Genomic DNA, 57671 nt, shown 5'->3' on the forward strand with positions numbered 1-57671 from the left:
TCAGGTGCTCAACAACGAATCACAACAGATTCTTCCGATTCAAGATTTCGCCTGCGGCGCGGCGTTCAAATCCGACGTCAAATGTGGGTAATTGAAAGCACGGCTAAGCGCTTACCTGTGATCGATGTTGGAGCGAGTTTGTCTTTAGAAGAAACAACAGCCCCTGATCGCATTTGCCGAACGTCATGAAGTCGGCTTTCCAATGATCCCGTCGTCCCGACCTTCGACCTCGACGAGCCGTTCGGCAATCGGCCGCTGACTTTGCTCAAAACCATGTTGGCGCAACCAGCCCGCCAGCGTGACAGAGGCGCAAGACTCCAGTTCTGGGTAATCCCAAGTTTGGTCTTCTTGCAAAACATCCCGAGACTCTAGCCGCCGCCGGATGAAAGTTCGGCGGCCGATCAGTTTAGAAGCTTGGGCTGCGCGGTGGGCAATGGCACCATCGTCGCGGCAACAAAGCGATGGAGCGCCCCATGGCGAAGCAGAACGACCTGAGCAGATGCCTTGTCAGACTTGAACAAGACGCGACAGTGATTGCCGTGATCGAGATCGGCCAGTCGAGCTGGCTGGTCGCCGGTATTGTGCCCGGCCTCGAACGCGATCCATTGAAGAAGCTCAGCCCAGATCAGGATGCGCTTCTGCCGCTTCTGCATCGTTGGCAGAAGGAACCGATGCAGGTTGGACGCACGATCAAATCAATTGTCGCCTATGAGGCCGGCGGCGACGACTTCTGGTTAGCGCGCTGGCTGCGAGGGCGAGAGATCGAGGTCGACGTGATCCACCCGTCGAGCATCCCGGTATCGCGCGAGCACCGGCGGGCGAAGACAGATCGGCTCGACACTGAGCTGGCTCAAACGCGCCTTTCTCGGTTGGCTGCCCGGCGAACCCAAGCATTGCAGCATGGCGGCGACGGCTGAAGACCGTGATGATGTCTCAAACTTCACGACTACATCCGCAAATGCTGGACGTCTCAGCAAGAACGATTCAAACTGAAACACCCATTTTCTCAAGTGCCACAAATCACACCAACGCGCCCGTCTCACTCACCCGACGAAGGTGATAGTCGGCATCCCCAAACGTGTTCTCGATCATGGTCAGCCGCTTAAAATAGTGGCCGATCTTAGCGGCCATGGTCATGCCAATTCCACCGTGAAGCTGGATCGACTGCTGGCCAATGAACTTTGCGCTCCTTCCGATCTGCACCTTAGCCGCAGCGACAGCTTTTGCACGCTCGGCAGCATTATCCCTATCCGCGGCTATGGTAGCGTACAGCGACATCGAGCGCGCCTGTTCGAGCGCCACAAACATGTCGGCGGCGCGGTGCTGCAGACTCTGAAACGAGGAGATTGGCACCCCGAACTGCTTCCGCGTCTTCATATACTCGACTGTGGTCCTCAGCGATTCGTCCATCAGGCCCACGGCTTCGGCGCAAAGCGCGGTGCGGGCATCGTCTACCACCCGCTCGATCAGCGGCAATGCGTTCTCGGGATCGCCGATCGCAGCTGCGCTGCCCACCTCGACCCTCGCGAAGCTGATGTCGGCGGCACGCAGCCCATCTTGGGTCGGGTAGCTCTTCTTGGCGATCCCTATCGCGTCGCCAGGCACCAGAAGCACCGCGATGCCATCTCGATCGCGTTGAGCGCCTTTGGTGCGGACGGTGACGATCAAGGTGTCGGCGTTCTCGCCGTTGAGCACGACAAATTTTTCGCCGTCAATGACCCACCCATCGCCGGTCTTCCTTGCGGAGGTCATCACATCGTTCAGATCATAGCGAGAGTTCCTTTCGAGCTGCGCGAAGCCGAAGGTTCTGCTCCCGTCGATGATCCCTGGCAGATGAGCTGTCTTCTGCGCATCCGAACCGCCACGGCGCAGGAAGCCGCCGCCGATCACAACGGTGGTGAGATAAGGCTCGACCACCAGCGCTCGGCCGAACGCTTCCATCACGATCATGGTCTCCACGCCGCCGCCACCAAACCCGCCATCGGCTTCGACGAAGGGAAGCCCGAGCAGGCCCTGCTCCGCAAGGCGGCTCCAGATTAGTCTGCTCCAGCCGCCCTTCTCCCTCAAATATGCCTTGCGCTGCTCGAAATCGTAGATATCGGTCAAGAGTCCATCAACGCTTTCCTTGAGGAGCCGTTGCTCCTCGGACAAATTGAAGTCCATATCTCAGCTTCTCCTGGCGATGGATCTGGACCTCCTGCCGTTTCCCCATTTGCAGGGTGGAAGAAGGGTTAGAGCCCCAGCACCGCCTTGGCGATGATGTTGCGCTGGATTTCGTCAGAGCCGCCGTAGATCGACACCTTGCGGTTGTTGAAGTAGCTCGGCGCGATCTGCGCGGTCCAGCCCATCGCTTTGTGCGAATGTTCGTCATAGGGCGCAGCGAATGGCCCGATCATCTCCATCAAGAGCTCAGTCGCGGCCTGCTGGCTTTGTGCGCCCTTTATCTTAAGCATGGAAGACGCGGGATTTGGCTTGCCGTGCTTTCCTTCGGCGGTGACAATGCGCAGTTGCGTAAGCTCCAGTGCCTTCAGCTCGATCTCGGAGATGGCGAGCTTCTCCCGGAAGGCGCGATCCTCGATCAAAGGACGGCCATCACTTTCGAAGCTGGAGGCCAACTCCTTGATGTGCCGGATGCGCTCCTTGGAGACGCCGACCCTTGCAATACCAGTGCGCTCGTTGCCGAGCAGGAACTTTGCGTAGTCCCAGCCCTCGTTTTCCTCGCCGATCAGGTTTTCGCAGGGCACCTTGACGTCGTCGAAGAAAACCTCGTTGATCTCATAGCCACCGTCGATGGTCTGAATCGGGCGCACCGTCACGCCCTTCGAATCCAAGGGGAAGACGATGAAGGAAATGCCCATCTGCTTCTTGGCGCTGGGATCGGTGCGGCAGAGGCAGAAGATCATGTTGGCGTGCTGCGCGTATGTGGTCCAAGTCTTCTGTCCATTGATGATCCACTTGCCGCCCCTACGTTGGGCCTTGGTCGTGAGCGAAGCAAGATCCGAGCCGGCGCCGGGTTCCGAAAAGCCCTGGCACCACCAATCGTCTACGTTTGCGATGCGCGGTAGATAATACTTTTTCTGCGCCTCGTTGCCGAAGGTGTATATGACCGGACCAACCATGCCGACGCCAAAGGCGAGCGGCGTCGGCGCCGGATACATCTGCAGTTCCTCCCTAAAGATGTAGTGCTGGACCGAGCTCCAGCCTGTGCCACCATATTCCTTCGGCCAGGAGCTGACGTTCCACCCCTTCTTGTTGAGGATACGCCACCAAGTGACCATTTCTTCCTTCGACACATGGCGGCCTTCGACCATCTTGTGCCGCATTTGGGGAGATACATTATCGCGCAGAAACTGGCGCACTTCCTCTCGGAACGCTTGTTCTTCCTCGGTGAATACAAGATCCATCGGATTCTCCTGCAACCGGATCAAGGCGGGGTGGGCTGCGAAAGCCTGTCCATGCATGCCAATCGGGCGAGGCCTCGACGTTAGGTGAACTGAACGCGAAGCGTATTCTTGCGTCACGAGAGCATCTCCTTTTAGTGGCTCCTGCGAAGCCGTAGGATGATGGGCCCATGTCCAGCTCAACTTCTCGTTAGCTTTTTGACCCAAAAGTTTGATTTGCCCCTAAGGAGCTTTTTCCCTCTCAATCGACGTCAACGATTGTGCTGCTATTCCCGCCTCTCTCTCCGTCAGAAACGAGCACCCCGGTTTGCGAGAGCGAGCGCAGCATCCATCCTGCCTTCCAAAATGCATTCAGCCCGCCTCTTTGACAGTGTTGTAGCCTCTCTGTAGCAACGGCCGTGCCAACAACGCTCGAACGCTTTGACTTTCTAATTCGATACGAAAACGAGTCGTTCGTAGATTACCTGGGCTTTGACGGAACAGACATCCCCGTTCTCAGGACTACCGGGCTCGAGCGAACGCTAGCTCCAGATCTGCACGGATGCAGATGCTTCAGTTGTCTCAATTCGCACGACAATTGAAGGGCGACATCTGCTCGACCGTCGCGCGGGTGGCCGATTGATTTGCTCGCGTTCCTAATCTCCAGCTAGGTTTGCGACAATGCTGCCAAACGTAAGATTGAGGTGCTCTCCGCACGATAGCTCCCCGGCGACAAGGGTCCAGAACGGCTGACGCCCCGCGCAGGACTTCATGCTGCCCTCGTCGATCTGCCAGCTCGTTCGACGAGACCCCTTCCGCAACAGCCGGTCCTAAGCAGACCACCGACATTATTATTCAGCCCAACGGTTCTTCGAACTTGCGCTAGACGAATGCTGATCGAAGACCAGGCATGACTATGAACGCGAGCGAGGGACAGGAGCATCGCTCGCTGTCTGTCCGGATCACCAGACGTGTGGCTGGGGCTCGCGAGGCTTGAGCGACCTAGCGTAAGCGCCTGCCATTCAGCAATGTTGCGGTCGCGCACGGCAGCTGATGCATTACTGCCTAGCAAATCGGACTAGCGCCTTGCGATCGATCTCGATCCCCAACCCCGGCGCGTTAGGTACGGGGACAATGCCGCGAGTGTGCTCGATGGGCTCGGTGACAATCGCCTGCCGGAGTGGGTTTTCGGTTCGGTCGAACTCCAGCAGCGGCGCTAGGGGTATGGGCGAGGACCGTGTGTGCGGCGGGAGAACGGCAAGTAAATGTAGCGATGCCGCAATTGCGATGGCGGTGCCCCAAACATGCGGATTATAACGGACGCCGAATGCCTCTGCCATGTCAGCGATCTTCTTGCATTCGGAGAGCCCACCTGCCGCGCAAATGTCGGGCTGGGCGATATCTAGCGCCTGCGAGACGAAGAGGTTGCGGAACCCGAACCGAGTGAACTCACATTCTCCGCCTGCGATCGGGATCGAAAGTGCGGCCTTTACCGCTCGATAGCCGGCAAGATCCTCTGGCGGTACCGGCTCCTCAAACCACCCGATATCGTGTTTTTCTATCATACGGCCCAGACGGATCGCTGCGACGCTGTCAAAGGCGTGGTTCGCGTCCACCATCAGCGACACAGTCGGCCCGATCGCCTCTCTCACGACGCGCGTCGCGAGCGCATCCTCCTCCACACCGAAGCCGACCTTGAGCTTCACCGCCGAGAAACCCTCATCGACGTAGCGCGCTGCCTCCTCGGCTAAATCCCGGGTCGGGTCTTCAACCTTGCGTCTATGGAGGCCAGTTGCGTAGGCGACGATGTGAGTCCGCTGCGCACCGCCGAGCAGCTGATGCACGGGAACGCCGAAATGCTTGCCCTTGATGTCCCAGAGCGCGATATCAATACCGCTCAAGCCTTCTATCACGACCCCCTTCTGGCCATGATCGCGCAGGCGCGCATAGATCATTTGCCAGAGATACTCGGTGCGCAGCGGATCCTCCCCGATCAGCCATGGCGCGACGCTCTCGATCACGGCAGCCGTCATCCCTGCCGGCCCGTAGCATTCGCCCCAGCCGATAATATCCTGGTCGGTCTCGATTTCGACCAGCATCGCTGTGCGCGTATCATACCAGCCACGGGCGGAGGCAAGAGCCTCCGACAGCGCGGCTTGAAGGATATGGGTGCGAGCGCCCGTGATCTTCATCAGCTTTCGCCTTTCCAGTCCTGCTGCGTCCCGTTATTCAGTCTAGCCGCTTCTAAATCGGTAACGCCCGTGCTGCGACGTTCGAACACATTAGGCTTTTACTTTGAGAATGTTCGCACATAGGAAACGACGCTCAGTGTTAAAGCGAGATCTTTCCAGGTCTGTCAGAAACGGAACAAGATATCCTGGCGTTCGTACACGAAGATCGCCGGTATTTACCATTGTCATCGGCCAGGCACGGCATGGGAGCAGCGAATCACTGCCTCTCGCTCTGCACCGCCGGACAGCAGCAAGCCCCGGCCGCCCGACTCGGTATGCGCCGCCGCGCGGCCCTCTAGGGGAGTGAGGCGGCTCGGAGAAACCGGTGCCGCGGACCGGTGATCGCCTCTATGAACTTGAGGCCGAGAACTGCTCACTGAGAACTCTCCTGACATCGGCTCGTTTCAATAATTTGCGTTACCTCGCGCCCGCCTCCTGCGCATACTTCCATGATGCTTTCGCGAGCGGCACGGTGCGCTTGGCAGCTTCGATCGCCTTGGTGTTGGCGGCGGTGCCATCTCGGATGCGGGCTGCAATGCCTTGAGTCATGCCAACCAACCGAAAGAGATTAAACGCAAAATACCAGTTCAAGTCCGGCAGCTCGCTGCCCGTGCAGTCGCAATAGATTTGCGCGGCCTTGTCCATGCTCGGGATATTGAGCGTCTTCAGGTCGGCGTCCGCAAGGCCCGGCCTGATCCATTGCATCAACAGATAGGTAAAATCGGACATGGGATCGCCGAGCGTCGACAATTCCCAGTCGAGTACCGCGATCACGCGCGGCTGCTTTGCATCGAAGATAATGTTGTCGAGTCGATAGTCGCCATGCACGATGGAGACACGTTTCTGCTCGGGAATCGTGTTCGGCAGCCATTCGATCAGCTTTTCAACCTCCGGGATATATTGCGTCTCCGAGGCGCGATACTGCTTGCTCCAGCGATCGATTTGGCGCGCGAAATAACTGCCAGGCCTTCCGAAGTCCGCAAGGCCGATGCTATCGGGATCAAACATGTGCAGCTTCGCGAGAGTCTCGATCTTGCTGCAGAAAATCTTTGCCCGCATTTCGGCAGGCTGGCTCGGCAAAGTCGGATCCCAATAGACGTGTCCTTCCTCCATCGACATGATGTAGAATGCCGCACCAATGACGGCATCGTCAGTACAGAGCGCAAACGCGTGCGCGACCGGGAAGCCCTGCTGGCCGAGCGCCGAGATGACGCGGTACTCGCGGTCGACCGCATGCGCCGACGGCAGCAACTTGCCGAACGGCTTTCTGCGCAACACGTAGGAACGGCCGCGGCTGTCGAGTTTGTATGTCGGATTGGATTGGCCTCCCTTAAACTGTAAGACGGTCAAGGGACCGGTATAGCCTTCGACATGCTTGCGCATCCAACGGTCGAGACGGCTCTCGTCGATGCGATGTCGCTCTTCGACGGGTCTCGTGCCCGAAAACTCCTCGTCCTTCCTGAAGCCCTCGGCCAAGGTGACGCTCCTCGAAATTGTTGAAGCGTTCCGCTTCATTTAGCACCCGAGCAGCTGGATGCTTCCGAAATTCAATTCTGACAATTGTGCGGCAGTGCACTTCATCGGGGCCCTCCGTGAGACGCATCGCGCGTGTCGAGCTTGGCCGCACGGATTCCGCATCGTCGGTTGGGCCCGCCCGAGGTCCGAATCGCCTGCTCGATTATTCGCAAGCCGCTTCGGCCAAATACCAATACAGCACAATTCTCATTCATCGAAGTTTCTGTGCGAATCTCCGGCCGGTTAGCTCGCCCAAGAGTGGCTTCTTTTGGCGATGCGAACGGGCGCATCTGAAGCCCACGTGGGTCAGATCTCATTTCTCACTGCGCCGACAATAGGCTTTTGACTCGCCTGGGTAAGGGCTGCGAATGCTGCCGCAAGGCGCTATTTGCGTGAGAGACGAACACGGTAGGATCGCAGCGTGCCTCACTCGACGAATGTTCGTGAATTCGCCTGCAGATGATCGCGCGTCATTAGTGGCATCGTTCATTCGTTTACAATGCCCCAGGCCAGTGCGATTGCCCACCCAAATTGGTTCTCCGAGTAAATTCTACGATCGTTTGTGCGGTTGGCTCACGTGGGGTCTGGAAACATCAGATTCTGGAGCCGGCCTCGCGCACGCTAAGAAGACGCAAATGATGACTCCGTTTAGTCAAAGCGTATCGCTTCTCGAGAGCTGGCGGAAACAATGAGAGCATAAGACGGTCATTGCCTTTCGCGCAGATGGCGCAACTTCGACGCTCCCGCAGATGCAAAGGGGTCTGATCGCAAGCTGCTGACGGGGGTGAGGCGCACGACTGCCGGTCTCAGGATGTTTCTGCTCAGTCGGAGACCGAACGCCGTTCGCGCACCGAGCCCTCCTGAGAGACGGACGCTACCAGCGTGCCGTCACGCTTGAAGATCAAGCCGCGCGCGAGGCCGCGTCCGCCTTGCGCGCTCGGCGACTCTTTGGCGTAAAGTAGCCACTCGTCTGCGCGAAAGGGTCGGTGGAACCAAATTGCGTGGTCGAGGCTCGCCGAAATCATGCGGCCGTCGAACAGAGTCCGGCCATAGCGGACCATGACCGCATCGAGTAGCGCCAAATCTGAGGCGTAGGCCAGCGCGCACATGTGAAGCGTCGGGTCATCGGGCAGCTTTGCTGCGGCCTTCATCCACATATGAAAGCGGCCGTCATCGATCTTCTGACCGACATAACGGCTAATCTCGACCGGACGCAATTCAATCGGACGGTCGCGGTCATAATAGCGGCGGATGAATTCCGGTATGTCGGTGAACTTCGACTGCTTGGCTAGTTCTTCTGCGGCGAGCATTTCCGGCGGCGGAACAGCGGGCATTTTGTTTTGGTGATCGAAAGCGCTCTGTTCGCCTGCGTGAAATGACACCACGATGGTAGAGATTGCCTTAGCTTGCTGAATTGCTGTGACGCTCCGTGTCGAATAGCTTTTGCCATCACGCAGCCGTCGGACTTCGTAGACGATCGGAACCTGCGGGTCACCGGTCTGAATGAAATAGCCATGCAGCGAATGCGGCAGCCTGTCTTTCACCGTGCGACATGCCGCGACCATCGCTTGCCCTATCACCTGGCCACCGAACACCCGTTGAGGGCGAGGATTTGGATTGTTGCCGCGAAACAGATTCACCTCGATTGGCTCAAGGTCGAAGATGGCGGGCAGGTCGATCGAGGTTTTAGACATTGACGCGCCTTTGCTTTTCTTCATCATTCCCCGGAATGGCAGCCCTGCGAAGAAGCCGAAGTCCGAAATCCAGCATTCTTTCGGGCCACAAGGGAATTCTTGGGCCCATGTGGTTTGCAGCTGAGGTGGCTCAACTGCAACTGTACTGGTGCATTGACATCGATTTGTAAGAAACGAGACGCCTTCCTTTGAACTCCTGGGCCCGGACGACCCCATCCACTCTTTCCAACGATCCTTCACTTGCCCAGCAATCACCGTGCCACAAGACCGTCTAGAGATGCGAAATCGGTGTCCTCATCCAGCGCCGGCAACGATACTTGCGGCTACTGTCGGGTTGGCAACATCGACTCAACCGAACAAGGGTCCGAGCACGACAACGCACATTGACGAGGGATGGACGCTTCTCGGGCTGAGAACCGGCGGCTGTTGGATCCTGGAAATGATCATCACGTTTGTACGCACATGACAGCTCAGCGACGCTCGCGCACCGAACCTTCCTGGGTAACAGATGCGACCAATGTGCCGTTAGGCTCGAAGATCAAGCCGCGCACGAGACCGCGTCCGCCTTGCGCGCTCGGCGACTCCTTGGCGTAAAGCAGCCAGTCGTCTGCTCGAAACGGGCGGTGAAACCACATTGCGTGATCGAGGATTGCAATTCTCATATGCTGATCGAACAATGGGCGCTCATAGCGCGCCGTCACCGCAACGAGCAGTGGGTAATCGGAGGCATAGGCCAACGCGCACATATGCTGCACTGGATCATCGCGCAGCCTCGTCGCCGCCTTGATCCAGACATGAACGCGCCCGTCGTCAATTTTTTGACCGACATAACGGCCGAGCTCGGCCGGACACAACTCTATCGCGTAATTACGGCGGATAAATTCCGTCGTTTCACAATACATTGGCTGCTTAGGACTTCCTCTGCCATCAGGGCGTTTCCGGCAGCGGCACGCAAGGCATCTTGTCCTGATGGTCAAAGGCGCCCTCCTCCCGGGCATGGAACGAGACCACGATGAAGAAGATTGCGGTGCCATGCTGGATTGCGCTGACGCGGCGCGTCGAATAGCTCTTGCCCTCCCGCAGCCGTTCGACGTGGTAAATAATGGGCGCCTGCGGGTCGCCGGGCCGGATGAAGCAGCTGTGCAGCGAATTCGGCAGCCGACCCTCCACTGTGCGGCATGCCGCGGCCATCGCCTGCCCGATCACTTGGCCTCCAAACACCCGTTGCGCGTTGATGTTCGGACTAGTGCCACGAAATACGTTCGTTTCGATCGGTTCCACGTCCAAAATAGCGGGCAGGTTGATCAGGCTTTGGGACATTGATGCGCTTTCGGTTTCTTACGGCGTCATCTCCGGCCATGGCACGCAGCCATAAACAGGACGTTTCGAGATTTCGGCGCGTTCTTTGGAAGGGCATGATGCCAGCGCAAAGTAGCGGAACTGCACGCGACAGTGCTGGTGTATCGATTTGGCTAGATCGAGACCATCTCATTGCAGCCCCAGAGCTGCCAACATTTCTCAACGATCCAACGCCGGCGCAGCAATCGGCATGCCAGAACACTGTGCATAGAGCAGACGCAGGTCCATTCACTTCGAGCCGCGCCAACGAAATACTTTGCCCTTAGCGTCGCCCTCCGAACAATACAGATCGTAAACCTGACAGCTGAGCAGACAACGATCGCGCGAAGGACAAGCGTCGCCTCTCGTGCCGAACGCTTTGGATGGAGGTCGTTCAAAATTGTCGCACAGGTGATGCTCCGTACCAGGCGGTTCGCTGGATTCTCGCAATTCTTTGATAAACCCACAGCGGCTTCTGATCTCAAGCGTGACTTCTGGCCCTGCGTCTTCTTAGAGTTCGATCGTTGCAGCGAATCGCCTCTCTGCTCTTCGGCTAGGTGAGCTACTGCCCATCGGCGGCTATGACGAGCAGTATGGTCTGCTCATCCTCAGCGCCAAGGGTGCGCGCCAGTGCTGGTGCTAGCCGCCGGGGTTCCCATTTCGCAACGGCTACGCAGCGCAGTCAGCGACGACAAAGTTGCAGCTACTCGCTAGGTGCACGCTTCATACTCAACGCCGGTACGGCTCTTCTCTTGGCGGCGCTCACTCCGTTAGCCCTGCTCTCAAGCAGGACATTAACAGCGCGCCTTATAAGATATGGCTAGTAGATAGGCGTTCACATCTCAGTTTCCGCGGCCTAGCGGGACCTCCCAAGCGCGGCCGGACTCGTTCAGGCAGACCATGGATTTTACGCTTTCGGCACCTTTGGGGATCGTTTATTGGCGCGAAGCAACGGCTGGCTACACTAAGCACCGCCTTGCCCTTGCGGCGAAAATCGCGTCGCACTGGTCTCTAAAACCCGCACGGGTGCCGCGCCAATTCGGTTGTATCTTCAACTAGACCAGGTCAGCCCAGCAATGTCTGCCCGTTTTTGGCGACGGTAACTTGGCGCTCACGAACATGAGCTTCGAACGAGATCGAATTGCCGTCCTGCCACAGACTGACACTAATGATCTCACCCGGAAACACCGGGGCAGAAAAGCGGACGCGATGACGATGGAAGGCAGAGGGATCGTAGTCGGCATAGGTCTGCAACACGGCTCTGCAGGTCAGTCCATAGGTGCACATGCCGTGGAGAACGGGCTTGGGAAAACCAGCTCGGCGCGCAAATTCGGGATCGCTGTGTAACGGATTTCGATCACCTGACAAGCGGTAGATCAGCGCTTGGTCAGGCTGGGTTGGGATATCGATTGATCGGTCCGGCGCTCTACGGGGTATTTGATGCGGCTCAGGCATTCCCTCCGATGGTCCGCCAAAGCCGCCGTCGCCCCTCGCAAACGTCGAAGAAACGATCGTGACCATCTTGTCGCACGCGCTGTCTCTAACAACGACTTCGTTCTGAATGATCGCGCCTTTCTCCCTTCCCTTGTCGTACACGCCGCGTACGCGCGCATCCGCAGTAACGTTGGCTGCGGCGGGAATCGGTTTGTGAAACGTGATGTCGCGTTCGCCGTCAAGGACCATGACGCGGTTGAGGTCGATGAACCCGGGTCGGGCCCCCCAGACGCAGACCGAAGCAAAAGTCGGAATAACCTTTAGCGGTTTGGGAGTTGCAAATGCCTCGTTGACGAACTGCAGCTCCTTTTCGTTCAGAGGATCGGAGCCCATGCCAATCCCAAGCGCGTAAAGCATCACCTCCCGATCGCTCCACGAATAGGGGGCGGGTTCGGTCTTGAGGTCGAGTATGGCGGGATAGTCGATCGGCATCGAGCAGCTCCTCGTTCTCGTTACCTTAGCGGCAGGCCCGCTTATAAGCGGCAGTGGAGGTCCACGCTCCGTCAAATTCGGTGCTCGTCAAGCGCGACTCCTAGCCAACTCTCGTATTGATGGAGGCAACCAGCGCTTCCATGCGCGGCACCATGCTGGTTTCCGAAGCTATTGCCAAAGCTGCGCGCTTTATGTCTGCGTTTTGTTCAGGACCGGCAACACACATGTCAGAGAGTAAGATCATCGCTCATCTTCGCCTGCGAGACTTAGCGTTCCATTCAGTGTGGCTGAACCTCACTAGCAACGGCCATGCCAGAACCGTGAACGCGTCAAGCGTCTGATCACGCTGCCCCCCCCGGACACCCCCCGTTCTAAACCTGACAGGGGCTTGTACCTGTCAGAAATTGGACATCGCTTGGCGCCGCCGGGGCACAGCTTAAAGGCTCAGCGAAACCTTTACACACTCCATACCTTGTCGCTCCCTCGGCGCATTTTTCCAATTCCATGAACCAGATAGCTCAGCTGCCGACGTCCAAAGCTTGCAGATGTGGCCTAGTACAAACGTTATATAACTGCCATTTCCTCCTTGGCGGCACCAAGTCGGCGACCGATCGAATTGCACTATCCTTCGATAGCACCATGATCCATGAACGCTGTAAAAGGCATTCTTCCTATTTGTTGTTTGGGATTAGCATGGGCATGCGGCTGGATTTTGGAGGTCATAATCGGACAACTTGATCGCCGCCAGGATTCCATCATCCAGATTGAGGCAAACCGCACTTACCTTAGACGCGGCAAGCGCCCACGAATGACGAGCGCGGAAACTCGCAGACACGGGAAGTTGCGCCCACTCTACGCAAATCAGCTGAGCCGACAAACATATCTTCCAGCCAATCAAGGCACATGGACCAGACGGGGTACGGAAGGCGGATGATGCTCACAAATGCTATCGACAAAGTCCCCTTCGCTCCCGGACGTCCTCATGATGTCGAGCCGGATCAGGTCGAACCACTCCATTAGCGAACTTGTTGAACGGGCTCGCCGAGCCCATCGTCCGTGGCCTGCCGTTCGAATAGCCATCGATAGATACCGCCCTCCCGAGTCAGCGAGCCGTGGTTGCCCTGCTCCACGAGCTCACCGCGATCGAACACCAGAATGCGCTCGAACTTGCGTACCGTCGATAGCCTGTGCGCAATCACGATCGAAGTGCGTCCCTTCATCAACCGCTCCATCGCCTGCTGGATCAGCCCCTCCGATTCCGAATCGAGGCTCGAGGTGGCCTCGTCCAGAATCAACACCGGCGCGTCCGCTAGGAACGCCCGCGCGAGCGCGACCCGCTGCCGCTCACCGCCCGACAGCTTTACACCGCGCTCTCCGACCAGCGTGCCATACCCTTTCGGCAGCCGCAGGATGAAGTCATGCGCATTGGCGAGCCGCGCCGCCTGCTCGATCGCCGCCATGTCGGCCTCGGGCCGGCCGTAGGCGATGTTCTCAGTCAGCGTGCGGTGAAACAGGATCGGCTCCTGCTGCACAAGCGCGATCTGGCTGCGCAGCGATTGCTGTGTCGCTTTGGCAATATCTTGGCCGTCGATCAGGATCCTGCCGCCGGAGAGGTCATAGAGCCGCTGCACCAACTTGATAAACGTAGTCTTGCCCGAACCGGAACGGCCGACAAGTCCAACGCGTTCGCCGGCGCGGATGTCGATCGACAGGCCATCGTACAATGGCGCGCGGTGACCCCCATAGTGAAAAGTCACGTCCTCGAATGTAATCCTTCCGCCTCGGATAACGATCGGTTTAGCACCGGCTACATCGATGATGCCCATCGGCTCTCGACTAATAGTAACAAGTTCCATCATGTCGTTCACAGAACGCTGCAGATTGTTGATGTGCATGCCGACGTCACGCAGATATGCGTGGATGACGTAATAGATCGTCAGCATAAAGGTGGCGTCGCCCGCCGAGGCCCGCCCCGCTATCCACAGCAGAATGGCGCCGCCGATTACCAAACAGCGGAAGCACAAGAGCATCACGTGCTGCACCATATAGCTGGCGTTGCCCCGCTGCCACGTGCGTGACACCCGTTCCTGCCATTGGTTGATGACACCATTGAAACGCGCATCCTCGCGCGTCTCTGCGCCGAATGATTTCACCACGGCGTTGCAGGTGAGCGCGTCCGCCAGTGTGCCGCCGACCTTGGTATCCCAGGCATTGGATATTCGTGCCGTTGGCGCAATATAGCCGATCGTCATCGCAATAGTGATCGCGACATAAATAACCGCGCCGACCGCGATCACGCCGCCGAGCCCGGGCCAGTGCAGGATTAGCAGGATCATCGAGCCTACGAGCACGGCGAGCGACGGACATAATGCCATCAGAACGGTGGCATTGAGCAGGTCGAGCGCAGACATGCCACGCGTGATCTGGCGAACGGTTGAGCCGGCAAAGGAATTGGTGTGCCAATCGGTCGAGAAGCGCTGCACCCGCATGAAGGCTTCGCATGTTGCATCGGCGATCGTCTTCAGCGTGAGTGGCACACTCGCCTTCAGACCTACAACCCGTAGGATGAGCGAGATGAGACCAAGGGCGATGATGCCGCCGAATGCAACCAGCGCCGCATGCCGTGCGGCCATATCGTGCGGACCCGACGTTAATGCGTCAACGAGGTGGCCCGAGTAAACCGGCATCAGTAGGTCTGCGATCGGCGCACCTAAGAAGCCGACGAGAACGATCGTGAGGCGGACAGGCTGCTTCAGCCAGTGCTGAAACACGAACGGTATGACCTCGCGGATTGCGGAGGGTAGCTTGTCAACGTGAACATTCATGGCGCGATCCGGCCGCACTGACAGCGCGAGCCGACTCCATCTGAATTGGCGCAGCATGGCGCAAGACACGACAGGGAGGTCATTGAAAACAACCGGTTGTTGGATGCTTTGGAAGAGCTGGACGACAGCCTCTATGAACGCCGGCGGTCAACGGCACTGCCGAAACTCCTGCGAGAACAGCGGGCGTCGGCGCACGATCGTCGAATAAGACATGATCATGTAGACCCTCGCCCATTTGAGGAACGAGGCGCTGCTTACACATCGATCCCGCGCAACCTTCAAGACGGTAAGCGCGTGAGCGCGCCCACCTCGATGCTCGTCGGTAGGTGATGTCGCCGCCACAGCAGCTTCGTTTGTCGCAGATGTTGCTATCTTGCAAAAGCCCAGACGTATCGCTGACGTCGCGATCGATTGACGGACCGTAGTCGCTGAAGGACTTACCGCCGTACCGGCCGCCGACGAGCACGCAATCTAATCCTTCGGTCCAGCTCCACAGTCCCCGCGGCATGTTCACTGCAGGCTCGAGATCCGCTGGATTGGCGACACCACTTGCAACGAGCGCAATCGTTGTGGCACGCCATAAACGAACTTCAGATCGCATCCTAACCTTCACTAGGTGAACATTACCGGCTTGCACACACGTCCATCAATGAAACAGGTGCGACATTGCTGCTTTAGGTTTATGCCGTCGAGCCACGCGCACCCGCCGCTAAATGGTCTGATCCTGTTAGGCCGTTTCCGACGCCCTTTCTGGCGAACGCTCGATTTGAGGTCGCGCAAGAGATTTGTCTTGCCTTTGTTCTTGCGCACACAATGTCGCGCACGCAAACAGTTTGTGTCACGTCGGGATAGCCGCGCGTTCCTTTCAGATAGGACGCGCTGCGCAAGCGCCCGATAATTCCAGCGGCAACAGATCTGCTCGGTCTGGCCATTGCCTCGTTCTTGCTCCAGCACTATGCAACGAGGTGCAGCCGAACTGCATTTTTTGGCAGTCGGCTGCAGCACATGACAATGCAATTGACAGTTCGAATGTCTTCGCGACTCGAACAACTGCAACAGAGCATCAGTCGTCTTACGCCGCCATCGCTGTCTTTAATAGCAACAGCCGTGCCAGCATCATGCAAACGTATTAAGCTGTTGTTTGTGACGGGAAACCCGGACGCCGCCCGGGTGACCGCTAGTGTTTAGAACGCGACAGTCGTCATACTTGCCGGAAACCAAACAGGATCTGCGGTCATCTGGGCCCGAAAGAATACACACGGCTGAGCTAATCCCAACACCAGACGCAACCAGCGCCAGAATTTCGTTCTGACCCAATGCAAGGCGCCGCTTCGCGTTTGGGAGGTACAAGTTCTTTCTTCTGGCTAGCAGAGCTGCGCATCAGATTCATCGAGTGGCACATCGATTGCTACTGCGAAAACACAACGCAGCTTCGAGAGCAGTGGGGTTCGGTCGGAAGTTACCGGTAAATATTGCTAGATCAGTACAATGATGCGCGGACGCGACTTGTGGCTCTCAATGAACTCGAGAAGGTTGCCGAGAACTCCCCTGCACGTCAACAAGAGCGCTGTAGCGTTCTAATCGGGACATGCCATGACTTTTAACTCGAGTGAGGGACATGACCGACAGTTTCATCGACCAACTGTGCAAGGCGCTCCGCAAAAGTTCGGTGCTAACTGGCACGGACATCGACTCCCGCTATTACCACCATTTGGCTGGTAAACCGGTCGCGAAGCCGCGAGCGGTCGTCCGACCAAGGACGACGGAAGATGTCTCCGCCTTGCTCCGGCTCTGTCACAGTGAAAAAGTGCCTCTAACGACGCAGGGCGGCATGACCGGATTGGTACGCGGCGCTCTGCCGAATCCGAATGAGATCGTGCTGTCAATGGAACTTATGAATGCGATCCAGGAGGTGGACACCTCCTCGGGCGCAGCATTGGTGCAGGCCGGCGCGCCCCTGCAGAAAGTGCAGGAACAGGTCGGGCAGGGAGGCTACATGTTTCCATTCGATCTCGGCGCGCGCGGTAGCTGCACGATCGGCGGCAACATCTCAATCAATGCCGGCGGCAATCGCGTGATCCGGTACGGCATGATGCGCGACCTGATCCTCGGCCTCGAAGTCGTTACCGCTGATGGCACGGTGCTACAGGGCTTGCACAAATACATCAAGAACAATACTGGCATCGACCTCAAACAGCTTTTCATCGGCAGCGAAGGGATTCTCGGCGTGGTGACGCGGGCCGCTTTGCGCATCTTCCCCGCCCCTATAGAGAGGCAAGTGGCGCTTTGCGGCCTGCCCTCCTTTGAACGAGTCATCTCGATCTTTGGGATGGCGCGAAAACATCTGGGCGGAGAACTGACGGCATTCGAGGTGATGTGGAACGAGTACTACCGCCTCGCGCTCGAGTGCGTGAGCGGCGTGACCCGGCCGCTGTCGATCAATCATCCGTTCTATGTCTTGATCGAGGCCTCCGGTGACGATGCCCATCGTGTCCATGCCGATCTCGAAAAGCTGCTCGATACGGCAATGCGCGCGAACATGAGCCTTGACGCGACGCTCTCGATGTCGAATGCATCTGCAGCAGCGATATGGCGTATCCGAGATTGCAGCTTGGAACTTGCCCGGACGTTTCCTTATGCCGCACGTATTGCCCTCGACGTCAGCATCGCCATCAATCAGATGGACCAGTATGTCAAGACAGTTGTTGGGCGTATTAAAGACATCGACCCCAGAGCGTTCGCGATTGTGTTCGGTCACGTCGGCGATGGTAATCTGCATATCGAGCTACATCACGAGCACACGCCTGACAGACGGGAGGAACTAGAGAGGCTTGCTTATGAGATCACCGGTGAATTCGGTGGATCAATCTCAGCGGAACATGGCATCGGCATAGTTAAGCGGCCGTATCTGAATATGAGTAGGACATCGGAAGAAATCGAAACAATGCGTACGCTCAAGCGAGCGCTCGATCCTAGCAATATCCTGAACCCCGGACGAATTTTCACGCGCGATGCCGTCCAGCGGGCACGGTCGATCATGATCATCGCCTCAGCCGCCGAAGGCGGTGGCGGAACGCGACTGCCCGCAGGCTGGCGCACGGAAATAAGGCGCCCGAAACGGGGGCCGATAGATTCCGCCCGGGCCGCTTAGCCAGGGCAGCATGGGAGCCCTGCTTGCTGATGATGTCGTAATCAAGCACCAGAATGCGGTCGAGACGCGCACCGTCAACAGCGATCGGGATCGAGGTGCGGCCCTTCATCAGCCGCTCCATCGCTCTTCTTGGATGAGAGCTTCTGATTCCGAGTTGAGGCTTGAGGTCGCCTCGTCCAGGACCAACACCGGCGCACCTTGCTAGAGAGGCGCGCGTAAGCGCAATGCGCTGCCGCTCACCGCCTGATAGCTTGACGCCGCGCTCACCGGCGGCCGGGCCCTAGCCCCCGCGCAGGCGCAGGCGCAGGATGAACTTGTACGCATTAGCAAGCCCCGCCACCCGGTCGATCGCGCGCGCTTTTATGAGGAGCGCTCAGGTGGGCCGAGAACAATCCGCTATGAAGAACGCCCGGCGCACGATGGACCACTGCCCGTAGGCTATTTGCGCCCGGTGACGCCGTCAAAGAAAGCGGCCGGCCCTCGAGCAAGATCGATCGCGGCCGGACATCTCCAAAAACATTCGCAAGCTGGCGCCAGGATTTCAGTTCTGGTCTCGTGCTAAGAAAACGCTGGCATACTACGCGCGGAGCGCCGCCTGCTTGTGACTCAATTCGCCCGCGGCTTCATCATCGCTTCGACCTCGGCGCGAAAGGCTTGGCGAATGCATCACGCGAGTAGAACATGTGGCCGCCCGGATAGACCGCGAGCTTGACGCGCGGCGCCGCGGCGAACGAGGGCAACTGATCAAGCACGATTTGCGAGCCGAAATAGGGCGTTGCGAGATCGAACAGGCCGTGCCCGACCAGCATGGTCATCTTCGCGTCTGTTGCGAGGATCTCGCGCAGCTCCGACACCGACTGCGCGGGACCGCGGCCGAAATCCCAGGCTTGCCCGACCGCACCGTTGATTAGCTCATAGGAGCCGTCCGGCCGCCAGTTCAGCTTGCACGTGAGGAGATCGACGGCGGTACTGGTCAATGGCGCCAGAAGCGCCTCCCCTGAGGGATCGCCGAAGCGAGAGCTGTTGGAATCCGGATAGGGATCAAGGCCGCGCACGGAAGCATCGAAGCGCCCGGTCACCTTGCCGTTTTTCCGGTCGAGCTCGCGGCGGAAATCGGCGACATCGAAGCGGCCCGCGAGCCGGCGGCTCACCGCCTGGTCTATTCCCGTTAGCGTGGCGACCTTGTCGGCCAGCCGCGTGGCCGCCTCCTTCCGCGGTGCCCTTGACCAGGTCGGTCAAGAACTCGCCGTGCACGTAAGCTTCGACCTCGACGAGATCGGCCCGCTTCACCGGCCCCTTGGCTTCGCGTGCGGTTGCGACATAGCTCGGCAGCTTTGCGACGTATTGAAGAGACTCGTGCCGCCGGAGTCGCGGAAGTCGAACACCGGTGAGATCATGATCAGGCCCTTCACGCCGACACCTTGCTGCTTCTGCACCTGGCGCACCAACTTTGGCCCGCGAATACCACCGTAGCTTTCGCCCGCGACATATTTTGGCGACAACAGGCGATCGTGCTTTTCGAGCCAACGGGGATCACGACGGCGACCGCGTTGACATCGCCGTCCACGGAAAAGAACCGCTTGCGGACATCCTCGCCGGTCGCCACGAAGCGGCTATAGCCGTACCGGATCGATAAAGACGAGATCGGTGAAATCGAGCCAGGTTTCGGCATTGGGCTTCACCTCCGCAGAGGTCGATGGTGTGACCTCGTCGGCATTGATCGGCAGCCGCCAAGGACCGGCACTGCCGAGCTGTAGCCAGGCCGACGATGCACCAGGCCCGCCGTTGAAGAAGAACGTGACGGGGCGCGTGGCGCGGTCGCCACCATCGAGCTGATAGGAGGTGTATGCGATGTCGGCCCGCGGCTCGCCCTTGTCGTCGAACAGGCGGATGGAACCTGCGGTCGCCGTGAATGCGAGCGTCCGCCCGGGCAGCTCGAGCGTTTGCCTGGTGGTGGAGTCCGGCGGAAGGCGATGCTGCTCGGCCGCTGACGGCGTGCTAGGTGTTTGGCCGCCGCGCGCTGGGACTGCCCTTCTGGTCGGCCAGCGTTGTCGCCTCGGGGCGCGACGGCGGATTGTCGGCCCAAGCGCTCCCCATCACGCCACCGGCAAACAGAGCCAGCGCAAGAGAGGCGCGGCGCAGCGCCGTCCAATCAAATTGCATTGAGTCTCCTCTCGTCCCGGCCGCACTTCCGTCCCGGCTACACTTGGCACGCACGAGGCGTGTCTCCCAAGGGGCCCAACGACCTACCTGACAATCGAGGACCACCAAACCTACCAAGTCCGGTAGTATTCATCCCATGGCGACGCAGCAGCGCCAGTGAGGAGGCGGTCCTTGAAAAAGCCAATCATTTTTCGACGAGCAAACGGGTGCCTGAAGAGCGTCTGACGCGCGCTGCATCGGAACAACTGAATCTCGCCGCATAGATGCGGTTCGTGCACTCGGCTATAGCCGCTTGGGCGGTGGCTTCTGGGACAAATCTGGAGCGATGTAGCACGGCAAGCGGGAAGGCAAACAAACTCAACAAGCTACGTTGCTCACGACCGAGATGTATGTTGACCTATCCGCTGCATACGAGGGCGCCATTGCGCGATCCAACGCGACACCACTCGTGAGCACGCATTGTGTTGCCCCAGCTTGATGCACGCTCAGGAAGCAGATTTGGAAACCTGCCTTGATCGCTCCTGCCGGATGATCTTCGACGTGAGTTGCGCGCGGAGTTCCGTCGCGCTTTAGTACCGCTGACGGCACGAATTCCTGATCTCCCAGAGGATTGGCGTTTCAATCCGCAACTGGAACGAAACGGGCTAGGGGATCAAAAAAGCTCCGCGCCACCATAATTTGCGCTCAGCATAGGTAAGGAGGCGCTCGCAAAAAATGGTGGTTGAGACAATTCGGTTTAAGACCTTGTCAGGTTTATGTCGCAAATGCGAAGGCCGATCGACAGACCAGCTAAATGCTGGGATTGATTGGCAAGAAAAAAGGCCGCTTGAATGACAAGCGGCCCAAGTCTAGGGAGGAAACGCCCAAGGAGGACGGCGGTCGCGCGAGGTGCTACCGCACTGCAACAATACACGACCGCACTGCACACGCAAGGGACTTTTTCGCGGGCGTTCGCGTTGTTTTGCGGCGGGTGGGTTGATCGCGGCGAAATCAGGTTGCGAGGTCAGGCCGATTTTGCCAGGGGCTCGGCTATGCTCTGTCGGCCTTGCTTGCTGCGCATTGCTCCGCCGAACTGGCACCACAGCGACCGGACTGATGCTCAGTGGAAGCTTCCCAGAAAACGTTTGGGATACCAAACTAGGGCCAGTTCTGATCCAAGCTTTCTGCCGGCAAAAGAAACCGGAAGGCATAGCTCTCATCACTTTCGATCCAGGCGGGTGGTCGCCTCGTCGAGGGCGGCATGTCGCGACACGAACTCCGGTGCACTTTCGAGTGAGCCGGGCGAGCACGTCCGTTGTGGGGCGAAGTGCCGCAATCACTTCGCTCCACGCTAGTGGGCGGACTGAAGATCAGATCGCATGCATCAAGCTCGTCGAAGGTCAGACGTACCCGCAAGACAATCGGAGCTGCACGCATCGTTGTCTCAGAGGCAGTATTGCCGTTGCAAATAACGCCGACTAAGCCTTTCTGGACAAAGAAACCCTCACTGCAGCGTTTCTGTTCTAGGAACGGAACGGGGTGCCATGGGGCGGCCACTCTAGCGGTCTTCCGGCCGGGGACCGTCAAGCCACTACTTCCCGTAGTTGAACAGTGTGGCAACATCATCTTGAACTCCTCTAGAACATGGAATTCGAGTCTGTCGAGTGATAAGGGTTTCTGGTCAAGATCATTTCGCCACACTCCGGCCCGCTCAGCTAGTCACTGTCCATGGTCGATCGTTCGAATGGCTGGACATTCGCACCGACACAGTCGCCCAGTTGCGCGATCCGGTGACGCTCGAACGAGCGTGGGTGCCACTGGCCACGATCACCGTTCCGGTGCGGCCAGAATGGGCGCGGACGCATCCCGCAGTCAGTGAGGCCAATCGCCCACTTTCTATTTTTTTCCATCGCTTCCGTCGTCGGAAGCAACCAGCTGATACGATCGCGCTCCAGGATCGTGGGTGACATGGCTGGTACATCCAGACCCGGTTCGAGAACGGCGCGACGAGCTCGTCCGCCCGCTGTATAGGAGCTCTGCGGACCATTAAGCAGAGGCCACGCTTTCCATGGCGTGAGATGTCCCTCGATCACCTGCAGGATGGCACTAAACGTAAGCTCGGCGACTGTAATCGCGAGGGTACATCTGCGGGATCAAAAACTGTGCTGGCTGTTGATGATGAAATAGCCCTTTGGCACCGACCATCTCGGATGCCGAGCACGAGCATGACCGAGGCGCTCGCGAGGCGAATGCCGACGACGATCGTCGGAAGCGCCGCCGGAAGGATCACAGTTGCTGCGGTGGCGCGCGCATCGTCCGCGCCGACGTGATCCGGAGCGGCTCGACCTGCTTCACCGCCGCGATCGTGTTGAGCAGCAGCGACCAGGCGCAGCTATATATATATATATATATATCACATCGTGATCTTGAGAGCTCGCGAATGTCCAGAAACAGGATGAAGATCAGGCAGTACCGCGAGCGATGCGGTGTTCTGGCACATCTCGGTGAACTGCTTCAGGAGATTTCGGAGCTGGGCGCACCATCCGACGCCGAGGCCAAGCGGGACGATCAAGGCGACCGACATCAGAAATCCGCTCAAGGCACGCAGCACGCTCGCCGAGACGTCGTCGTACAATTCTTCTGTTTGCGGACCTGCCATCCGCCCGCCGGTCACCTACGAGAACGGCGGCAGGAACACCGGATCGGTCAAGCCGAAGTTCGGAGCCGCCTCCCTCACCGACAATGGCACGAGGAACAGGATGGAGGGATGCCCGAATACGGTGAGCCCGCGTATGACCGAACCGACCCTGTGCAAACGTGGCTCGTTCCGTCAGGACTACGCGGGTAGCACTCTTCGTGATCACTCCCCCGTGAACGTATTCTCGCGCTCCCTTCAAGCGATCGCGTCATCCATTGAAGACCGGTCACGTCGCGCGCGGCGCGCCGTGCTTTGCTCCGCGAGCGAGCAGTTTGTGCGCTCGCCTACTCACAGCGGCTTCGCAGCCATTGAGTCGGACCAATTCGCATCGCTGAAATGCCAACCCTGTTTTCGAGAGCAACAAGAGAGTGCCGCGATTGAGCACATCTGGCGATCCCTCGATCAGCAGCCGCGCACCCGTTCGGACGCCTCGATGAGCACGCAACTGCGCCACCGCATTCTCCGGCATACTGGCTGCGATGTGCCGGAAAGTAGCCCGCCTGAATCCAACTCGCCAATTATGGATCAACCGCAGTCGCCTACAGCTAACAGGGTCTCAGTAATCTGACCGCGAAGTAGCTGCGCGCGCTGATAGAAACGCCATGCCCCGAGGTGCCACGGCTTTTCCTCGCAGAGGAAGGATGCAGCTTTTCGTTGCCACCGCCGTGGTTTGTGCAGATTTTCCCCGCGGCTCTGCACATCTGCGGAAACGGAAAAGGCTTGGCGCTCGGCACAGGACCGAGAAGTGTGAGCAACCAGTCGAGTGCATTGCAAAATCGTCTGCGCACGCCTATCGATGGAAAATATTGCTGGTCTGATTTGGACGAAAACTTTGCCTGGGCCCGTGGATAGCCAAGCCGAAACGTCAGCCTTTGACGCCTGGAAGAATGGAGCGCGAGAGCTTGCCGAGCGGCAAGAGCTGATCACGAATGCCAGTCGGGATGAGCTCAGGAAAGCGCTGATCGAGCTCGACATGTTGTTTAGGAATGCTCCGGGAAGCGTGCACAAGGCCTATCGGAATCTCACGGAAAAGCGAATCGAGGAGGCACGAGAGAGCTTCGCCTCCTCAATAGGAGACGGCCATCTCTCGTGGTCGTTGTCCCATGAGACGCCTGACCTGGCGGCGTCAAGGATGGGCGGCCTCATACGGGAAATCGACAGGGTGCTTGCTGAGCGGCGTTCGCAGTGGCCGATTGCGCCGAGTGAGTGGCACCTCGAGCAGCTTGGATGCTGGTTCATTCCGCGGCAAGGCGTGAGCGCACTGCGCCCAGCTCGAAGGCTTCAGGCCTACTCGAAGCGGGGTCTACTCTTCCATCGAATATTGCCTGCTGTGATACAGGGCTACCCTGTCCAGGTGGTGGATACTCGCACGTTGCATACGACGGCTTCGGACGCGCGCAAATGGAAGATGGGTGCTTGCCTGTTCAAGGCCCTAGAGCTCAAGCCAGAGTTTTGCTCCATAGCAGGCGATAAGCGTTTCAGGGTCGCCAGCGTTGAAGCGCCGTCAGCAGACGGCGCAATTTCTGAGCAGATTGCTCAGGCCCTGAAGGAGAACTGCATCGCAGTTGTGTGGCCCGAGCTAACTGTCTCGCCGGAACTGCGTGCGAAGATCGTCGAGCTCATTCGAGACCGGGATGTTACGGACGAGCTCGAAGCGCCCGAAATTCTGATCCCAGGGACTTGGCATGAGAAAACCGACCACGGGATTGTCAACCGGGCCCGGATCTACGACGGCTACGGAGAGGAGCGCTTGAGCTACGACAAGATCGCGCCTTACGCCGACGATGGTTGGGGCATGGAAAATATCACGGCTGGCGACCGGGTATGTGTCCTTGCTACAGAAGGCGCATTGATCGGCGTCGCCATTTGCCTGGATTTTTGTGACGTGTGCCAGACGCCTTTTAGTGAACTCGACGTCGACGTCATGCTCGTCCCGTCAATGGGTAACGACCGCACAATGCAGGGCCACCAGACCACCGCGGCGCAAGTTGAGGTGAGGTTCGGTACCCGCAGCTTCGTGGTGCAGCATCCGACCCAGACGACGTTCATAGATCATCGAATAGGTACCATATTACCTCTGCTCAAAGAGCCCGCCGCGGTTTCGTCCAAGGAACTCGGCCAGAACACCGTTTGGGCCGCCTACAAATGGGGCTCTTGACAACTAGATTCGGGGACTAAAATCAGAGTAATAGCGTTGTAAAGCGATATTAACCGTTGTGATGTAGGGCTAGCCCATGTCGGATCTGGCATTGGAAAAGGTAGAGGCGGGCGAAGCGACGGCGAGCGAAGCCAGGCACGTCATTTCCAAGCTCCTCAAAGAGGGATCTGAAAAAAGCCTGGAGCGCCTCTACGCCACTCTGGGAGCGTGGGTTTGGAACACCCTGGAGAGCCGGCGGCGTGACCAAGAGCTACGAGAATGGTTCGATATTCTGCGACGGATAAGCGCAACGCTTGGCGCGCGGAATACTGCCTATGCGGAGCGCTTCAGAGCATTCTACGACCTTCTACATATGTCGATAAACACGTCCAAGCTCGCACGTCCAAGCAAGGTCCTGCATCGTCAGCACGTAGTGCCAATACTTCGATTGCTCCGCGACACGCCGTCCCGACAGATGGAGAAGGCGGCGATCGCCAAGAGACTACATCTGCGAGATGCCAATCTCAGCAGGATTCTTCGTTTGATGACTAATGCGCGGCTCGTCGAACGAACAACCCAAGGCAAATTTGCCCTTTTCGCCCTGACCCGTGGCGGCCTGCTCGAGCTGGACAGGCGCGAAAAGCGCGAAACGAAGAACCGCGACCGGTTACCCGCGCAGGTGAGAGAGACGTTCGCGCGAGTCGGAGCCGCTCATTCTCAGCACGTTGTAGCAGACGCGGATGTTCTTCGGGATTTCTTCAATTTGACGATACACGGCTCGGTGCACACTCATGATTCCGCGGGGCTACGGAACGCGAGTGCTGTAGGCATTCGTCGCGCGATTGAAGATTATTTGCTCCATCTTCACGGACCAACACCTTCAGCTCCCGGATATTTGAAGGCTCCAACAAAAAATTCATATCGAGGGTTTTCAGTCAGGGTTGTGCAGGCAAAAAAAGCCGAGGCTCATGGCTTCTACACGATAGAGGCGGTGAGCAATCCGAAACCTGCCTCATTCCCCGTGGGGATACTGCATCCATACGTCGAGGAGAGCGAACATGTCGACTGAAGATGATCTTGGTGCTTTGAGCCCAGATGAGCCGCAAAGCGACCCCGATGCCGTCATGCTATACGGAAGCGCCCTCGTCGACCGGCTCACCTACATATCATCAACGTTCAGTTCGCTGGTCATGAGTGTAGGCAGAGCTGCGCGTGATAATCGCCATGTCCTCGTTCCATTCGTCGAGGTGAAGTTCGAGGGCCCCACCGGCCAGGACGACCCTGTTTCGAACAGCTTCTTCTCGGAGCTCGTGCCCCTCGAAAATATAGCGTTCGTTCTCGAGGACATATCGAACGATCTCACGACTGTTTGCCAACACTTCAGCGCCGTGGCTGCCGGCCCAGTGAAACCTGACTTCAAGCGACTTGGTGAAACGCAAAGGCTCTTGAACGAAGCCAAGGGCAACCTGGAAAAGTGCCTGGCCGATTTGGAAAAAATCGGCTGAGAGCCCTTTGAGTCTTAAAGTACCGATCAGATCGAAGGCTACCGCCAGCGAGGAGATTTACCGCACAGTTGATCCGGTGGCATTGCTGGCACAGATGGGGGACGCTCAAAATGAGCTGGGCAAGCGCGTTGATCAGCGGGCTCGAAAGCCAGCGATGACTATCGCGCCGGTGCGCAAAGCGTCGTGGCGCCCTTGCCCGAGAGCTCGGCGATGGTTGGAAAGTGGGTGAGCAGCGGGGCGTTCATCGGGCAGCTATGTGCCATCGATGCTCGACCCCTACAACCCATCATCGAGGAATGGCTCGCCGCGGCTCCGCACTTGTCCGCGGTCGGGCCCGACTTTGAGATTTGCGATAAATACAATGCGGGTACGAGCGGTGTGACAAGGCATCAGCGCACTGCTCGTGAACGGCTAGACCGCAGCACGCGCAGCGGAGATCACATGATTTGTAGATGGAGCCTGCTCGGCAAGACCAGATGTGCGAACCTGCGCCGTCAATCTTGAGCAGTGACGCGTATGAACTTTTCATAGCATCTTCGCCTGGCTGAGGTTTTTTGGATGCGTCGCCTTGACCGCAGCATAGCGGCCACCAATCATTCGCCGAGGCTGAAATTAGCTTCTTAACGAAGAGGTTCAATTCAGCACCTGATGCGGCGGCCCCTACTGCCTTGCAGGTAGCCAATTGCCTGACCTCAAGCCAATCGTCGCTGCGGATCAGTCGCGCGGTGGCTCGCCTTTTCGCGCACATATCGTCGATCCATGTTGGTTTCCTGTGAGCTCGCCACCCCGCCACGGCTGCCGGATTAACACAGTGGGAGCCCTTCCGAGGCCACATCGTCGGAGAGCTGGTCAACGCCGTCTGGCCGATTTGCTTGACGACCTCAATGGACGTCTCTCCTCGTGACGCAGCTTCAAGGATTCTCGAAGCTACGTGCGTTCGGGTGCCAGTCTCATCAGCCGGGAGTTCTCTGCAAACTTCATTCAGAACTGCACGCAAGAGAGCGGCTCGTTTCGGAGGCGAACATGAGGAGTACCAACAATTTGGATGCGTGTGCCTTATGCGAATCCATCCGAGCTTCAGTGGGGCATCGTCGTGAACGTCGGAAACAACAGACCAAGGCGTACGCATCAGCTACTCAGCCTCATTGCGCGCAGGAGAGCCTTGGTGACGCTCAATTCAGATCACTTCCTTCTTTGACGATAGACCAGATCAGTGGCTACACTAGGCAGCCTTGGCCGTCTGCAGCTTTGGCTTGGAGCGCGCCACGCTGCGAGGACCAGCGATACTGAGGTGTACATCGCCATCGATAGAACGCCTCTCGACTCCATCTCGGTCACTGGATTTTCCGATGGCGCAGCGCTGGGTCGCGCGGTTATCCCAGATTACAACGTCGCCTGGTTTCCAGCTCCATCTTACGCTATTCTCGGGCGAGGCGAGGTAAGATTGAAGGCGGTCAAACAGCTTCTGGCTCGCATATCTTTCCAGGCCGACGAAGTTCCTCACGGACTCTCCGAGCACGAGCAAGCGCTCGCCCGTCTCGGGATGGACGCGAACAACCGGACGCGCGTCCTCGCAGATGGTTCCGGTGAAGACATCACCAAATTGCTTTGCATCCATCTGGGCGGAGTGCCTGGTCAAGGTGCAATCATAGGTGCTGCAGTGCACTGCCCAGAGATTGTCGGCCAGCATCCGCAGCGGCTCCGGAAGATCAAGATACGCGGCCGCAGTGCTTGACCAAACTGTGTCACGGTCATCAGGCGGGATCACGACGCCGCGCAGCACCGAGATCTTCGGACATTCGTCACCGAAACTGACGTTCGTGTGCATCTGGCCCGCATGAGCGCTGCGATGATCCGGCTTCATATCTATAGGCGTTACCAGCGAACCAAGCCTGAGGGCAAAGCGATGCTGTTCGAAATCATCGAGATGTCCCTGATCACGGAAGAAGATGACCTTGTGCTCAAAGAGTAACTGGCTAATAGCCCGGACCATCTCGTCTGATAATTCATCTGATAGTCTGACGTTCTTGATCTCGGCACCGAGCCGGGCCATGGATTTGACGATATCCGCTGGCGGGATAATGTTATCTGTCATGTTGCTCATGCTCATTCTCTTGCTATCGTGATGCGCGAACAAAGCTGCGTGACGACTCGGTCGAGGGACCGACAACAGAAGCCAACCAAGTCGGCCTGGTGATGCACCCTACTCGGTCGCAATGTGTTGCAGCACTCGCCACAAAAGGCTGCAATGCATCTTGGGCTACAGACCACGACCATCGTGTGACCCGCTCCGTCGCGCACAGTTCCGGCTCTTGCATCGGCTCTGACCAGAGGACGAGTCGACGGGCAGCGGTGCCGGGATCGACGTGCAACATGATCGATTACCTCGCTCTTACATCGCAATCATACGGTCAACAGATGTCCAGTCCATGAAACGAAACCAGCATTCTTTTCGCCGATGAGAAATGTTCGCTCTGTCCGGGAGCTAAGCTTAAAGATATTTTTGGGAAGGCAACTCTTCACACGTCCGCAACAGGTACATTCGAGCTTATGAGGACGAAGCGGATAACTCGCGGTCTCATCAATCAGCGCGACTACGCTGCACTATTCTACCACAAGTTAATCATATTTCCATATGCAATTTGCAAGATAGAAATACATTTGTTTCGTCATATCGAATTTAGTAAATTTGCGCGACGGTTTCATCCGCCTGTCACATACGGAGCAGGCGCGCAGTCCCGAAGCGAGAGATCAATCTTATCTGCGATATCAATTCCCGCTGCGGTTTAACAACGGGCTATATCACTCCTTTTGCGGGATTCCGTTTCAGGAGGATGCTTCAACGTGAACTGGGACTTGTGTCAATAGCTTGGATATCAACATCGCTGCCAATCTAGAGGATTGAATTAAGTCGCGACTTGACGTGCATCGCTCGCACAAATGTCCGATACGTTGAGCGCCGTGACAAGCCTCTTCTCGGAAAAGCCGATGCGGCCCGCACCGCCAGCCGCGGACGACCTCGGCGGAGTGACCCGTGCACGCAACGCACACCAAGGCGTGTGCTAATTCGTCTCGGCTTCCATTGACGTTCTATTTCGGAATTGATTGTATCTCACAAAATGCTTTTTACGTTCGCCAATGCGCGCCACAACGTGCCAGCTCCACTTCACCACCTTATTTGGTCGCGGAGCCAGGAATGGAAACATCGCGACTTCACAGCTCGACTCGACCTTTAGAAACGAGATGACCGTTATCGCGACGCGAGTCATTTCGGGTGAGCGGCTTCAGGCCAATCTGTGAATTCCATCTAGAATTGACGAGAACTGACGGGTTTGGTCGTGAATTTTACGGTTCTTCCTGAGAGAGCCGCCAACGATCCGGATGCGAACTTAAACACCATCTTGCCGGAAGCTGCGATGCCAACAGCCCTGTTGTCCTCCGTGACAGAGGAACCGGTCCCCTCCAACACCTGACCAACCGCAATTCCGTGGAGCGCACGGTAAATGTCGATAGAAGCCAAGTACCTTCCTTTCTCACTGTCCCACTGGCTGACCGACAGCCCCGTAATTCCCGCGTCCTTCAACAGACCATCGGCTACGCGGCAGGCGTATTGAAGGCTGACAATGGTGCGCCCATTCCGATCGCCTGTCGGCTCTCGATCGGTGCCGTCTATGATGCAACCGTAGCGCCGCGTTGAGTCCGCGAGCGCAATCTCATTCAACCCAAGCAGTCCGCAAACAACATAAAGTATCATACAGAGAGAGAGAGAGAGAGAGAGAGAGAGAGAGAGAGAGAGAGAGAGAGAGAGCTGTTTCATTGCCTATGCTCCGCGGATATCCCGCCGTCGTGTTGTACAACCCGACTCTACTTCCGATTCAAGCTCCTCGATTGTTGTTCGGATGGGTGCGCCTCACAGTGACATCGGCATGTCTCCGATCCGAGGCGACCCGATAGGAAAGCGACTACTCGGTGGAATGAGGCTCAATGCTGCTGGAGAGTACCTCGATCAACTCAACCATAGGGATCAACGACGGCTCAGAGAGCAAGATCGGCCGCCAGCATGTGAAGACGGCGATGCGGCGGATTGGGATAGACGCTCTATCGCCATCCGCGCGCCACCAGACCCGAGCCCGGCCACAAGATCCATCCATATCTGCTGCGCGTCATGGAGATTACGCGACCGAACCAAGTCTGGCGATGGAAATCACCTACATTCTGACGGCGATTGGCTTCGCCGATCTCGCTGTGGTGTTGGACTGCGCAGCACGTCGCGGTCTGTCGTGGCGACTGTCGATTACCATGAACTTCTGCGTCGAACGCTGGCGTATTCCTTGGCTCGTCCTGGCAAGCCGCACATCTTCAACACGGCTCAGGCTCTCAGTTCACTGGACAGGCTTTTACCGGCTTGCTCGCCGACGACGGTATTGCGATCAGCATGGACGGAACGCGCATGGCGAGACAACGTGTTTGTCGATCGGCTCTGGAGCAACGTCAAACACGAGGAGATGTGCCCGCTATGACAGCGTCAGCCGCGCGCGCAGCCCGATCGGCCTATATCTCAACTTCCATAACAGTAGGCGTCCCCATTCCAGGTCATGGCGGCAGCACGCCGGATTAAGCCTACTTTACCCGCTGCCATTCCGTATGGCAGCCTAACGCCCGGCAGCGGTCCCATCTATCGACGCGGAAACAACCGGCACCAGCTCTATTTCACTGGACATTCCAACGGGGACACTCTGCCCATGCTGCAATTCCCCGATCTGTATAGGTCAGCAACCTGCTCGGTCATGAAAGTCGCCGCGAAAGAGGAAGTGCGCGAACAGCACGATCAACGTCACGTGATCCGCCGACCAGGCCTGCGGTCAACGGAATCAATGCACGGCAGGACCATCGTTCGCCTTACAGAGTCCCTTGCGGTTCTCTCCTCCCGGAGACGTCAGCCTTTCGAGGAGCAATTGGCAATTAAGGACTTCCAGGTGTCGCGCAAAGCCGAAGAGCTTCGGCTGGAGCGAGGGCAACTCGCCAGAGACAGGCAGCAGATTGGAATGACATTTCGAAGCCGCCTAGCCGATTGGGCGACCAATGCGCGAACCGCCGCTAATCTCTTCAAGCCCGCGCCGGTGCATGATGGCCAGAGTCCCACCTTTCGGGCAAGTCGATCCATATATCAGCAGGACCATGCAAAAGTGACTCTTGATCCGGTACAAAGATATTGTCAGGCACTCTGAGGCCGCGACCAAGGGCGACTCCACTGATTATGAAGGGAAGCTCGATCTGCTTCTGATCTTCAAAGCTGTCCGCGCCAACAATGCGAAGAGATTCCAATTCAAACCGTCGGAATGTGATCAGCGGTCTTGCCGAATCTATCAGGTCTTGGGCGCAAGATACTCCCCGCGCGGCCTCTTTTCTCAAGTGGTCCAGCGCCAGGAAAAGGGACGAAAGCTCGTCCAGCTCGGAACGATTGAAGTGTCGCAAACGTGACGAAATAGGCACTCCATTCTTGTATCGTACTGTCGGCACAAATCGTATCTCGCAATCAAGAAGCAGATCTGCCACCGCTCGCTTTACGAGAAGAGCCTGTCCAATATCCTTCAAGCCGAAATAACTGCGAGATGGTCGAGCGAAACAGATCCATCGGATGCATCCGGTGATACCTTCCATGAGGAGCCCATGAGGCCCGTTCGCACGCAGCGGGTAATCCCCTTGAGACACAAACGTTCGATATCCTGGCGGGAACATCTCCGCGTCCGTCGTCGAAATCACAGCAGAAGCGCCCGCTCCTAGCGCAAGCGCAATGTCATCATCCAAATTGAACTCGTATTCAGGACCCGGGCTGAGCTGGATCTTGTTCGGATAGACCGTGACAATGGCGACATCGTTCTCGACTGCGGCCCTTCTGATCAATTCCGCGTGCCCCTGATGCAATGCACCCAGAGTGTGTACTGTGCCGATCGTTCGACCTCGCCTTGCCATGTCCGCAATGAAGGCCTTTCCAGATGAAAGAGACGCTAGATGCATTTCCTGCTCCGCTCTTGTTGATTACACAGCAGCTGGGCTCCTCGATCAGACAGGAAGCGTGGTGAGAGCGACCCTCATACTGGCCGCGCAAGAGCGCCTGGGAGCGCCGCCACAGCGGGGCGCATCGTGCTCTTCCATTTTCCTTCTGGGATGACAGCTGGTCTAGATCGCCATGCGCATTTCGGCTAAAATCAGCTCGATCCCTCTCGACCGCGTCTCATTAGCGATGAGAAGTCAGCCAGATACTCTGAAGGTTTGTATTTCTGATCTTCCACCCCCTCCAGAGCGGCCTGGAGCCCAGGACACCTGTCGGCAAAGAACGGCGGTTCAAAAGTCGTTATCTCTGCATCCGAAAAATCAGTCTTTACAAAGCTTGCTTGGAACGGCGTAACTCCACTCAAGTTGGCCTTGCGGAGGGACGATTGATTCATTCGAACATATGCGGTACGGGCGGCCTCCAGGTTGCTGCCGGTCATTCCTGCTGCAATATATGACTGAACAAGGTTTGCTCCTTCGAAATTGGCGCGATTCAAGGCCATAGATTGCGGAGGATCACCTGTAATCATTGATCGATAGAGATACGCCTGTGAAAAATCTGCATCATCGAGATCGCAGTCGCGTATAAACGCACAGCGCGCACGAAAGCCGCCCAATCGGGCGTAGCGCATCGTGCTCTCGGTGATCGAAATGGTTTCTCCTGATGCGCGAGATAGATCAGCCCCATCGAGCTGGCAAGAGCGTACAGATACTCCGTTAAGCACCGCGCCGACGAGGTTGGCGCTGGCTAGATTCACAGACAGAAGTCGCGCCTCAGATAGGTCTGCCTCCTCAAGCTCTGCCTTTGCAAGATTTGAGAGGCTGAAATCCGAAAAGGGGGCGGCCAGCGCTTTGGCCAGGATGCGACCGCTCGCCTTTGAAAGCCTGAAATAGGGAAGATGAGCGTTCTCTAGAACAAGACCATCGACCGAAGTGGGGCGCAGGATCGATAGACACTCTCCCCTTGACTGCAGAAGGGAGCTGCCGGTGAGATGCGCCTTGGTCATTGTAACCTGGCTCAAATTGGCAAAATGGAAGGACGAGCGAGGCAGGTAGCATTCATTGATGGTCGATCCTTGCAGTTCGGCGCCATCAAAGACAGCCTGGCTTGCGTCACACTGATAAAAGAGGACGCCACTTAGGACTGCATTGTCGAAACGCGTTCTCCTCATGCTGCATCCGTGGAACAGGCTACCTGTTGCATCGATGAGATTGCGCAAACTTGCATCGTCGAAACTGCAGACCTGAGCGGCAATTGCATGCATATACGCAAAATCGAGCTTGGCTCCGCGGAAACTTGCTCGCTCTAATCCTGGGCAGATAAGGTTGGCCTCGGACAGATCGGCTCCATCCAGCTTCGCTCCGTGAAGTTGCGCACGATTGAGAATGCATCGCCGCAATGGAAATCCGGATAGATCGTGACCGTTAAAGTTCTCGCAGGATAGCTGCAGGCCGATGCCGGTCTTCTTGATAGCTTCCTCGGTTCGCTTTCCCACCGCGGCCAACGCGGACGCGCGATCACTGTTTCGGCTCCAGTAGCGGACAAAGTCACCATCTGCCGAGGATTGGTTTATCGTCGTTGGGCGGATTCCCAGCTCCTCGTGCACGCTGAACTGGCTATTGGTATCGGTGGCTTGCGTCACTGTCGACATCTTCCATTCTCGATGACGAGCGCACTTTCTCAGCCTCCTGTGCGGGCGTTATTTTGCTTCGCCTGCGTGTTTCAGGTAGACTCGATATGCGCCCCATAGCGCTCGTTGGATTTCTTTCTGCGACACAGGCATCATCACTCATCAGGGTGTAAATTTCCTGGCCGGCTCTTTGGAATTGTGCCATCACGAGCCGACACGCACATGAGCCTAAGCAAGCTGTGGCAGACGGAGTTGATCTCCCCACGACTTTCCCATTCGGATACTCATCAGTGTGTCGACAGCAAAGACCGAAGAAGCCGCAACTTGGGGTACCTCCACAATTTCATGCAGTCGTTATTCTAGCAGTCGGCCTTTACGACGCACTTCAATAGCAATGTCTGTGCCAGCCCTAACCTATCCTGAATTGACGTTGAATGCGTGTCCAGAAACGGCGCGGCGGACGCCGCTAGAATTTCGTAACTGACAGCACTCGCGTCTCTGTCACAAACCGGACAATGGTTCGCAACGCTCGAGACGGCAAGTCCCGCTTGTTCTCTATGCCTTCGACCGCAAAGCCAATGTCGCTCTCTATGACGATCGAGTAATAGTTGCCTTCGATGCACGTACGCGCATTCTCCAGATGTCGGACCATTGAGCCACAAATCGCCGGCCGCCTTCCGTTCCTCAGTTTTCATCCCGGCGACGCAGTTCCGTCCCGGAAGTTCGCCGACAAAGTCGCGCGAGGTACTGGAGGGTGGAGTTGGGACTAGCGGTCCACATGAAGGGGCGTGAAATCGCAAGCGCGGAGAAAGATGCCGCTTTTTTTACGACGTCGGCCGTGCCGGATGGGCGCGTTAGTTGATGAGCGTGAAGAAGCGTTCGACCTGATCGAGGCAGGAGGCGTGGGTGGTGTGAAGTGAACGTGCCAGCGCGGACATCGGGCGAGCCAGGTCCTGACCTTGGATGCTTCATTGGAGTGCTGCCCAGATGGGGGCCAAGTTGGCCGGCACATTCGTTTCGATGTGCCTTAGAAAGGCCCGCAGCTCCTGGTGACTACGCGGTTCAGCATCTTCTTCCGAACCAAACGGCTTGCCTCGGTATGAAGGCGGAGCGCACACTAAGTAAGTAGCCTCGCATTCCTAAGATTATTACGCCAATAACCGTGATTCCCGCCATCAAGTGACGGCTCTGAGAGCACGCCTGCTCGCCAGCAGATGGAACCGCAGGACGAGGAGCCCCGCGTAGATGGTTGTCCCGATTGACAAGCCAATCCAGATACCGATTGCACCAAGCCCGATCTTCAAACCAAGCACGTAGCCAAGTGAGAAGCCGATCAGCCAATACGCAATGCCGACGAACAGAAGCGGCACCCGGGTGTCCTTCAGTCCGCGCAGACCGCCCGCCGCAATGCTCTGCGCTGCATCAGTGACAAAAAGGCTCGCTGCGACGATAAGGAGCTCTGCAGTCAGTCCGATCGTTGCGTAGGCATCTCCGGCCGATTTGTCCAGAAACAGCTCGGCGATCTCAAAACGCGCGACGATCACCGCAACCGTCAGCAGGGCAGCGATGAGGGTACCGAGCAGTATCGCGGCCAGGCCTGCCCGCTGGATGCCGGAACCGTCGCTGCGGCCGACCGCATGGCCAACGCGCACGGCCACCGCCATGCTGATGCCGAAAGCGATCATGGATGTAATCACGGTGATCTGAAGCGCGATCTGATGAGCAGCGAGTGCACTGGTGCTGATTAGGCCGGCCAGGAGCGCGGCAGCCGACAAAACTCCGTACTGCATCAGGGAGGCGATTGAAATCGGAGTTCCGATCACGATCAGCTGCCGCAAGAAGGGCCAATCGAGTTGCCAGAGATCTGCAAGCACGTGGTAGTCACGGAAAGGACGACGCATTGTGGCAAACCAGAAACCGGCCAGGAACATCGCACAGTTCACCAACGTGCTCGCAAGCGCGGCCCCGAACAGCTCAAGCCGCGGCAGCCCGAGCTTCCCATAGACCAGCAGATACACGAGCAGGGCGTTGAGGGGGATAGCCGCCAGTGTGATCCACAAGATCGGCTCCGGCCGATCGACCGCACTCATGAAATTACGGATGACCTGAAGCCATAGCGCCGGCACCACGCCCAAGGCCAGTCCGAACAGATATTGCTGGGCGAGCCGCGCCGCGTCTGGCGCCTGACCGAAAGCGAGCAATATTCGCTCTCCGCCAAACGCAAACGCGATGATCGGAAACGATAGCATCAGCGCCGCCCACAGCCCCGTGCGCAGTGCGCGCTGTACCATAGCAGGATTCCCGGCGCCATAGGCCTGCGCCGCCAGAGGTGCGATCGGCGCGAGCAGGCCCGCGCCAAAGGTGAAGCTGACGAGATAGAGCGTGACGGCCAGGGCGGCCGCGGCGAGTGCCTCAGGCCCGATGTGCCCGATAAAGGCAAGATCTGTCGTCATCATCGCGACCTGCGCAAGCTGGGTCAACACCATCGGCCACGCGAGCTTCACAATTTCGCTGAGCTCGACAGTGAGGTGTTGGCCAGCCGCTCGTCTCGACATTGCGTATCGCAAAGCTGATCCTGGTTTTCTTTCGACTATTTTGTTCATGGATTGCTGCTCGATCTGCCTCGTCCGCAAACGAGTTGTTCCGCCGAGAGGGATCTTTCCCGCCCTGAATTCGTGATGGCCTACCGATGCGGAAACAGGCGGCCCGCCTGGGCAGCTGCGCCTCACAGAGGAGGCGCGCGTCGGCTTAGACCTGCCGTTGGGCTTAGGGTCTGACGGCTGCTCGCCCGCTGATGAGCAACTTGATCAGTGCCTCCGCCATCGCATCGACTTTTTGGCGCGTGTTAAGCACAAAGAAGACGCAGCAGGTGGCTGGCACGCCGAACGGTCGGTCATCGGCATCGGGCGATCGGTGCCGGCGCGGACCGCGATATTGGTTTGGTCGATCACGGTGACGGAACCGTGCGCGAGCGCGCATCCGGACGGACATGGCGTTCTGGGAGTCGAAATCGGGCGCGAGGCATAGGTAAACTGAGAGGCCTTCATCTTGTGAGCCATCACTGCAATTCCTCGAGCTGCGATGCTGAATGACAGCTCCTTTTCAAGGCTCGTGCCAACTGCGAGAGCTTGACTTATAAAGGCTATTTGCTCAAGCGCACGTGTCCTGGGCCTAACAGCATAGTCGCAAATCCCACAGTCGCATCATGGACGAGCCCAAAGCGCTTAGATGCTCGGCAACTTGCACCGCAGGAATCCCAACAGGCGGATGCGGATGTGACAACCTCCCGCTCACCCGGCGACGCCGCCGCCGCCGAGGCCGCCGCCATCCACAATGCCGCCTTGATAGGAAAAGCCGTCGCGGCAGCCATTCGCAAAGGAGGACCATAAATGGCAGAGGGTGTGAGGATTCCGCGGACGGTCGAGGAAGCCCATCAGCAGGGCTACACCACCGAACGGAAGACGCTTGAAGAGGCGCAGGCAATCATGAGGGCGGGAGCCACTGCTGGTATTTTGCGCGATGGCCCGCACCGCGATTGCAGCACTCTTCGAACCATAAGTGCTGGGATGGAGACTGTGACCCCTCCGGGTGGAAAGAGGTCCTATATTGCGATGGGACCCAAAGTTGCACGATCTACGCGAAGGTAAGATGTCGTTAGCGGAACGCCCCGTGGGAGCGTCAAGAATGGTTTCTATTGCAGGACCTTTCCTATGCCCGTGTCCTATCTGTTCTCGCTGCGCAACAAGAGCAACTATAAACCGTTGTACGTCGCGTCACCCATAGGCAGGACTTCCGCAGGGAGGTGTTCAACAAGAACAACCTCCTCGAGATCTCGCACCACTGGCGTGCCACAAGGGGCACAATTTGTCTCCACCTGGCGAAGCCGAAAGCATCCCACAGTGGCTTCTCGACGCGGATAACCGCTGATGAATTGCGTTGGCTGGACGTAATGCCGATATTTTCCGGTGAAAGAAGAACCCGGACCTCTTGAATAAGAAGCAATGAGGTTTCTTGATTCTGTTCAGATCCAGGATGTGACGAGCAGTGAAAGGCCGCGAAGAAAGCGGCCCGAGCGCGTAAGTAGCTTCCTGAATGCCCTGGACGGTGAGTAGTGCCTGACTGGGCAACTATTGACCCCTATTTCGGTAATCAATCAAGCCTCCAGAGCTGGGCAATAGCACCAAGGATCTCCGCTTGGCGCCGCTTCAGTGTCGCGACTGTCCACTCCTTTTCTTTCAGGACGTTGCTGGTGATCGCGAAATTTGCGACGCCAGCTTTCATCGCGAAATACTTTTCCTTCTTCTCGACGAAGTCGAAGTTGCTTGCCTGAGAATTCTTGCGGCGGGTGAGAAGGACCAGGTTGGCGAGCTTATGAACCCACCGGTCACGTTCAGAGGCCTCCGGAAAATCCGTCAGCCATTTGCTTCCCTGGGAGGGGTTCTGAGGCAGCACGTGTTCGACTGTGACAATCGGCTGATTGTAGATGGCGCTGCCGCCGGACAGCAGCTCGTCGACCCGGAGAAGAAGCGGCAAGCGGATACGAGTGACCCTGTAGATGTCCCCCTGCAGGGCTTCCCGAACGAAGCTCTTCTCACCATCGCTCAACTGGAGAGGCGATTCGGCCGCGAACAGGTCATCACCGGCTTGAATTGAACCGAGGAGCTTCCCGTAGCGCCGTATGCGCTCAGAAGGATCGCTCCTCATGAGGAAGAGCCCGTAGGCGAGTCTCTCCAGGTCCGACAGGAAGCGTAGAATGAATTCGGGACTTTCCCTCCTTCGCGCAATGACTTCGATAGCCGGGGGCTGCCAGTCGAAGTTATCCAGGCGTGAGAGGTGGGTTAACTCTCGATTGATTTCGTCGGCGTGCTTAAAACTAACAAAGCTCTTATCAGTGATCTGTTCATATGCCTCGGCGTAGGGCGACAACTCCTTGTTTATGAAGCTTGCAGGGTCCTTTCGGGTCGAAACAAATTCTCGGAACTCCGCAATCAGCGTGCCTTGCATCTTCTGCTTCCGGTGGATCATCCGGATGTGACCAAAAAGATCGGCAAAGCGCGACCTTCCTAGCTCGTCCTCAATATCTTCCCATATGCTGTTGTAGTCATCTTGCTTGCCGCCCGGCAGAGCGCCGATGATTTCTGCCTTGAGAATGTCAGCGGGCGACAAGTCCAGCCCGCGAGAATTCAGGACCGAAAAAATCCGGAAGGCTGATTCCTGATCTGATGCCGCCACTATGACCAAATAGCACCGCTGCGCGATGTACATGGTCAGCCGTCGCCGCTGCTCGTCAGGTATGTCCTTCAGTTTCTCACGGAAGAACGCCGCGTTCTCAATCATGCGAGCCCGGGAGTCAGCATACTGCCGCGCGTCGGGCAGACTCGCCGTCTGTGACATCTCCTGGATCATCGAACGGAAGAACTCGGCATCACGCTCCCTGGGTGTTAGCCGGAAGACGTCGGCAGTGTCCTTGATGGGGTCACCCGTTTGGCAAATGTAGTTATGGATTGCGTGGCCGATTTTTGTGTCCGCCAAGTCCCGGAGGACACAAAGGAGAATGGTTATGGTTGTTAGGCGCTGCTGGCCGTCGACGACGTCGGCTTCCGGCGTCTGAGGGTTCTTGATTAGGACAATGCTGCCAAGAAAGTACGGGCTCGCGTTAGCGACATCTGTCGTTTCGCCGCAGGCGGTTGTTATGTCATCAAGGAGCTCGCTCGCCTGCTCGGTAGTCCAGGCATATGGGCGCTGGTAGGAGGGGATGCTGAAAAGATACTTGTCGCAAAAGATATCAAGTATCGGCTTCTCGTTGGCTTCGATCGTATGTCGGGTCATCTTCCTAAAATTCCTTGGTCGGTTACGGCCTCTCTATACCGCCGCACCAGCAAGGATACTATTTTCGGTTGTGAACGGAATCGCAACGTCTTTTTTCAGCTGCGATACATTTGATCGGTCCAATCGCCGGGGCTGGTTGATGTCTTCGCTGGGGTCATGGTCCTTTCCGAGGTCGCGAGCGCCTCATGATGATGTCCTGGGCGGGGTGCCTCAACGTTTGCAACGGAGTGCGGACGAGCCGCCACCAGCCGATTGACCGAGGTCGCCACAACACCGCCCCAGCGGGACATCGCCAATCTGTCAGACCGGACCAGGAACTTTACAAGATCAGATCAGGCTTCCTTCGCCTGGCCGCAGTCGAACGATGTGCCGTCGGCCCAGATACAGTGAAGAACGATGGCGATTTTGCGCGCGATGGCGACCTTTGCCTTTCGCATGCCAATCCGCTTGGCGAGCTTCATGCCCCAAGGCTTGAGAGGGACCATTTCTTCGTTCGATGAAGCAGGACGGTCGCCGCCGCCGGAGGCCGATATGGAAAGTGCGGATACCGCGGAGCCAATCTAAGCCGTGGCGGGGTAGTCCTGCCGGTGGACAGGTCAGGAATTGCTAATTGCTCATCCTTTCTTACCGGCTTTTTGCCTCAGGGCGCGCGCCTGATCCTGCTTTTCAAGTATGTCCAGACACCCCGCCCAATCGTCATACAGCTTCGTCAGTGCATGCGACTTCTCTGCCTGTGTCAGTTGCTCGTCCGCCTTGGCACAGTTCTGCTTTGCTTCTGCAGAGGCGCCGGGTATCCTCGTATTCATGCCGAGCTTTGCCAGTGACAAATAGAGATTTCCTAAGTTCGCTCGCGCGGGCCAGTTTGAAGGATCTATCCCGATTGCCTTCTCGCACTCCTTCTGCGCGTCTCCGGTTTTATTAAGACGGATGTAGGCGGCGCACTTGAGGTTGTGCGCGTAATATGGGTCTTTCCCATTCTTGATCATGTAGTCCAGGACAGCCATCGTCCGGTCAAACGTCTTGGACTGCTCATCGTTATACAGGCTCGCAGCGAGTACGTATGGATGGATCAATTGCATTGCGAGCTCTGAGCTTGTCGTGACAATTGCGTCCGCGTCAGCGGTATCGCCGGTTGATTTGACTTTCGAGTCTACGTGCTCGCCGCCAATGACCCTGAAGGAAAGGTCGAACTGTTGGTCAGTTTTAATCACGCTTCCGGTAACTTGTTTGCTGGGCAGAGCAAAAACATCCGAAACGAATTGAGCCGCTGACCTGGTTGTGAAGTCAGAGCCCGGTATCTTGGCTTCAATAGGTTGAATGCCAATCCACTCGCGTGGGTAAGCCTCGTCGAAATCGCGCTTCGCTTTCTCGGCGATGACTTGGGTCCTGTCCGATATCTTTTGGGCGAAGGTCTCGGGTGTATAGCCCCACTGCTGGACCGAGCTTGGTATGGAAACGGTCTCGATGCTGGGCGTGGGCCATATTACCTGCTTCGCCACAACCAAGATGAGCGCCAAGACGAGCAGAAACGAAGCTATGGCAGCAATGTTCTTTATCGCACCGACAATTCGCTTCACCATAAGAGCCTCTCTAGGTGCAACTCAAGATAATAATCTAACATTTTACACGTGAAAGGAGAGCCGAGAGTCTGGCGTGAGCTGGCGTGGAGTAGCTTCGGTCCCGTTTGGATGTCCGTTAATGCCGAAGGAAGGCCAGGTCCGGTGCCCGCATGCCGAACAGTTTGGAATCGCGACGGTTCTTCCAGCGATTGATCCGGTCTGTGAGACCACTCTCGAAGGTGGGTGCAAATCTCTCCAAAAGGGAGTTGGGAGCTTCGGTTGCCAGATCGGACGGCTTAAACCGGCCATCCACGACCTTGCAAAGAAGAATGCTATAGCGCCAAAGATCCTCCACGTTTGTCGCTGTCGCTATAAGATGCGACCAGTGCTTTGACCATCTGTGGCGATCCATTGCGTAGGTGGCGGCTTTGTACGCTCCCTGTAGGAATCCTTTACTGTCCTTGAGCATCTCTATTGTTTCAAGCGCCCACGGTTCGGCGGGTGACAGCCCGGCCAGCATTGCGGCGCGTGCCCGATGGGCAGGTTCGACCCGGTTGCGGCGGTCGAGAACGTAGTCTCGAAGGTCAACTTCGCGGTTTGCGCGAATGGCGGCAAGCACTTCATTCGCTAAATCATAATCGTTCCCGATGCGATCAAGCCTTGCAAACCGGAGTGCAATGGTTTCAGCGTTGGTCGCGGCAGCCCAAATCGTCACCGCGTCGATAGTGAGATGACCTCTGCCGAAGGTGGCGCGGACGGGAGGCGATCCCCGCGAAAGGCGTCCCATTAAAGAGAGTGCGCCCACAGAATTTCGATACGAAATCGCTTCGGCCACGGCTAACGCCGTATTGTGCAAATTGTTTAAGGCTTCTTTGTCGATTGTCAGAAACAGGTTAAGCCATTTGTCTGTCGTCTGCGGGCTCGTCTTGTCAATTTCGCGGATAAGATCGGCCGTAACGGATCGGATGATGAGTTGCGCTCCAGCTTCTGAAAGTTCGCGCTCGAACTGTTCTGCTGCATCGTGGTTGCGCTTTTGCCTCTCGTACCAGGCGTCGCCCGCCTCGGATAGCTCTCTGAGCTGCTCAGGCGAGAAGGTTTTATTGGAAGCGGGCCGGTCTGAAACGCTGAGAAGCGAGGGCCAGTATCGATCTTCAACTCGTTGCTCAATGTTCGGAAGGTTGCGTCGGATCTTGAAGATTGCAGCTTTATCGATGGCGATGTCTAGCCGACCTGCAATCGCTAATGCGGCCGGCGAACCGAGAAGCTCCACCAAATTTCGATAAGACGAGAAGTCAATGCGTTCCAGGCAGGACTCGATTGAGATGAGTCCCATTTTCGATGCTATGACCAGCGCCTCAGATCCATGCGATATCTCCGCCCTGTTGGTAGCGCTGTCGAGTTCTGTGGCGGTCCAGCCGCTAGCGACCAGAGCGGCTAGGAGATTGGAATCCTGAGAGGTCCGAATGAGTCCCAAACAGGACAATCGGACGTGCTTATGAGCTGACGTCAGCAGGCTGCCGGCCAGTTCCTTAGTGCGCGGGGTTAGAGGCGTTCTGGAATGTTCGGCAAAAGCGAGGGCGCGAAATTGCGCAACCACGTCGCCATCCGCAATCGCCTTTGCTAAGCCGGCTTCTAGTCTCAAAGGATCGCATGGCTGAAACAGGTCAGCCAATGATCGGAGAAAGGTCTTGTCTTTCGGATGAGCAAGAAGAGCATCAAGCTGCTCATCACCACTCATGTGCGGAAATGCAATAAGTAGCGCGTATTGCGCCGCAATGTGCTTCTCCTCGTTCTTATCGCCTTGCTCCAACGCTTCGGTCGCAAGTTCCGCGGCCTTCGTGACAAACCGCCGTGCGATGGCAGAGTCTAGAGCGGCGGTGTGCTTCTCCAGCAAGAACGCCGCGATGCGAAAATCGTCCGATGGCCTGGATAGCGCTTGGTCCGCGAAGCGGCGCATCACCTCGATGGCGGCATGTGGTTTGAAGCGTGCCAAACCAGCGCGTGCCATTTCAAAGAAATGATCTTCTTGTCCATTACCCATGTGTAAGCGAAGCTTGGAGACATCGATGGTCGCGTATTTTTGAGCGGTTTTGTCTACATTGGGCGGGCATGAGGATGAGGGATCGCATGGGTCAGTGGCGCAGTAATCCTCGACGAGACGCCATCCGCCGAAGCGCTCTCTGTCCTTCGTTAGCTCTTGAACGATCTCATTCGCCGCTGCCGCATCGTCGCTGTCCGCGGTTGCGAAGAGCAAATACGCAAGGGCCCACTGGCCGATGCTAGATGTGTTTGGATTCTGCAAGATTTTGGCGGACTCAAGAATCGCTGTTCGGGTCTCACTCCAATCTGCAACGTTCAACTGAATCAGATCGTTAAAGTCCTGATGGTGATCGTGGTACCCGCCGTTGAGGGCCGCCGCGAAGGCCCAGTTGCGCAAACTGTCTGCATATTGGGCCAGCGGATGGCCGGCCAAGAACTGAAAGGCGAGAGCACTAAGTCGGCTATAGTCGCCGCGCTTCTGGAGAACGAGACCGTCCAGAAGCGCTCGTTCGTCATCGCAGAGATTCTGTAGCTTGTTGGCGATCTCGGCTTCGCTTTTTGCACGCTCCTCCTTCCGCTTTTCGTCCGGTGCCCCGTGATACGTTGGCATCATCATGCGCTCTGGCTGATCAGAGTACATGCTAAGCCAACGGCGGATCGCATCCTTCAGCGCAACAGAACACGCTGGTGTCGTCCGTCCGGCGTGCACTGCTTGAATGAGCCAGGACTGGTTAGCCGTGACGCCTTCCATAAGCGCCGAGTTTTCAAGCGCAGCAAGGAAAGATGCAGGATCTTGCCGCAACAAGGCTTGAAATTCGGAATAAAGCGTTTGATCAAGATTCTGTAGGGCGATGAAGGACTGTACCAGAGCTGCAGTGACTTCCTTCGGAGCTTCGTCCAGGACGGAAGCCACGATGGCTGCGATAAGAACGTCGCTTGTTCTATCCAGCGCGGCTATAGGATCGAGAACGTTCCCGAGGGCCTCAAGCACGTTTTTTCCCTGTCGCAACGCGGTTCGCGCAGATCCAACAAGCGACAGCCCGAGGGCGAGCGAAAGTCCGTCCTCTTTCAAAATGTATTTGCTAGGATCGTCCTCAAGGATTTCAAAGAAACGGCCGGCTGAGATGAGCCCAAATTGCTCGGCCACCGTTTGAGGAGAGTGACCGGTAAGCGGGCTAGGACGGTCAAAGACGGTCAGGTCGGCCTCTTGATGGTCTGAAAGCCTTTTGATGATCTGATCGGCATGCAAGCGAATATCTTGAACAAACTGCCGCGGCACGATCGAGTTGTTGTCCGAAACCGCACCGAGCCGAATGTGCTCGAACAGGAGACGGTTGACGCTGAGTTCGCCAAATTCATCGATCTTCCGGTCTTTAAGGAGTGCAGCTGCAATCCCAAACAGCCGAGGATTACGCAGGCTGCGTACAACATCGACGTTGAGCAGCGAAATTGAAGTACCAAGCGGCGCCAGCAGCGATTCCAGCTCGGAGTCGCTCCATTCCGGTACGCCATACTTTTTGACGTTGCTGACAAGGCGACCTTCCAAGTTATCCCTGTAAAAGAGCGTTCTGCAGCTGATAACAAGTTTGCCGCCAATTTCCGCGACAAGTTCACTCAGAATGTCTATGAGGTGAGGCCAGTTGCCGATTTCCCGTTGGTTCAGACCGTCAATGAAGACAACGAGCCGGGGCTTCTCGGTATTTTTGTGCCGCTGCCATCTTTTCAAATGATCGCGCCAACGGTTTTCCGCGATTGCAGTAAGGCTATCGCCGCTCTGTTCAATCAGCTTCGTAATGAGAAGATCACGCATCGATTCAAGCGAAGATGGTATCTTGAAATCGTCGGGCAGCAGGATGATGGTCAATGGCTTGACCTGTTGATGTATCCACGCTTGCGCGAAAATCCAGGACTTGCCGTTACCGTCTGCCCCCAGTATTGCGGCCACAGAGCCGTCCGGTTTGGCGAAGATGGCATCGGCAAGCTTCGCCCGAAGGACACGACGGTCTAGAACCCCCGCGATCGATGCATCATCCGGGGATAATGGCTGCCCGAACACCACGCGAGCCCGTTTCTTGCTCGCGAATGCTCCTGATAGCCAAGCAATGTTATCTTGGAGCGCGTATGCAGGGGCTAAGCTCGGCTGCTGGAGGTCAGCATTAAGTTCAGCCGATCGTATGGAAAACTGAGGATGGAGAGCCACCGCCTGCAGCTGAGCGAGGACATTGACGTGCGGAGTTGGCGTGTGGCTTGCCAGAAAACTGGCCGATGCCGTGGGTGCCATAGTTAGCAGTGTGGCTAATTCGGACAAGCCGGTTGCTGGCCAAGCAAGTACCTTGACGGCGATACCTAGCTTTCTGCCTGCTTTTTGCGCCGTATTAATGTGCTGTACTGAGATCTGGCCTGTCGATGCCAATATCCAAAGTTCGGTTTGCCCTTCTTCATCGACTGCTATTTCTGCGATTTTTGAGAGGATTTGGTCTTTCGCCACCGCATCCTCGTAGAGCTTACCCTCAAAAGATATTGCGCCATCGTCGAGAATTGACTGACCATCCTTGCCGCGTTGGGAGCCGGAGCTGGCAAGTGCGAAGGTGCGACCGGTTAGTTCCGTCAGGACGGCAGCCATCAAGCCCTCGAATCCATTGGGTCCGGTCGCGTCGAGCTTGCGTACGGTTTCACGGAGGTTTTCGATGGTCTGCATGGGAGCTCTTCTGGTCTGAGGACCGAACTAATTTATTTCAAGAACAACCGCACACCCCACCACAGGGGTGGAGAGGCAAGGATCAAAATGGCTGCGAACACGCCACCGGCTGCGATGTTAAACATCATAAATTTGCGCGTGGCGACGCGGGCATTGACCGATATCTGAACGCACAGGTCATCGAGATAGCGCTCGGTGACGCTGTGGTTCTCGCCAGGCTTATACGTGACTCGCTCGTGATATCGGCGCACGGGGATGTCAGCGATGTGCTCCCAGTAAAGAAGGCTCTTTGCGTCATCCTCCGGCTGATGGAAGCGCGCGAAAACTTGCGGAACGAATGAAAGAATGCAGATAAGTCCGGCAAACGCAAAAAGCGGAAGGGCTACACAAAAGGCGACGTTATAGCCGAGTGGAAGGGTGCTTTGGCCCGTCAGTAGGTTTATGGAACCGATGATCCAAGCCGACGAAAACGTGAGCAACGCGGCATTTTTCGTCTCCGCAAACTTAACGAAGTCGATATTGCGACCGAGGTGCGTTGAGAGAATCTTCTCAAATGCCTCTTCTTGATCGTCTTTCATGGTCAATTATCAGGCTTTCAAGTCTTCAAGCGAGTAGCTCGTGCTCCTGCCCCCGGCAGGGTCCTTCTTGAGGATGCCGTAGCCGATGAGTTCGTCGATGTCCCTCGCGGCGGTAGCTTGGGAGACTTTCGTGAGTTTCGCCCATTTCGACGACGTGAGTTTTCCGTCGAAACCGTCGAACAGGCGATTGAGAACAAGCCGTTGACGTTCGTTGAACTGGCGAGCTGAATGACTATTCCAAAAATCCGCCTTGCGAAGGATTCCGCCAAGAATGGCATCTGCACCATCAAAAGCGCGATCCAGACAATCGAGGAACCATGACAACCAGTCGGTGATGTCCAGGCCGCCCTTCTGGGTTCGCTCAAGAATGGCGTAGTAGTCGTTCCATTCGCGACGGATCTGCGCGGACATGCTGTAGAATCTTTGCGCGCTCTGTTCCGACCGCGCGAGCGCAAGATCCGCGATGGCACGCGCGATGCGACCGTTGCCATCCTCAAAGGGATGGATAGTAATAAACCAGAGGTGCGCAAGCGCAGCTTTCAAGACGGGATCAGTGCCGCCGGCATCGCCATTGAACCAATCAAGGAATGTCTGCATTTCCTTTTCGAGACGGTCGGCGGGCGGTGCTTCGTAGTGGACACGCTCGTGCCCGATGGGGCCCGAGACGACTTGCATCGGACCCGTTTCAGCAGAACGCCAAGCGCCGACTACGATTTTCGTCATTCCGCTTCGCCCGGTGGGAAAGAGCGCTGCGTGCCAGCCAAAGAGGCGTTCAGCTGTGAGTTCGCTGGCGTAATGTTCAGTAGCATCGAGGACCATTTCCACCACGACTTCAACGTGGCGGTCGGCCGGTGTAAGAGCGCCAATGTCGATACCAAGGCCGCTGGCGATTGATGACTGAACCTGGTCACGATTGAGAATCTCGCCCTCGATCTCGCTCGACTTCACCACCTCTTCGGTGAGCGTTTGGAGGGCCGCTTCGGCTTTGAGGTGGAATCCCAAGCGCTCCATGCGTCCGAGCAGTCGCCCTTGTTTATGGCGAACGGCAGCCAAGCGATCGGCAATTAACTGGCGGTTCCAACGGAAGGTCGGCCAGCCCCCTAACTCATAAATATAGACCATAATCTCAGCATCCTTTGCAGAGATTATGGAGCTTAATCTCAGCATGGACAAGCCTATTCTCCTCAATATTTGCAGAGAATTGGGCCGCATAATCTCTGCAACCGGAAATTCGGGGATAACTGTCTATATTTCTTCCATCCGCAGTTTCAGAAGTTCCTCCTATGTTCTAAATATACTCGCTACGCGCGCAAGGGCAATGAAATACCTTCGCGTTGTGGAACATCAAATAGCGCTGCTACTGTCGGTTGTGCCTCCTTTCAAGGTCCCGCGTGTGCCGCGCAACAACGGAGCACAGCATGACCGGCCGGAATTGGAATAAGGAGCGTGCCACAAAGCGGATCGATGCCAAGATCGACGGGCTTCCGCTCAAGGCAATCGAGATCAAGGAGTACGTCCGAGACACGGATCTCTCCAATTTGGCAAACACTGTGGCTTATCGCGTAGACGGAGTGCACCTCTACGCCGATATTCTTAATGTCAGGGATATGCTGGCGGTTACCGATATCGAGGGTGAGACCTGCCACAAGCGCACGCTCCGCTTCTTGAATTTGCACTACCGGGCGGTGAGCCGGGTGATCGCGCGAGTGGACGCTATGCTGGTCGACTTCCACAACCAGCGCCTTCACTCTGTGATCGCGAAGCCTTACGACAATGAAGCCAAGCGCGTGCATCGGGCCGTGGCGACAGCGCAACTGGTCATCGATGTCTTAGCGCAAACAGGTGAAGACGCCGATCATCCGGCTGCCAAGGTGCGGGTCGGTATTGATACAGGCAAAGCCTTGGCAGTGAACAATGGGCGCCGCGATCACCGCGAGCCCCTATTCTTGGGTGAGCCAGCAAATTACGCGGCAAAGCGCGCTGGTGGCGGCACAGCGACGGGTATCTATCTGACCAATAAAACGCGGAAAGCCATTGGGCTTTCAGAGGTCACCTCTGTCGACACCACGCCTCTTACGGCTGATGAGATTGCGACCAGTCAGAAGGAGGCCAAGCTCGACGTCACTGCCGCCCAGATTGTGAAGGAGTGGCAGGAAGACCTCAAGAATAACCCCATCGGGGCGTTCGAATTTTCCGGACACACGCCGCCTTATTCGACTCTCGATATCGAAACGCTTTCCGCCAAGAACTCGCGCCGCCAGGAGGCGTGCACGGTGTACGGAGATCTGGACGGCTTCACAAACTACGTCGGTAACAACATCGCCACGGATGCTGGCGCGAAACACGTTGTCCGTGCACTTCATGTCTTGAGGGCCGAGCTTGACGCGGCGCTTCATGAGGATTTCAAGGGCGTGAAGGTCCGCTTTATCGGTGATTGCGTCCATGGTCTTCTGGTGGAGGGCACCGCGCAAACCACCGATGTGGAAGAGACCATTAGCAATATGACGCTCTGCGCCGCCGGAATGCGCAGCAGCTTCAACCTGGCTCTTGCCCGCCTGAAGGCTAACGGTACCGATGCGTCTAGCCTGGGCTTGGCAATTGGGTTTGATTTCGGGCCGATGAACGTAACGCGCCTGGGTATGAAGGGCGAACTCATCCGCTGCTCAGTGAGCCGAGGTGTGTTGGCGGCAGAGAAGGAGCAGTCCCGCTGCGCCGGGACCGAAACTGCGATCGGGCCCGACGCATACGCCAAAGCCTCGGAGCCGGTGCGTACCATCTTTGGTTCAGGCCGCAAACGCGCCGGCTTGGATTACGACACTGCCGTCAACGAGATGTCGGCCAAGGGCGACAAGGCCGCAAAGGCCGCCAAAGCATTGTCGACCGGATCTCTCTTGCAGCCCGCCGCCGCGGCGGCCCAGCCGTTCAGCTTTCCCAACCGGGCGACCGGACCGTCGACGCCGGGCGGTTTTGCTTGATGTGGTGGTATCTTTCCGATCTTGCCCGCTTCAAGAGCGAACGGCTAGGGCTTGAGGCGCTAGCTGCGAGTGCGGATTGGCTGTCACCACTAGGATGGCGGACAGACGAAGCCAAACGGTTGATCTTTGATGCCGACATCACGGTCGGAACGCGCACCTATCCGGTATTCCTCTGCTATCCTGTACATTTCCCGCACACACCGCCTTCGGTCTATCCGCGTGGCGAGCAAACCACTTTGTGGTCAAACCACCAGTTCGGTCCTGGTGGTGAGCTTTGCCTGGAATACCGTCCCGATAACTGGACCAGCGATGTTACCGGCGCGATGCTGCTGGAAAGCTCGCATCGCTTGCTGTTCGCGGAAAATCCTCCCGAAGGCAAAGCGGAGAGGGTACCTTCGGCGCATGAAGTATCGCTAGGTCAAACGCTACGAACGCGTACCCTCCGACTGCTGATGACCCGCAAGTTGGCAGGTTTCTTCGCGGAGATGCAGGTCGGCGAGATGCTCAAAGGCAACATGCTGGTGCATTATCGGCCCGAGAGCAATGTCTACATCATCGACAAAGTCACCAAGAGCGACGGCGAGATCTGGCTTAATCCCGACGTCCCGCCGACGCTGAGCGGCGAAACGTACGAGCGCACGGTGCCCATTCTTAGGATCGCGAAGGAACAATCGTTGCCACCCACATCAAGGTTGGCCGATTTCAAGATGGCCGCCACCGCATTGGGATTCGAAGAGAATACGCCAACCATTGTGATCTTAAAGGGCGATAAAGCTCATTGTTATTGGGCGTCGGCAGAGTACGCCTTTCAGTTAGCGACGATTCCTCCGGAGCGGGAGGTCCGGCGGCTGGACGACAGGCATGAACGACTGCGCGGCATGAGCGTCGCGGTGATCGGTTGCGGATCGTTGGGAAGCAAGGTCGCGGCGATGCTCGCGCGGTCTGGGGTAGAAAGTTTTTACCTCGTCGACGACGACTTACTGCTGCCTGATAACCTGGTCAGGCACGACCTCGATTGGCGCGACGTCGGTACACACAAGGTGGATGCCGTGACCCAGCGGATTAAAAATGTGAATCCGGACGCCAAAGTGTACGTCCGCAGGATCCGCATGGCTGGCCAGGAAGCGAGCGGAAGTGCCGAGACTGCCATCACCTCGTTGCTCGCACGAGACCTCATCATCAATACCACCGCAAATTCCAATGTCCACAACTTGGTTTCTGCCGTCGCGGAGTCCTCTGAAAAACCCGTCGTCTGGGCAGAGGTGTACGGCGGAGGATTTGGTGGTCTGATTGCCCGCCATCGACCGGGCATAGAGCCATCACCGCAGCTGATGCGACGCGCTATCGAGAACTGGTTCGCCGAGCGAAATTATCAGCGCAAGACGGTGACGAGAGACTACGCCACCGGCGGCGATGGCCCGCCTATGATCGCGGATGACGCCGATGTCACCAGCATCGCGGCCGCGACCGCGCGATTGGCCATCGATACGCTCCTCGCCCGCGATCCTTCCTACTTTGCTGTGCCGGTCTACGTGTTAGGCCTCGCTCCGGAAGAGGGACTATTCACGCAAGCCTTCGAAACCTATCCTATTCCGATGCCCGAAGCGCCACCACAAGAGACGCCGTTCACTCTCTCTGCCGAAGAGGTGACTGCCGAAATCGTGGAAATTGCCAAGATCTTCGACAAAAAATGAAAGTGATCCTTCCGCATGAGGTGGTGAAAAGGCTTACTGCTGAGCTTAAGCGTGCAGGTGTTCGCGAGATTGGAGGCGTTCTCGTCGGTGAGCACGTCGGCGACGAGACGTTCCGGATCGCCGACTTGTCGGTCCAACGCAGTGGCGGCTCGGCGACCCACTTTGTGCGAGACGTGGACCACAGTAGCATCTTCCTGAAGGAGTTCTTCGCGCGCACAGGTCATGAATATGGGCGTTTCAACTATTTAGGCGAGTGGCACTCGCACCCGTCGTTTGAGCCGCTCCCGAGTGCAAAAGACCTGACGGCGATGCGGGATATCGTGGAAGATCCGAACGTCGGCACTAACTTTGCGGTGCTTTTGATAGTTACGCTTGCGAAGCGCTCCGCGATTCACCTGTCCGCAACCGCGTTTCGCGCGCACGCGTTACCCCTGAGTGTTGAGGTAGAAGCCGAGAACGAACCTAGCCTCAAGCGAAGCTGGTTTGTCCGGTTTATCGGTCTTTTTCGATAGCAAAGGTACGCACGCCCAGCCGCTTCACGAGTTCGCGGATAGCGTCGCACACCGGCTCAATTCGAGTTGTGATCGTCGTATCGTCGCCGGATTGGTAGGGGACAAGAGTCAGGCCTTGCAGATCCGAGGGAAGTTTGAGGTCCTTCACCTTTGGATGGACGAGGATGGTGCGGTACCGGCTTAGCTTTCCCATGAACAGGCCGAGTTCGAAGAGGACGTTATCGCGGACAGTGGGTGCGCGTTTCCCGCGTGATTCCGAAATGTCGTCTGGCTCCGCGATCGCCACTGCGAAATCAGCTTCGCTCACCTGCTTTTCCAAGGCTTCGAGGGGATAGCCGCCGGCAAAAAAAACACCATCATCCCAAACTGTGCTGAATACCTCTTTCTCCAAGCCCGAGCGCAGCGCGTGCGCGACCTTGAGCGCCTCGGATGAGGACATGACGAAAAGCTTCGGGGCTTGGTTCGGAAGATAAATTGTCTTGTTGCGCTGATATAGCCGCTTCGACAGTTCTTGCGCGATCGGCAGCCACACTTCCGGAAACTTCTCGCCCACCGCCGTAAATGCAGCACTGGTGAGCTTGAGTGTAACCGCCTGCTCAAGAACGGTCACGGTTGCAGCACGCGGCAAAGATGCCTCGATCGCTGCCATTTCGCCCACGTGTTGTCCGGCCGATCGCGTCGCGACCTGCGCTCCATTCACGACGACAGCAACCGTTCCAGTCACAAGCAGATAGATGTCATTATCGACGGCGTGCTGGACGATGATGTTTTCGCCGGGTTTGAACTCGACGAGTTCTCCCGCATCGGCCAGAGCTTTGGCGATCTCAAGCTGACCGCCTGCGAAATCCTGACGGCGGAGCGACGCAACGAGCTGAGGGCGGTTCTGCTCTCCTTCAAATCGCTCTTTCATCTGCATCCCAATATTTTCATCTGATTCAGTTGGTGCGGGCGGCCGGACTCGAACTGGCACAGGCCTTGCGGCCCACGGATTTTCTTACCACTTCGGCTTTCGCCGCCGCCCAGCCGGCGTTCGTGGTCTGGACTATCCCTTCATCTCTGGCGATGTCCGCTGCTGCCCGTCTAGTCTCTACACCTCCCCCTGGCGGGGGCTTGGCTCGGGATTGCCGGTGAAGGTTTCCCCGACTTTGAGCAGTTCTGCTTCTGGGGTTTCCCCCAGGGCACTCAATGGTTTAAGTCCGATGCTTCTACCAGTTCCGCCATGCCCGCATCGGTCTATCTATACGGCGCAATTGACTTAAGGCCAAGAGAATCCAACAGTTTTCGCACATCTCTTGGGCAGCTAGCGGAGCGTTTCCAGCTCGCCTCGGCGGATTTCCGCCACTTCCTTCTTCGGCGGCTTCTTCTTCGGAACGTTGATGGCGCTCGCGTCCTAGCGCGTCCTTGTTGGGTGCCTTCATCGAGGCCACGGTCACGCCGCGGTATTCAAGGCGCAACGCCTCGTCCGGGCGCAGGCCTGTGTTGCTCATGAATAGGATGAGGTCATGCAACTGCTCGCCCCATTACTTTTATTTGTTGTTCTTGGGTTTCCGGGCCCTCCGCCCGGTCGCCTGGTAGAGCTGGCGGTACTCCTCGCGTGAGAACCAGGCGCGATGGGAGATCTTCCCGTTCTTCCGATAAGGCTCTGAAAGATCAGGAGTGCCTTGAGCCATTGCTGACGGAGAGCCGTTTTCAGGATCTGCTGCAGGCAGACGATCTCTTGGTGCGTGGTCGTGCGGGCAGGCGGCTTTCCCCAGCTCTCTTTGGCATCTGCAATCCGATGCATGCGGTACTCGTTCACGAGACCGCCATTAATTCTGAGAGGCCTTCTTGCCGAAGAAGGGGACTCGCCAAAGGTCTTGGTCCGATCCTCGAAACGACATTCATCACAGCGCATTGAAACGCTCCCATCTATGCCGGCGTCTTCTTAGACGCGGCTGAATGAACGATTGGCCACCCCGCCGCGCGCAAGGCTTGGGACTGCTGCGAGCAAGCGTTGCGTATAGTCGGTGCGCGGATTGAGGAATATCTCGTCCCTGGTGCCGGTCTCGACGACGCGCCCTTGGCGCATGACCATGACGCGGTCGCTGAGCTGGCGGATTACACCGAGATCATGCGAAATGAAGATGTAGCTCATGTTGAGATGCGCCTTGAGATCGGTCAGCAGGTCCAGCACTTGCGCCTGAATCAAGACATCGAGAGCCGAGAGCGGTTCATCACAGACGATCACAGCGGGCCTTGGAGCGATCGCACGGGCGATCGCAACGCGCTGGCGCTGACCGCCCGAGAGTTCGAGCGGCCGGCGATCCAGCAGGGCTGGGGATAGTCCGACCAGATCAAGAAGCTCGACAACGCGCTCATAGCGCTCGTCTCTGCTCTCCACGTCACTTGCGAGGCTATCGGAAATGATGTGTCCCACAGACCAGCGCGGATCAAAGGAGCTGAGAGGATCCTGGTAAATGACCGAGATGGCCCGGCGCCGCGCCCTGCGGTCGCGTTCGGTGAGCGTGGTCCAGGCCCGACCTTGAAACAGAACGGCGCCTTCATCGGGCGGGTCAAGCGCCAGCGCCAATCGTGCCATCGTTGACTTGCCAGATCCGGACTCCCCGACGACGCCCAGAGTCTCGCCGGATCGCAGCTCAAAGGAGATACCATCGACGGCCGTGCGCAGCACGCCATCTGGTCCTTTGAATCGCTTCACAAGATTTGCCGCGCTGAGCACGACCGAAGGGAATGTCGATGGTGATTGCTCCTGAGACCGTAACGGCGGCTTCCACGCCCGAGCAGCGGGCAATCGCGAGGGGCGAGAGCCGCGCAGGCGCGCAGAGGGCACCGCATCCAAAAGCTGGCGGGTATAGGTGTGCTGAGGGTCTTGGAAGACCTGGTCTGCCGATCCGCGCTCGACCACCTTGCCTTCATGCATGACCAAGACCTCGTCAGCTATCCGGGAGACAACCGCCAGATCATGGCTGATCAGGAGAAGCGCCTTGCCCCGCAACTTGGTCTCTTCCAGCAATCCCAGCACCTGCGCCTGCACGGTGACGTCGAGAGCCGTGGTCGGCTCGTCGGCGATCAGGATGCGTGGATCGAGGGCCAGAGCGGCAGCGATGAGCGCGCGTTGGCGCTGGCCACCGGATAGTTGATGCGGCAGCTGCCGGGCTTTGACCGCTGCTTCAGGCACCCGGACGAGCTCAAGGAGTGCGACGACGCGCCGTTCGAGCTCCTCGCTTGATGCAACCGCACGGTGGAGACGCAGTGCTTCGCCAATCTCCTTGCCCACCGGACGTAGCGGGTCGAGCGCGACGAGTGCATCCTGCAGAACGAAGCCGATCTCCTTGCCGCGGACGCGCCGCCAGCTGCGATCATCGAGAGCTGTGAGATCGGTGCCGGCGAAGGTCAGTTGACGCGCATGGACATGAGCCCGGCGGCCGGCAAGACCGACAATGGCGCGCGAAGTCACACTCTTGCCGGAGCCGGACCCTCCGACAATGGCCAGGCAGCGCCCAGCCTGGAGAGAGAATGAGACGCCGCGCACGGCTGTTCCCTCAGGAAGATCCCGCCCGAATGAGACACAGAGTGAATCGACTGTCAGAAGGTTCGCCTGCGGGGGCACTTGTCGATTAGGAACGTGGAGCATTACTTAGATCTTTCCTTCCAGGAGATCCTGCAAATAGCGTCCGACGACAGTCAGGCCGAGAGCAAACGACACCACGGCAATGCCCGGCATGATCTCAAGCCACCATGCGAAGATCACATAGTTTCGCCCAGCATTTAGCAGCGCGCCCCATTCAGGCGCCGGGGGAGCGACGCCGAGACCGAGAAACGCAACACCCGCCGCCCAGACGATCGCTTGCCCAACGCCAAGCGTCATCATCGCCGTGAGCGGGCTCATCGCGTTCGGAATGATATGCCGCCATAGGATACGTTGATAAGGATGGCCGAGGGCCTTGGCAGCCTCCACATAAGGCGCCCCTTTTACAGACAGAACCTGCCCTCTGATCATCCGAGCATAGCCCGGAGCTGTGCCAACTCCGACCGCTATAACGAGGGTCAGCACCGATGGACCGAACAAGCTCACGAACAGAAGCGCGAGGAACAGCGTGGGAAGTGCGAACAGCACGTCCAAAAGCCGGCTGAGAACATTGTCGAGCGCGCCACCCACAAGGCCGGCAATGATGCCAAAAACCAGCCCAATGCCGATGCTCAGCGCAGTTGCGCCAAGCCCGATGGTGAGTGACTGGCCTGCTCCTTCGACAATTCGGGAGTAAATATCCCGGCCTGATTGGTCCGTTCCGAACCAGTGCGCGAATGAGGGAGCTTGCAATGGTGCCGTCAAATCGATCGCGAGCGGATCGTGCGTCTGCAGCAGACTCGGCGCGATTGCCGCGACAATAAAGAAACCAATGACGATCAGAGCTACGTGAACCCGAAGAGGAATACGACGGAGGATCGCCGACGCCTCTATCAGCTGCGAACACGCGCTCCAGTCACCTACCCTGCTCATGTCATCTTGATCCTGGGATCGACGATTCGGTAGGTGAGATCGACGAGCATATTGGTGACGGCGAACAGGCCGGCGGAGATCAGAATAGCCCCCGACACGACTGGAACGTCTCGAGAGGACGTCGCAGCGACAAGGACTCCACCAAGGCCTTGACGCGCAAATACCGCCTCAATCAGAATCGCACCGGAAAGAAGCTTTCCGATCGCCCAGCCTGATAAAGTGATGCCGGGCAACGCTGCATGACGCAGGACATGGCGAAACCTGACGCCGAGCTCACCCATACCTCGTGCCCGCGCCGAGATGACAAATGGCTGCTCGAGGACACGCGTGAATTCGCTGCGAACGATTTGCCCGAGGAATCCTGACAACTCTAAAGCCAACGCAATCGTTGGAAGAACGAGCCCGATCGGGGAATTGCCCCCGATGACTGGGACAATCCGAAGCTGCACCGCAAACACAACGAGGAGGATTGTAGCCAGCCAGTAGGGCGGCACGGTCGCCAGGAACACCTGTATTCCGCTGAGCAAGGTTGACCACATGTTGTCTTGGCCGGCGACGAGGACGGTCGTCAGAACCGCGATGACCCATGCCGCAATGAGCGCCGCAACCGCCAGAATGATGGTTGGCCCAATCTGTTCTGCGATGATGTCAAGGACCGGCCGATGCTGCTGGTATGACAAGCCAAGGTCCCCATGCAGGATGCCCCATATGTATTTGCCGTATTGCAGAACGAGTGGCTGATCAAAGCCGTACTTTGCGTTGACCGCCGCGAGCTCTGCTGGAGAGGCCTCTCCAACGTTGCCACTGGCCATGTTGATGATGATCTGGGCGCGGTCGCCGGGCATCAGGCATTGAACAAGGAATGTGAAGGTCGCAGCTAGCCACACCACAGTCGCAGCGGACACGAACCTGCCCGCAAGCCAGCCTATCCGAACATGAGCTGCGCTATTCACACGCATCACTTCACGTCGACGAAATGAGCGTCATAAAAGACGGGTTCACCGACAGACCCGCGGTCCAGCCAGACATCCTTCAGCCTTGGGCTGGTCGCCAATGTG

34 protein-coding genes and 5 pseudogenes (1 of these 39 running past the window's edge) are annotated in these 57671 nt (G+C 57.4%); 9 read left to right on the top strand and 30 right to left on the bottom strand.

Annotation, left to right across the window (positions count from 1 at the left end; translation table 11 throughout):
* Nucleotides 1-473 precede the first annotated feature (473 nt).
* Nucleotides 474-917 carry a hypothetical protein gene (locus tag IVA92_RS30765; protein WP_247276079.1) on the top strand — a complete coding sequence of 148 codons (444 nt, stop codon included), beginning with the start codon at nucleotides 474-476 and terminating at the stop codon, nucleotides 915-917.
* Between the two features lie 103 nt (nucleotides 918-1020).
* Here the strand turns inward: IVA92_RS30765 and pimD are convergent, their stop codons facing one another.
* From pimD to IVA92_RS30810, 8 genes and pseudogenes are all read right to left on the bottom strand, one after another.
* Nucleotides 1021-2163 (bottom strand): pimeloyl-CoA dehydrogenase small subunit, encoded by a 1143-nt coding sequence (gene pimD / locus IVA92_RS30770; protein WP_247276080.1) that lies wholly within the window; start codon nucleotides 2161-2163, stop codon nucleotides 1021-1023.
* A gap of 68 nt (nucleotides 2164-2231) precedes the next feature.
* Complete coding sequence (gene pimC, locus IVA92_RS30775; protein WP_247276081.1) at nucleotides 2232-3404, bottom strand: pimeloyl-CoA dehydrogenase large subunit; 1173 nt, start codon at nucleotides 3402-3404, stop codon at nucleotides 2232-2234.
* A gap of 1034 nt (nucleotides 3405-4438) precedes the next feature.
* Nucleotides 4439-5572 (bottom strand): mandelate racemase/muconate lactonizing enzyme family protein, encoded by a 1134-nt coding sequence (locus IVA92_RS30780; RefSeq protein WP_247276082.1) that lies wholly within the window; start codon nucleotides 5570-5572, stop codon nucleotides 4439-4441.
* 456 nt (nucleotides 5573-6028) lie between these two features.
* Entirely contained in the window at nucleotides 6029-7087 is a 1059-nt protein-coding gene (locus IVA92_RS30785; protein ID WP_247276083.1) for a phosphotransferase family protein, read from the bottom strand.
* An 860-nt stretch (nucleotides 7088-7947) separates the two neighbouring features.
* Nucleotides 7948-8820 carry an acyl-CoA thioesterase II gene (gene tesB / locus IVA92_RS30790; RefSeq protein WP_247276127.1) on the bottom strand — a complete coding sequence of 291 codons (873 nt, stop codon included), beginning with the start codon at nucleotides 8818-8820 and terminating at the stop codon, nucleotides 7948-7950.
* A gap of 470 nt (nucleotides 8821-9290) precedes the next feature.
* A pseudogene (locus IVA92_RS36165) lies at nucleotides 9291-10140 on the bottom strand (acyl-CoA thioesterase II).
* A gap of 1083 nt (nucleotides 10141-11223) precedes the next feature.
* A complete protein-coding gene (locus IVA92_RS30805) occupies nucleotides 11224-12084 on the bottom strand; it encodes a MaoC/PaaZ C-terminal domain-containing protein (RefSeq protein ID WP_247276086.1) in 861 nt (286 codons plus the stop codon).
* A gap of 1016 nt (nucleotides 12085-13100) precedes the next feature.
* Nucleotides 13101-14909 (bottom strand): ABC transporter ATP-binding protein, encoded by a 1809-nt coding sequence (locus IVA92_RS30810; protein ID WP_247276087.1) that lies wholly within the window; start codon nucleotides 14907-14909, stop codon nucleotides 13101-13103.
* A 1618-nt stretch (nucleotides 14910-16527) separates the two neighbouring features.
* Here IVA92_RS30810 and IVA92_RS30815 point away from each other — a divergent pair.
* Nucleotides 16528-18060, top strand: a complete 1533-nt coding sequence (locus IVA92_RS30815) for an FAD-binding oxidoreductase (RefSeq protein ID WP_247276088.1) — start codon at nucleotides 16528-16530, stop codon at nucleotides 18058-18060.
* Here IVA92_RS30815 and IVA92_RS35895 read toward each other — a convergent pair.
* The 5 genes and pseudogenes from IVA92_RS35895 to IVA92_RS30840 form a co-directional block, all read right to left on the bottom strand.
* A pseudogene (locus IVA92_RS35895) lies at nucleotides 17951-18412 on the bottom strand (ATP-binding cassette domain-containing protein); the annotation flags it as partial. The gene IVA92_RS30815 and the pseudogene IVA92_RS35895 sit on opposite strands and share 110 nt — an antisense overlap.
* A 254-nt stretch (nucleotides 18413-18666) precedes the next feature.
* Nucleotides 18667-20054, bottom strand: a pseudogene (locus tag IVA92_RS30825) (peptidase S10); the annotation flags it as partial.
* A gap of 4 nt (nucleotides 20055-20058) precedes the next feature.
* A complete protein-coding gene (locus tag IVA92_RS30830; RefSeq protein ID WP_247276089.1) occupies nucleotides 20059-20223 on the bottom strand; it encodes a hypothetical protein in 165 nt (54 codons plus the stop codon).
* 2392 nt (nucleotides 20224-22615) lie between these two features.
* The gene (locus IVA92_RS30835) at nucleotides 22616-22861 is read right to left on the bottom strand and encodes a hypothetical protein (RefSeq protein WP_247276090.1); all 246 of its coding nucleotides are present in this window, start codon (nucleotides 22859-22861) and stop codon (nucleotides 22616-22618) included.
* A 15-nt stretch (nucleotides 22862-22876) separates the two neighbouring features.
* Nucleotides 22877-23017, bottom strand: a complete 141-nt coding sequence (locus IVA92_RS30840) for a hypothetical protein (RefSeq protein WP_247276091.1) — start codon at nucleotides 23015-23017, stop codon at nucleotides 22877-22879.
* A 679-nt stretch (nucleotides 23018-23696) separates the two neighbouring features.
* On the opposite strand from IVA92_RS30840, the gene IVA92_RS30845 reads away from it, so the two are divergent.
* From IVA92_RS30845 to IVA92_RS30855, 3 genes are all read left to right on the top strand, one after another.
* Nucleotides 23697-25058 carry a hypothetical protein gene (locus IVA92_RS30845; protein WP_247276092.1) on the top strand — a complete coding sequence of 454 codons (1362 nt, stop codon included), beginning with the start codon at nucleotides 23697-23699 and terminating at the stop codon, nucleotides 25056-25058.
* A 76-nt stretch (nucleotides 25059-25134) separates the two neighbouring features.
* Complete coding sequence (locus IVA92_RS30850) at nucleotides 25135-26106, top strand: winged helix DNA-binding protein (RefSeq protein ID WP_247276093.1); 972 nt, start codon at nucleotides 25135-25137, stop codon at nucleotides 26104-26106.
* Nucleotides 26096-26542, top strand: a complete 447-nt coding sequence (locus IVA92_RS30855; protein ID WP_247276094.1) for a hypothetical protein — start codon at nucleotides 26096-26098, stop codon at nucleotides 26540-26542. Before IVA92_RS30850 ends, IVA92_RS30855 begins: the two co-directional genes overlap by 11 nt.
* Before the next feature lie 1222 nt (nucleotides 26543-27764).
* Here the strand turns inward: IVA92_RS30855 and IVA92_RS30860 are convergent.
* Together IVA92_RS30860 and IVA92_RS30865 are read right to left on the bottom strand one after the other, a co-directional pair.
* A complete protein-coding gene (locus tag IVA92_RS30860; protein ID WP_247276095.1) occupies nucleotides 27765-28652 on the bottom strand; it encodes a TauD/TfdA family dioxygenase in 888 nt (295 codons plus the stop codon).
* A 1197-nt stretch (nucleotides 28653-29849) separates the two neighbouring features.
* Complete coding sequence (locus tag IVA92_RS30865) at nucleotides 29850-30359, bottom strand: hypothetical protein (RefSeq protein ID WP_247276096.1); 510 nt, start codon at nucleotides 30357-30359, stop codon at nucleotides 29850-29852.
* Between the two features lie 227 nt (nucleotides 30360-30586).
* On the opposite strand from IVA92_RS30865, the pseudogene IVA92_RS30870 reads away from it, so the two are divergent.
* Nucleotides 30587-31132: pseudogene (locus tag IVA92_RS30870) on the top strand (DDE-type integrase/transposase/recombinase); the annotation flags it as partial.
* 516 nt (nucleotides 31133-31648) lie between these two features.
* Here the strand turns inward: IVA92_RS30870 and IVA92_RS30875 are convergent.
* From IVA92_RS30875 to IVA92_RS30920, 10 genes and pseudogenes are all read right to left on the bottom strand, one after another.
* Nucleotides 31649-32560, bottom strand: coding sequence for a pantoate--beta-alanine ligase (locus IVA92_RS30875; RefSeq protein WP_247276097.1), 912 nt, complete (start codon nucleotides 32558-32560; stop codon nucleotides 31649-31651).
* A gap of 191 nt (nucleotides 32561-32751) precedes the next feature.
* Complete coding sequence (locus tag IVA92_RS30880; RefSeq protein WP_247276098.1) at nucleotides 32752-34248, bottom strand: pentapeptide repeat-containing protein; 1497 nt, start codon at nucleotides 34246-34248, stop codon at nucleotides 32752-32754.
* Between the two features lie 1154 nt (nucleotides 34249-35402).
* Complete coding sequence (locus IVA92_RS30885) at nucleotides 35403-36782, bottom strand: MATE family efflux transporter (protein WP_247276099.1); 1380 nt, start codon at nucleotides 36780-36782, stop codon at nucleotides 35403-35405.
* Between the two features lie 735 nt (nucleotides 36783-37517).
* Nucleotides 37518-37757 (bottom strand): hypothetical protein, encoded by a 240-nt coding sequence (locus tag IVA92_RS30890; protein WP_247276100.1) that lies wholly within the window; start codon nucleotides 37755-37757, stop codon nucleotides 37518-37520.
* 619 nt (nucleotides 37758-38376) lie between these two features.
* On the bottom strand, nucleotides 38377-40056 hold the full coding sequence (locus tag IVA92_RS30895; RefSeq protein WP_247276101.1) for a DUF262 domain-containing protein: 1680 nt from the start codon (nucleotides 40054-40056) through the stop codon (nucleotides 38377-38379).
* Between the two features lie 332 nt (nucleotides 40057-40388).
* Nucleotides 40389-40573, bottom strand: a pseudogene (locus IVA92_RS30900) (IS110 family transposase); the annotation flags it as partial.
* A gap of 97 nt (nucleotides 40574-40670) precedes the next feature.
* Entirely contained in the window at nucleotides 40671-41636 is a 966-nt protein-coding gene (locus tag IVA92_RS30905) for a hypothetical protein (RefSeq protein WP_247276102.1), read from the bottom strand.
* Between the two features lie 115 nt (nucleotides 41637-41751).
* Nucleotides 41752-46353 (bottom strand): hypothetical protein, encoded by a 4602-nt coding sequence (locus IVA92_RS30910; RefSeq protein ID WP_247276103.1) that lies wholly within the window; start codon nucleotides 46351-46353, stop codon nucleotides 41752-41754.
* 32 nt (nucleotides 46354-46385) lie between these two features.
* Complete coding sequence (locus IVA92_RS30915; RefSeq protein ID WP_247276104.1) at nucleotides 46386-46931, bottom strand: Pycsar system effector family protein; 546 nt, start codon at nucleotides 46929-46931, stop codon at nucleotides 46386-46388.
* 9 nt (nucleotides 46932-46940) lie between these two features.
* Nucleotides 46941-48053 carry a Fic family protein gene (locus IVA92_RS30920; RefSeq protein ID WP_247276105.1) on the bottom strand — a complete coding sequence of 371 codons (1113 nt, stop codon included), beginning with the start codon at nucleotides 48051-48053 and terminating at the stop codon, nucleotides 46941-46943.
* A gap of 296 nt (nucleotides 48054-48349) precedes the next feature.
* Between IVA92_RS30920 and IVA92_RS30925 the strand changes: the two genes are divergently transcribed.
* Genes IVA92_RS30925 through IVA92_RS30935 form a run of 3 tightly spaced genes read left to right on the top strand, consistent with a single transcriptional unit; the run spans nucleotide 48350 to nucleotide 52112 of the window.
* Entirely contained in the window at nucleotides 48350-49906 is a 1557-nt protein-coding gene (locus tag IVA92_RS30925; protein WP_247276106.1) for an adenylate/guanylate cyclase domain-containing protein, read from the top strand.
* On the top strand, nucleotides 49906-51600 hold the full coding sequence (locus tag IVA92_RS30930) for a ThiF family adenylyltransferase (protein ID WP_247276107.1): 1695 nt from the start codon (nucleotides 49906-49908) through the stop codon (nucleotides 51598-51600). The genes IVA92_RS30925 and IVA92_RS30930 overlap by 1 nt, the downstream gene beginning before the upstream one ends.
* Nucleotides 51597-52112 (top strand): Mov34/MPN/PAD-1 family protein, encoded by a 516-nt coding sequence (locus IVA92_RS30935; protein ID WP_247276108.1) that lies wholly within the window; start codon nucleotides 51597-51599, stop codon nucleotides 52110-52112. The genes IVA92_RS30930 and IVA92_RS30935 overlap by 4 nt, the downstream gene beginning before the upstream one ends.
* On the opposite strand, the gene IVA92_RS30940 is transcribed toward IVA92_RS30935, so the two are convergent.
* The 5 genes from IVA92_RS30940 to IVA92_RS30960 form a co-directional block, all read right to left on the bottom strand.
* On the bottom strand, nucleotides 52093-53028 hold the full coding sequence (locus IVA92_RS30940; RefSeq protein WP_247276109.1) for a TIR domain-containing protein: 936 nt from the start codon (nucleotides 53026-53028) through the stop codon (nucleotides 52093-52095). The genes IVA92_RS30935 and IVA92_RS30940 overlap by 20 nt on opposite strands.
* Before the next feature lie 1008 nt (nucleotides 53029-54036).
* Nucleotides 54037-55746 carry an ABC transporter ATP-binding protein gene (locus IVA92_RS30945; protein ID WP_247276110.1) on the bottom strand — a complete coding sequence of 570 codons (1710 nt, stop codon included), beginning with the start codon at nucleotides 55744-55746 and terminating at the stop codon, nucleotides 54037-54039.
* Between the two features lie 3 nt (nucleotides 55747-55749).
* On the bottom strand, nucleotides 55750-56613 hold the full coding sequence (locus IVA92_RS30950; protein WP_247276111.1) for an ABC transporter permease: 864 nt from the start codon (nucleotides 56611-56613) through the stop codon (nucleotides 55750-55752).
* Nucleotides 56610-57518, bottom strand: coding sequence for an ABC transporter permease (locus tag IVA92_RS30955; RefSeq protein WP_247276112.1), 909 nt, complete (start codon nucleotides 57516-57518; stop codon nucleotides 56610-56612). Before IVA92_RS30955 ends, IVA92_RS30950 begins: the two co-directional genes overlap by 4 nt.
* Before the next feature lie 53 nt (nucleotides 57519-57571).
* A protein-coding gene (locus tag IVA92_RS30960; RefSeq protein WP_247276113.1) for an ABC transporter substrate-binding protein crosses the window boundary here: on the bottom strand, nucleotides 57572-57671 show its final stretch. It continues 1598 nt past the right edge of the window; 100 of the gene's 1698 nt are visible here — the last part of the coding sequence; its start codon lies beyond the right edge, outside the window; it ends in the stop codon at nucleotides 57572-57574.

Source organism: Bradyrhizobium sp. 154, assembly GCF_023073875.1.
In the GTDB taxonomy this organism is placed as follows: domain Bacteria; phylum Pseudomonadota; class Alphaproteobacteria; order Rhizobiales; family Xanthobacteraceae; genus Bradyrhizobium.

Bases quoted from the DNA above. Each gene is read 5' to 3' on its own strand.
- IVA92_RS30815 (WP_247276088.1), top strand. From the start codon at position 16,528: ATGACCGACAGTTTCATCGACCAACTGTGCAAGGCGCTCCGCAAAAGT.
- IVA92_RS30765 (WP_247276079.1), top strand. From the start codon at position 474: ATGGCGAAGCAGAACGACCTGAGCAGATGCCTTGTCAGACTTGAACAA.
- IVA92_RS30860 (WP_247276095.1), bottom strand. From the start codon at position 28,652: ATGAGCATGAGCAACATGACAGATAACATTATCCCGCCAGCGGATATC.
- IVA92_RS30905 (WP_247276102.1), bottom strand. From the start codon at position 41,636: ATGGTGAAGCGAATTGTCGGTGCGATAAAGAACATTGCTGCCATAGCT.
- IVA92_RS30915 (WP_247276104.1), bottom strand. From the start codon at position 46,931: ATGAAAGACGATCAAGAAGAGGCATTTGAGAAGATTCTCTCAACGCAC.
- IVA92_RS30845 (WP_247276092.1), top strand. From the start codon at position 23,697: ATGGAAAATATTGCTGGTCTGATTTGGACGAAAACTTTGCCTGGGCCC.
- IVA92_RS30885 (WP_247276099.1), bottom strand. From the start codon at position 36,782: ATGTCGAGACGAGCGGCTGGCCAACACCTCACTGTCGAGCTCAGCGAA.
- IVA92_RS30925 (WP_247276106.1), top strand. From the start codon at position 48,350: ATGACCGGCCGGAATTGGAATAAGGAGCGTGCCACAAAGCGGATCGAT.
- IVA92_RS30835 (WP_247276090.1), bottom strand. From the start codon at position 22,861: ATGGCAGGTCCGCAAACAGAAGAATTGTACGACGACGTCTCGGCGAGC.
- IVA92_RS30895 (WP_247276101.1), bottom strand. From the start codon at position 40,056: ATGACCCGACATACGATCGAAGCCAACGAGAAGCCGATACTTGATATC.
- IVA92_RS30855 (WP_247276094.1), top strand. From the start codon at position 26,096: ATGTCGACTGAAGATGATCTTGGTGCTTTGAGCCCAGATGAGCCGCAA.
- IVA92_RS30880 (WP_247276098.1), bottom strand. From the start codon at position 34,248: ATGTCGACAGTGACGCAAGCCACCGATACCAATAGCCAGTTCAGCGTG.
- IVA92_RS30950 (WP_247276111.1), bottom strand. From the start codon at position 56,613: ATGAGCAGGGTAGGTGACTGGAGCGCGTGTTCGCAGCTGATAGAGGCG.
- pimD (WP_247276080.1), bottom strand. From the start codon at position 2,163: ATGGACTTCAATTTGTCCGAGGAGCAACGGCTCCTCAAGGAAAGCGTT.
- IVA92_RS30865 (WP_247276096.1), bottom strand. From the start codon at position 30,359: ATGAAACAGCTCTCTCTCTCTCTCTCTCTCTCTCTCTCTCTCTCTCTC.
- IVA92_RS30875 (WP_247276097.1), bottom strand. From the start codon at position 32,560: ATGCATCTAGCGTCTCTTTCATCTGGAAAGGCCTTCATTGCGGACATG.
- IVA92_RS30930 (WP_247276107.1), top strand. From the start codon at position 49,906: ATGTGGTGGTATCTTTCCGATCTTGCCCGCTTCAAGAGCGAACGGCTA.
- IVA92_RS30810 (WP_247276087.1), bottom strand. From the start codon at position 14,909: ATGAATGTTCACGTTGACAAGCTACCCTCCGCAATCCGCGAGGTCATA.
- IVA92_RS30910 (WP_247276103.1), bottom strand. From the start codon at position 46,353: ATGCAGACCATCGAAAACCTCCGTGAAACCGTACGCAAGCTCGACGCG.
- IVA92_RS30920 (WP_247276105.1), bottom strand. From the start codon at position 48,053: ATGGTCTATATTTATGAGTTAGGGGGCTGGCCGACCTTCCGTTGGAAC.
- IVA92_RS30830 (WP_247276089.1), bottom strand. From the start codon at position 20,223: ATGCAATTTGATTGGACGGCGCTGCGCCGCGCCTCTCTTGCGCTGGCT.
- IVA92_RS30945 (WP_247276110.1), bottom strand. From the start codon at position 55,746: ATGCTCCACGTTCCTAATCGACAAGTGCCCCCGCAGGCGAACCTTCTG.
- IVA92_RS30940 (WP_247276109.1), bottom strand. From the start codon at position 53,028: ATGCAGATGAAAGAGCGATTTGAAGGAGAGCAGAACCGCCCTCAGCTC.
- IVA92_RS30935 (WP_247276108.1), top strand. From the start codon at position 51,597: ATGAAAGTGATCCTTCCGCATGAGGTGGTGAAAAGGCTTACTGCTGAG.
- pimC (WP_247276081.1), bottom strand. From the start codon at position 3,404: ATGGATCTTGTATTCACCGAGGAAGAACAAGCGTTCCGAGAGGAAGTG.
- IVA92_RS30805 (WP_247276086.1), bottom strand. From the start codon at position 12,084: ATGCCGATCGACTATCCCGCCATACTCGACCTCAAGACCGAACCCGCC.
- tesB (WP_247276127.1), bottom strand. From the start codon at position 8,820: ATGTCTAAAACCTCGATCGACCTGCCCGCCATCTTCGACCTTGAGCCA.
- IVA92_RS30850 (WP_247276093.1), top strand. From the start codon at position 25,135: ATGTCGGATCTGGCATTGGAAAAGGTAGAGGCGGGCGAAGCGACGGCG.
- IVA92_RS30780 (WP_247276082.1), bottom strand. From the start codon at position 5,572: ATGAAGATCACGGGCGCTCGCACCCATATCCTTCAAGCCGCGCTGTCG.